We start from the raw sequence: 57,671 nt of genomic DNA on the forward strand, positions 1-57,671 counted from the left end.
ACAGAATTTGCCTGGCGGCTGTAGCGCGGTGGTCCCACCTGACCCCATGCCGAACTCAGAAGTGAAACGCCGTAGCGCCGATGGTAGTGTGGGGTCTCCCCATGCGAGAGTAGGGAACTGCCAGGCATCAAACAAGTAAAAAAGCCCTGTACTGACGTACAGGGCTTTTTGCGTTTTCGTTTTTGCATGGAAAATCCCGATCACACGGCGCCACCTGTCCTACAATTCCCCTGTTTCGTGAAACTTTCTCACCTTTAACCTACAGACTCGACATTTGTGCGATTCCTGGTTATTGTCAGCTATCTGGATGTCTAAACGTTTATACGTATGCTGTGAGGATCTAAGGTTATGCCGATTCGGGTGCAGGACGAGCTACCAGCCGTCAATTTCTTGCGTGAGGAAAATGTCTTCGTGATGAAGGCATCGCGCGCTACAGGTCAGGAAATTCGTCCTCTGAAGGTGCTTATCCTTAACCTGATGCCGAAAAAGATCGAGACGGAAAACCAGTTTTTACGCCTGCTTTCTAACTCCCCGCTGCAGGTTGATATCCAGCTCCTGCGTATTGATGCGCGTGAATCCCGCAATACCCCCTCGGAGCATCTCAACAACTTTTACTGCAACTTCGAAGACATCCGTGAGGAAAACTTCGATGGATTGATTGTGACGGGTGCACCGCTGGGTCTGGTTGAATTTAACGATGTTGCCTACTGGCCACAGATCAAACAGGTTCTCGAGTGGGCGAAAGATCACGTCACCTCCACGCTGTTCGTCTGTTGGGCGGTGCAGGCCGCGCTCAATATTCTGTACGGTATTCCGAAGCAAACCCGCAGTGAAAAACTGTCTGGTGTCTATGAGCACCACATTCTTCACCCTCATTCACTGCTGACGCGCGGGTTTGATGACTCTTTCCTCGCGCCACACTCCCGATATGCTGATTTTCCGGCAGGATTGATTCGTGATTACACCGATCTGGAGATCCTGGCAGAGACGGAAGAGGGTGATGCCTACCTCTTCGCCAGTAAAGATAAGCGAATTGCCTTTGTCACCGGCCATCCGGAATATGATCCTGATACGCTGGCGAGTGAGTTTTTCCGTGATGCAGAAGCCGGTTTAAACCCGGATGTACCCTATAACTATTTCCCGCAAAACGATCCGCAGAACAAACCGCGTGCCACCTGGCGTAGCCATGGCAACCTGCTGTTTACCAACTGGCTCAACTACTACGTCTACCAGATCACACCGTACGATCTGCGCCATATGAATCCGACACTGGATTAATCCTCTGACGATCCGCATCCTGTAGCGTTTCAGCTCTCCAGATAAGGCACCTTCGGGTGCCTTTTTTATTTCCGAAATACACCCCGTAGATTTAATTATTTTTAATTACATGAAATTCAATATGTTAATTGCATTTGCATTTAAAAATGGAAATAGTTTTTGATTTAATTCAAGAGCGAGATAGTCTTAATTCTGCTGAACGAAAATTACACGACAATTTTTCGTGCGCGTGCGGAAACGAATTCGGATCAACGACGAGGAGCAGTGCAATGAATCAGCAGGCAACCATTATCGATGAATTGACCTTTACCCAACCGCATAATGAGCAGGAAAAACAGGTCCTGACGCCCGATGCCGTTGAGTTTCTTACCGAGCTGGTGACCCGCTTCACGCCAAAACGTAATAAATTACTGGCGACACGTATCCAGCAGCAGCAAGACATTGATAGCGGAAAGCTGCCTGATTTTATTTCGGAAACCGCTTCCATTCGTGATGGTGAGTGGACGATCCGTGGCATTCCGCAAGACCTGCAGGACCGCCGGGTTGAAATCACAGGTCCGGTTGAGCGTAAGATGGTGATTAACGCCCTGAATGCCAACGTAAAGGTCTTTATGGCGGATTTTGAAGACTCGCTGGCACCTGACTGGACCAAAGTGATCGAAGGCCAGATCAACCTGCGCGATGCGGTCAATGGCACTATCAGCCACACCAATGAAGCAGGCAAAATTTATCAGCTTAAGCCCAACCCAGCGGTGCTGGTCTGTCGCGTGCGTGGCCTGCATTTACCGGAAAAACACGTAACCTGGCAGGGTGAAGCGATCCCTGGCAGCCTGTTCGACTTTGCGCTCTATTTCTTCCATAACCATAAAAGCCTGCTGGCAAAAGGCAGCGGCCCCTATTTCTATCTGCCAAAAACCCAGTCGTGGCAGGAAGCGGCCTGGTGGAGCGAGGTGTTCAGCTACACCGAAGATCGTTTTGATCTGCCGCGCGGGACGATCAAAGCCACGCTGCTGATTGAAACGCTGCCAGCCGTTTTCCAGATGGATGAGATCCTGCACGCCCTGCGCGATCATATCGTTGGCCTGAACTGTGGCCGCTGGGATTACATTTTCAGCTATATCAAAACCCTGAAGAATCATCCGGACCGCGTCCTGCCGGACCGCCAGGTGGTCACCATGGACAAATCATTCCTCAATGCCTACTCGCGTTTGCTGATCAAAACCTGCCATAAGCGCGGAGCTTTTGCGATGGGTGGAATGGCGGCGTTCATTCCCAGCAAAGATAGCGAACGTAATAGCCAGGTGCTGAACAAAGTGAAGGCCGACAAAGAGCTGGAGGCCTGCAACGGCCACGACGGCACCTGGGTTGCACACCCTGGACTTGCGGATACGGCAATGGACGTGTTCAACCGCGTACTGGGTGATAACAAAAACCAGCTGCATGTGACCCGTGAGGACGATGCCCCGATCACCGCCGCGCAGCTGCTTGAGCCCTGTCAGGGTGAGCGCACTGAAGCAGGGATGCGCGCCAATATTCGCGTGGCGGTGCAATACATCGAGGCGTGGATCTCCGGCAACGGCTGTGTGCCAATTTACGGCCTGATGGAGGATGCGGCTACCGCTGAGATTTCACGCACCTCTATCTGGCAGTGGATCCACCATCAGAAAACGCTCAGCAACGGGAAACCGGTGACTAAAGCCCTGTTCCGCCAGATGTTGTCGGAAGAGATGCTGGCCATTCAGGAAGAGCTGGGCGAGCACCGCTTCAGCAGTGGACGCTTTGACGCCGCCGCGCGCCTGATGGAACAAATCACCACCTCAGATGAATTAATCGACTTCCTGACGCTGCCCGGCTACCGCCTGCTTGCTTAAATCCACCACATAACAATATGGAGCATCTGCACATGAAAACCCGTACCCAACAAATCGAAGCATTACAAAACGAGTGGACTCAACCGCGCTGGGAAGGCATCAACCGCCCGTACAGCGCAGAGGAAGTGGTGAAACTGCGCGGTTCGGTCAACCCGGAATGCACGCTGGCGCAGCTCGGTGCTGCGAAAATGTGGCGTCTGCTGCACGGCGAATCGAAAAAAGGCTACATCAACAGCCTCGGTGCGCTGACCGGCGGTCAGGCGTTGCAGCAGGCGAAAGCGGGGATTGAAGCGGTTTATCTGTCCGGCTGGCAGGTCGCGGCAGACGCCAACCTCGCCTCCAGCATGTATCCGGACCAGTCTCTCTATCCGGCGAACTCCGTTCCGGCCGTGGTGGAGCGGATCAACAACACCTTCCGCCGTGCGGATCAGATCCAGTGGGCGTCCGGCATCGAACCGAACGATCCGCGCTTTGTGGATTACTTCCTGCCGATTGTGGCTGATGCAGAAGCGGGCTTTGGCGGCGTGCTGAATGCCTTTGAATTGATGAAATCGATGATTGAAGCCGGGGCCGCAGCGGTTCACTTTGAAGATCAGCTGGCGTCGGTGAAGAAATGTGGGCACATGGGCGGCAAAGTGCTGGTACCAACCCAGGAAGCGATTCAGAAACTGGTTGCCGCACGTCTGGCTGCTGACGTGATGGGCGTCCCGACGCTGGTGATTGCGCGTACTGACGCCGATGCGGCGGACCTGATCACCTCTGATTGCGATCCGTACGACAGCCAGTTTATTACCGGCGAGCGCACCAGCGAAGGGTTCTATCGCACCCATGCGGGCATTGAACAGGCGATCAGCCGTGGTCTGGCCTATGCGCCGTATGCCGACCTGGTGTGGTGTGAAACTTCCACCCCGGACCTGGCGCTGGCGAAACGCTTTGCCGACGCCATCCACGCGAAATTCCCCGGCAAACTGCTGGCCTATAACTGCTCGCCATCCTTTAACTGGCAGAAAAAGCTCGACGATAAAACCATCGCCAGCTTCCAGCAAGAGCTGTCGAACATGGGCTACAAATACCAGTTCATCACGCTGGCGGGCATTCACAGCATGTGGTTCAACATGTTCGACCTGGCACACGCCTACGCCCAGGGCGAAGGTATGAAGCACTATGTCGAGAAAGTGCAGCAGCCGGAATTCGCTGCCAGCCAGCGAGGCTACACCTTTGCCTCACACCAGCAGGAAGTGGGAACGGGCTACTTCGACAGAGTCACGACGATCATTCAGGGCGGTGCCTCGTCCGTTACGGCACTGACAGGATCGACCGAAGAAGCACAGTTCTGATAACAGAAACGCCCGGTGGCGCTGCGCTTACCGGGTTCACCCGCGGATGGGATGAGGGGAATCTATGTCGCGTGGCCTGGAGTTATTGATTGCACAAACCATCCTGCAAGGTTTCGACGCCCAGTATGGTCGTTTTCTTGAAGTGACTGCCGGTGCGCAGCATCGTTTTGAGCAGGCAGACTGGCACGCCGTGCAGCAGGCCATGAAGCAGCGTATTCACCTTTACGATCATCACGTGGGCCTGGTGGTGGAACAACTGCGCTGCATTACCGGCAGCGCCAGCACCGATGCCGCTTTTCTGCTGCGCGTTAAGGCGCATTACACGCATTTGCTGCCGGATTATCCACGCTATGAGATTGCGGAAAGCTTTTTCAACTCCGTCTACTGTCGGCTATTTGACCACCGCGCCCTGTCACCGGAGCGACTGTTTATCTTTAGCTCTCAGCCGGGGCAGCATTTTCGCAGCCTGCCACGCCCGCTGGCGAAAGCATTTTTCCCCGATCAGGGCTGGGATGCACTACTGACCAAAGTCTTATCCGACCTGCCGCTGCGCCTGCCGTGGCAAGACCGCTCGCGTGATGTGGAGTACATCATTGCCCATTTGACTGAGACGATGGGCACAGAAAATCTGCAAAACAGCCATCTGCAGGTCGCGAACGAATTGTTCTATCGCAATAAAGCGGCCTGGCTGGTCGGGAAGCTGATTACGCCTGATGCCACCGTGCCGTTTTTACTGCCGATTCACCGCAGCGATGAAGGGGAACTGGTTGTCGATACCTGCCTGACAACCAGCCCGGAAGCCAGCATTGTATTCGGCTTCGCCCGTTCCTATTTCATGGTTTACGCCCCGCTGCCGGGCGCACTGGTTGAGTGGCTGCGCGAGATCCTGCCGGGCAAAACCACCGCCGAGTTGTATATGGCGATAGGGTGTCAAAAACACGCTAAAACCGAGAGCTATCGGGAATATCTGCACTACATCGCGCATGCCGATGAGCAATTTATCGAAGCGCCAGGCATTCGCGGCATGGTGATGCTGGTGTTTACGCTGCCGGGTTTTGACCGGGTCTTTAAGGTGATTAAGGATAAGTTTGCCCCGCAAAAAGAGATGTCTGCCGCCCACGTGCGCGCCTGCTATCAGCTGGTGAAGGAGCACGATCGCGTTGGACGGATGGCGGATACCCAGGAGTTTGAGAATTTTGTGCTGGATAAGCGTCAGATTGCCCCGGCGCTGATGGCGCTGCTGCTCCAGGACGCGCCACAAAAAATCACCGATCTGGGCGATAAAATTGCCATCAGTCATCTCTATATCGAACGCAGGATGGTGCCGCTCAATATCTGGCTGGAGCAGTCTGAGGGGCAGGTTTTACACGATGCTGTTGAAGAGTATGGGAATGCGATCCGCCAGCTGGCAGCGGCCAATATCTTTCCGGGCGACATGCTGTTCAAAAACTTTGGCGTGACCCGCCACGGACGGGTGGTGTTCTACGATTACGATGAAATTTGCTATATGACGGAAGTTAATTTTCGTGATATTCCGCCGGCGCGCTACCCGGAGGATGAACTGGCCAGCGAGCCGTGGTACAGCATCTCGCCGGGGGATGTGTTCCCGGAGGAGTTTCGCCACTGGCTATGCGCCGACCCGCGCATCAGGCCGCTGTTTGAAGAGATGCATGCCGATCTGTTCCGCGCCGACTACTGGCGCAGTCTGCAAACGCGCATCCAGAACGGGCATGTGGAGGATGTATACGCCTACCGCCGTAAGCAGCGGTTTAGCGTGCGGTATGCGGTTTAACGCATCCCGCCGTACGCCAGAGTCACTTCCTTCGCCGCCTTGATCACCAGCGCACCCAGCTCCGTCACCCGATCGTCGGTAATGCGCGAGATCGGGCCAGAAATGGAGATCGCCGCAAACGGCTCACGGTGCTCGTCATAAATACAGGCCGCCAGGCAGCGCAGGCCGAGAGCGTGCTCTTCGTCATCAAAGGAGTAGCCGCGTTTACGCGTCAGGGCCAAATCCTCTTTCAGATGCACCGGCGAGACCAGCGTCGCATGGGTATACGCGTGCAGCCCTTTGCGGTGCAGCAGGCCCGTGACCTGCTCTTCGCTGAGCTGCGCTAAAAATGCCTTACCCGCACCGGAGGCGTGCATCGGCAGCTTACCGCCAATTGGTGCCGACATGCGCATCAGCTGAGTACACTGTACCTGGTCGATAATAATCGCCTGGTGATCGCTCTGGTCGAGCACCGCCAGATTCACCGTCTCGCCGGAGTCTTCCATCAGCGTGCGCAGAATAGGGTGCACGATGGCAAGCAGGTTGCGGCTTTGCAGGAAACTGCTGCCGACGATAAAGGCATGCGCGCCTACCGACCAGTGGCCCAGCTCACCCACCTGGCGCACAAAGCCCAACTGCTGCATGGTGGTCAATAAGCGATGGGTCGTGGAGTTCGGCAAACCGGCCTGCTGAGCCAGCTCCGTCAGCGCCACGCTGCTGTGCGATTCGGCAATCCATTCCAGCAATTTTAATCCGCGCGTCAGGGACTGGACTTGCCCGCCCGGTTGGGTTGTGGCGGCGGCGGGTTTTCTGCCGCGTTTAGCGGGAACGGTGGCAACCATAGCAAGCTCCTTTTTCTGTATCGTGGAAATCATTTTCGTTTTATTTGGCTGTTTTGCAACCGTTATCCTCACTGATCGGAGGAGTAATAGTGAACATGTCTCATGTTACCGCGGTGTGACTTCTCCCTTATCAAAGATTATGCCAGTATGGTCTGCTGGCCTTTTGGCCTGGTTGAGCGTCGTCGGGAGCAAGTGTGAGTAGCAAAGTAGATCAACTGCGTGCGCAGTTAAATGAACGCATTCTGGTGCTGGATGGCGGTATGGGCACCATGATCCAGAGCTATCGTCTGAGTGAAGACGACTTTCGCGGCGACCGCTTCGCCGACTGGCCCTGCGATCTGAAAGGCAACAACGACCTGCTGGTGCTCAGTAAGCCAGAGGTCATCGCTGCCATTCATTACGCCTACTTCGAGGCGGGCGCGGATATCGTTGAGACCAACACCTTTAACTCGACAACCATCGCCATGGCGGATTACCAGATGGAGTCCCTGTCGGCGGAGATCAACTACGAGGCGGCAAAACTGGCGCGCGCCTGCGCCGATGAGTGGACGGCCCGTACCCCGGAAAAACCGCGCTATGTCGCCGGTGTGCTTGGTCCCACCAACCGTACCGCCTCTATCTCACCGGACGTTAACGATCCGGCATTCCGTAACGTCACCTTTGACCAGCTGGTCGCCGCATACCGCGAATCGACCAAAGCGCTGGTGGAAGGCGGTTCCGATCTGATCATGATTGAAACGGTCTTCGACACCCTCAACGCCAAAGCCGCAATCTATGCGGTGAAAGAGGAGTTCGAGGCGCTGGGCGTCAACCTGCCGATCATGATTTCCGGCACCATTACCGATGCTTCGGGGCGTACCCTTTCCGGGCAGACCACCGAAGCGTTCTATAACTCCCTGCGCCATGCTGACGCGCTCACCTTCGGGCTGAACTGTGCCCTGGGGCCAGATGAACTGCGCCAGTATGTGCAGGAACTGTCGCGCATTGCGGACTGTTACGTCACCGCGCACCCGAACGCCGGCCTGCCGAACGCCTTTGGTGAATACGATCTCGACCCCAATACGATGGCGGCACAAATTCGCGAGTGGGCTGAATCCGGTTTCCTGAACATTGTCGGCGGCTGCTGCGGCACCACGCCGGAACACATCGCCGCTATGAGCAACGCGGTAGCGGGTCTGCCGCCGCGTAAGCTGCCTGAGCTGCCGGTCGCCTGCCGTCTGGCCGGTCTGGAGCCGCTGAACATTGGCGCTGAGAGCCTGTTTGTGAACGTCGGCGAACGTACCAACGTCACCGGTTCCGCTAAGTTCAAGCGCCTGATCAAAGAAGAAAAATACAACGAAGCGCTGGACGTGGCCCGCCAGCAGGTAGAAAGCGGCGCGCAGATTATCGATATCAACATGGATGAGGGGATGCTTGACGCCGAAGCGGCGATGGTACGTTTCCTCAACCTGATCGCCGGTGAGCCGGACATTGCCCGCGTGCCAATCATGATCGACTCCTCGAAATGGGAGGTCATCGAAAAAGGGCTGAAGTGCATTCAGGGTAAAGGCATCGTCAACTCCATCTCGATGAAAGAGGGAATTGAGCCCTTTATTCATCATGCGAAGCTGGTGCGCCGCTACGGTGCCGCGGTGGTGGTGATGGCGTTTGATGAAGTGGGTCAGGCCGATACCCGCGAGCGCAAAATTGAGATTTGCCGTCGTGCGTACAAAATTTTGACCGAAGAGGTTGGCTTCCCGCCGGAAGACATTATTTTCGACCCGAACATCTTCGCGGTGGCGACGGGGATTGAAGAGCACAACAACTATGCCCAGGACTTTATCGGCGCCTGTGAAGACATCAAACGTGAGTTGCCCCACGCACTGATCTCCGGCGGCGTGTCCAACGTCTCGTTCTCGTTCCGCGGCAACGACCCGGTGCGTGAAGCGATTCACGCAGTGTTCCTCTACTACGCCATCCGTAACGGGATGGATATGGGGATCGTCAACGCCGGACAGCTGGCGATTTATGACGATCTGTCTGCGGAGCTGCGCGACGGCGTTGAGGATGTGATCCTTAACCGTCGCGACGATGCCACCGAGCGCATGCTGGAGCTGGCAGAAAAGTATCGCGGCAGCAAAGCCGATGAAAGCGCCAATATCCAACAGGCCGAATGGCGTTCGTGGGATGTGAAAAAGCGTCTCGAGTATTCGCTGGTGAAAGGTATCACCGAGTTTATCGAGCTGGACACCGAAGAAGCGCGTCAGCAGGCGACTCGCCCCATTGAGGTGATCGAGGGCCCGCTGATGGACGGCATGAACGTGGTCGGGGATCTGTTCGGTGAGGGCAAAATGTTCCTGCCGCAGGTGGTCAAATCTGCCCGCGTGATGAAACAGGCGGTGGCTTATCTCGAACCCTATATCGATGCCAGTAAAGAAAAAGGCTCCAGTAACGGCAAAATGGTGATCGCCACCGTGAAGGGCGACGTACACGATATCGGCAAGAACATCGTCGGCGTGGTGCTGCAGTGTAATAACTACGAAATTATCGATCTTGGCGTGATGGTCCCGGCGGATAAAATCCTCAAAACCGCGCGCGAAGTTAATGCTGACCTGATTGGCCTCTCCGGGCTGATCACCCCATCGCTGGATGAGATGGTCAACGTGGCGAAAGAGATGGAGCGCCAGGGCTTTACCCTGCCGCTGCTGATTGGCGGCGCGACCACCTCGAAAGCGCACACGGCGGTGAAGATCGAACAGAACTACAGCGGGCCGACGGTGTACGTACAGAACGCCTCGCGCACGGTTGGCGTGGTCTCGGCGCTGCTGTCGGATACCCAGCGCGACGATTTTGTCGCCCGCACCCGCAAAGAGTATGAAACGGTGCGTATTCAGCATGCGCGCAAAAAACCACGCACCCCGCCGGTCACGCTGGCTGCGGCGCGCGATAACGATCTGGCCTTTGACTGGTCGAGCTATACGCCGCCGGTTGCCCACCGTCTGGGCGTGCAGGAGGTTACCGCCAGCATCGAAACACTGCGTAACTACATCGACTGGACGCCGTTCTTTATGACCTGGTCGCTGGCCGGGAAATATCCACGCATCCTTGAAGATGAAGTGGTGGGTGAAGAAGCCCAGCGCCTGTTCAAAGACGCCAACGACCTGCTCGACCAGCTCAGTGCTGAGAAAACCCTCAATCCGCGCGGTGTGGTCGGGCTGTTCCCGGCGAACCGCATCGGGGATGATATCGAAATCTATCGCGATGAGACCCGCACTCACGTCCTGGCCGTCAGCCATCATCTGCGTCAGCAAACCGAGAAAGTCGGCTTCGCCAACTACTGCCTTGCCGATTTTGTCGCGCCGAAGCTGAGCGGCAAAGCGGACTACCTCGGCGCGTTTGCCGTCACCGGCGGGCTGGAAGAGGACGCGCTGGCGGACGCCTTTGAAGCCCAGTATGATGATTACAACAAAATCATGGTTAAAGCGATTGCCGACCGTCTGGCTGAAGCATTTGCTGAATACCTGCACGAGCGGGTGCGCAAAGTGCACTGGGGCTACGCGGCGAATGAAAACCTCAGCAACGAGGAGCTGATCCGCGAGAATTACCAGGGGATCCGTCCGGCTCCGGGCTATCCGGCCTGTCCGGAACATACCGAAAAAGGCACCATCTGGCAGCTTCTGGATGTCGAAACCCATACCGGGATGAAACTTACCGAGTCCTTCGCCATGTGGCCGGGGGCGTCCGTTTCCGGCTGGTATTTCAGCCATCCTGACAGCAAATACTACGCTGTGGCGCAGATCCAGCGTGACCAGGTGGAAGATTATGCCCTGCGTAAAGGCATGAGTGTGGCGGAGGTTGAGCGCTGGCTGGCGCCGAATCTCGGCTACGACGCCGACTAAGGTCACTTTTCCTTACAACAAACAGGGCACCTCGAGGGTGCCCTGTCTCTTTCTTACGTTTCACCCCTTATACTGGAAGAAGGTTCCGCGCAGACCGGAAAAGGTGCAGACGCCATCCGGTAACACCGCGCGCAACGAGCCGCAGGAGACCCAATAACAATAAGGAGGATCACCCTTCATGCTGACTCTGCTTCATCTGCTTTCTGCCGTGGCGTTGCTGGTCTGGGGCACGCATATTGTCCGCACCGGCGTGATGCGCGTCTTTGGCGCCCGCTTACGTACCGTCCTCAGCCGCAGCGTTGAGAAAAAACCGCTCGCGTTCTGTTCCGGCATCGGCGTCACGGCGCTGGTGCAAAGCAGCAACGCCACCACCATGCTGGTCACCTCGTTTGTGGCCCAGGATCTGGTGGCTCTGGCCCCGGCGCTGGTGATTGTCCTCGGGGCGGATGTGGGGACCGCGCTGATGGCGCGGGTCTTAACCTTCGACCTCTCGTGGCTGTCGCCGCTGCTGATCTTCGTCGGGGTGATCTTCTTCCTGAGCCGCAAACAGACCCGCGCCGGGCAGCTTGGCCGCGTGAGTATCGGCCTTGGGCTGATTCTGCTGGCGCTGGAGCTGATTGTTCAGGCCGTCACCCCCATCACTCAGGCAAGCGGCGTGCAGGTCATTTTTGCTTCGCTGACCGGTGATATCCTGCTGGATGCGCTGATTGGTGCGGTGTTTGCGGTGATCAGCTACTCCAGCCTGGCGGCGGTGCTGTTAACCGCCACCCTGACCACTGCAGGTATCATCTCGTTCCCGGTCGCTCTGTGTCTGGTGATTGGTGCCAACCTCGGGTCCGGCCTGCTGGCCGTACTCAACAACAGCGCCGCCAACGCCGCTGCCCGCCGCGTGGCGCTTGGCAGCCTGCTGTTTAAGCTGGTGGGTAGCCTTGTCATTCTGCCGTTTGTGAATCCGCTGGCGAATGTGATGGACAACCTGCCGCTGCCGACATCGGAGCTGGTGATCTATTTCCACGTCTTCTACAACCTGGTGCGCTGCGTGGCGATGGTGCCCTTTGCCGAACCGATGGCGAGATTCTGTAAACGGGTGATCCGTGATGAACCGGAGCTGGATGCGCGCCTGAAACCCAAGCATCTGGACACCTCGGCCCTGGATACCCCGGCGCTGGCGCTGGCGAATGCCGCCCGCGAAACGCTGCGGATGGGCGATGCGATGGAGCAAATGCTGGAGGGGCTGAAAAGGGTGATGCACGGCGAACCGCGCGAGGAGAAAGAGCTGCGTAAGACCGCCGACGACATTAACGTGCTCTATACCGCCATCAAACTCTATCTGGCGCGAATGCCGAAAGACGAGCTGGCGGAAGAGGAGTCCCGCCGCTGGGCGGAGATCATCGAGATGTCGCTCAACCTCGAGCAGGCGTCCGACATCGTCGAGCGAATGGGCAGCGAAATCGGCGATAAATCTCTGGCCGCGCGTCGGGCATTTTCCCTTGAAGGCGTCAAAGAGTTGGATGCGCTGCACGATCAGCTGCTCACCAACCTGAAGCTGGCAATGTCGGTGTTCTTCTCCAGCGACCTGCCCAGCGCCCGCCGCCTGCGCCGCAACAAGCATCGCTTCCGCATCCTCATCCGCCGCTATTCCCACGCCCACGTTGATCGTCTGCATCAGCAGAACGTGCAAAGCATTGAGACCAGCTCCCTGCACCTGGGGCTGCTCGGCGATATGAAGCGTCTGAACTCCCTGTTCTGCTCGGTGGCTTACAGCGTGATGGAGCAACCGGATGCCGACGACGAGCGGGATGAGTATTAAGCTGGAAAGCGCCTCGCAGGAATGAACTGCGGGGCGTGATCAAACCCATCACTTGATTTAACGTTGTGACAAAAGGTAAGTGTATAAAATTTTATACGGGGATGTGTTATGCTGTCAGAAAGACCAGCACTACGACCCATCGCGTGGGTAGGAAGCTGCAGACCGGAAGCCACTATCAGAGATTGGCAGCGGGGTCGAAGAAGTCAGACTGCGCAGCCATTCAGGGGCGTACCGGGTTATTTATCTTGCCCGTTTTGAACAGGCCGTTTACGTCCTGCACTGTTTTGTGAAAAAAACGCAACGCACATCGGGTCATGACAAACGTATTGCGAAAGCGCGTTTTCAGAGCGTGCAGGAAGAACAAAGGAGATGAAAATGAGCCACGCCGTTGACGGTAAAATCCGCCATATCACTGTTGCTGATGCAAATGTCTTTGCCGAACTTGGATTTGAAGAGAGTGAAGCAAAACGCCTGCAAGAGGATGCACAGAAAGAGGTTGAGCAACTCATATTGATCAAGCGGCAACTTATGCAGGAAATTTCCTCGTGGATTACCGAGCATAACCTCCGCCAGGCAGAGGTTGCTGACAAACTCAATGTCTCGCGCCCACGCATATCAGATGTCGTGAATCTCAAAACCAGCAAATTCACTCTCGATACTCTGGTCATGATGTTAAGCAAACTTGGGAAACCCGTCTCAGTGACCGTGGGCTGATCTTTTTACCAGCCCAAACCTAAGGTATATTTCGCCTCTACAGGAGAAATTATGCTGCCAACTCAATCCACCCGATTAAACAAATACATTAGCGAGAGCGGGATCTGCTCGCGCCGTGAGGCTGACCGTTACATCGAGCAGGGCAACGTGTTTATCAATGGTAAACGCGCCACCATCGGCGATCAGGTTGTCGCGGGCGACGTGGTCAAAGTGAATGGTCAACTGATTGAGCCCCGGGACGACGAAGACCTGGTGTTTATTGCGTTGAATAAACCGGTTGGCATTGTCAGTACCACGGAAGATGGTGAGCGCGACAACATTGTCGATTTCGTTAACCACAGCAGCCGTATCTTCCCGATTGGCCGGCTGGATAAAGACTCCCAGGGGCTGATTTTCCTTACCAACCACGGCGATCTGGTCAATAAGATCCTGCGTGCCGGTAACGACCACGAGAAAGAGTATATCGTCACGGTGAACAAGCCGGTGACGGACGATTTTATTCGTGGAATGGGCGCGGGCGTGCCGATCCTCGGGACGGTGACGAAAAAGTGCAAGGTGAAGAAAGAAGCGCCGTTTGCCTTCCGCATTACTCTGGTGCAGGGCTTAAACCGTCAGATCCGCCGCATGTGCGAACACTTTGGGTATGACGTGACGAAGCTGGAGCGGACGCGGATCATGAACGTCAGCCTGTCGGGGATCCCGCTGGGCGAGTGGCGTGACCTGAGCGGTGATGAGCTGATTGAGCTGTTCAAGCTTATCGAGGACTCCTCCTCGGAAGCGAAGCCGAAAACCAAAGCGAAACCGAAAGCACAGGCGCAGGCAATCAAACGGCCGGTGGTTAAAGCCCCGCCTTCAGAAGACAAAGGCCGACCAAAGCCTGCGGGTAAACGCTTTGTTCAGCCAGGGCGCAAAAAGAAAGGGCGCTAATTAGCGCCTTCCACGAGGTGAGGTATTGGCAGACCAGGAAAATGTTGCCTCTTTATCCACTTTGTAAGCCTGCGCTTTTTTGAGTTTGCGGGCTTTCTTCGCTTCATCTTCACGCTGCGCCATCAGTTTATCGATGTACTCTTTTTTGACGTGATTGGTTTCGGCATTGGTCAGCAGTCGGCCATGGGCGATGCGTGCGCGGTCGAGCAGGGTCTTGAGTTCGCGCTGCTCCGCTTCGGTCATCTCTTTCTGAGTCAATCGTGGTATAGCCATTGAAAAAGCCTCCTGATAGGGAGGCTCCAGTGTAAAGCAAGTACCACAAATTAACTCTGTTTCACCGTATCTTTTTTCTGTTGCCCGTCCAGCGGTTTGCCCGACCAGTAACCGGCCAGCAGCGAGCCGGACAAGTTATGCCAGACCGAGAACAACGCACCCGGCAGGGCGGCCAGCGGTGAGAAGTACATTTTGCCCAGCGCCGCGGCAAGACCCGAGTTTTGCATTCCCACTTCAATGGCCAGCGTGCGGCAGGTAGATTCGTCAAAGCCGAACAGCTTCCCACCCCAGTATCCGCCCAGCAGGCCGATGGTGTTATGCAGCACCACGGCGATAATCACCACAAAGCCGACCGAGGCGATATGGGCCGCAGAACCGGCCACCACGGCGCTGATGATGGCCAGAATGCAGACCATCGAAAATGCTGGCAAATACGGCTCTACGGCTTTTACCAGTCGCGGGAACAGGTGATGGATAACCAGCCCCAGCGCAATTGGGATCACTACGATCTGCAGAATGCTCAGCAGCATGCCCATCACATCCACCTGGATATGCGCATCCACGTACAGGCGGGTCAGCAGCGGGGTGGCAATTACCCCCACCAGCGTCGAGACCGAGGAGATGGTCACCGACAGGGCCACATCGCCTTTCGCCAGATAGATCATCACGTTGGAGGCCGTACCACTTGCTACGCTGCCCACCAGCACCATCCCGGCGGAGAGATCCGGCGGCATCTTAAACGCCATCGCCAGTAACCATGCTGCCAGCGGCATCACCAGATAATGCAAAAATATCCCTGCCGCGACCGGAGCCGGGCGCGACAGCACGCGTTTAAAGTCGTCAATTTTCAGGTGCACGCCCATCCCGAACATGATCAGCATCAGCAGCGTGCTGACCCACGGGCCAATGGCGGTGAAGGTGGTTGGCGTGTAATACGCGAGTACAGAGAGCAGCAGTGCCCATAACGGGAACAGCCGGGTGAGGACGGATAACATATGGATTCCTTGCAATTGTGTTGTGAAATTTAGTTATAAAAAAGCCGGGTTCGAGCCCGGCTTATAGGTATTGTTTATCGTGCTAATTAATTTTATTCAAACAAATTATGATGAAGTTTCTGCACGACCTGCTCGGCTTCGTGGCCCGGCACCAGGAAGCACAGGTTGTAGCTGGATGCGCCGTAGCAAATCATGCGGATGTTAAACGGATCCAGCACGCCAAAGACCTCTTTGCCCACGCCGCTGGCGCGAGAAAGCTCGTTGCCGATGATGGCGACCAGGGCGAGATCTTCTTCCACCTCGACGCGGCACAGAGCAGAGAGTTCCATCAGCAGGGATTGTGTCAGCAGCGTATCACCGGTGGACGTTGAGCCCGTGGTATCCAGCGTCAGGGCAAGGTTCACTTCAGAAGTGGTGACCAGATCCACCGAGATATTGTGGCGCGCCAGGATGCTAAACACTTCTGCCAGGAAGCCGCGGGAGTGCAGCATGCTCAGGCTGTGCAGGGTTACCAGGGTCTGCTTACGACGCAGGGCGATAGCGCGGAACAGCGGCGGGTTTTCGGTGGTGTTGCACACCCGGGTGCCACCCGCTTTAGGATCCTTACTGGAACCAACGAAGACCGGAATATCACTGCGCACGGCAGGCAGCAGGGTGGCCGGATGCAGCACTTTCGCGCCAAATGTCGCCATCTCGGCCGCTTCTTCAAAAGCGATCACGTCAATACGTTTTGCCGTCGGCACCACGCGCGGGTCGGTGGTGTAGATGCCCGGCACGTCGGTCCAGATATCCACCCGGGAAGCGTGCAGGGCTTCGCCCAGTAGTGCCGCGGTGTAATCGCTACCGCCACGGCCCAGCGTGGTGGTGCGACCCTTGGCTTCACTACCGATAAAGCCCTGGGTGATGACAATGCCTTCTGCCAGACGCGGCGCCAGTTGCTGAGCGGACAGCTCGGCAAGGGCGGCGATATCCGGCTCGGCGCGACCAAAGCGATCGCTGGTGCGCAGCACTTTACGCACGTCAAACCACTGCGACTGAACGTTACGCTCGCGCAGCACTTCAACAAATAGCAGGGTCGACATCAGTTCACCGTGGCTGACCAGCTCATCAGTCAGGGCCGTGGAGGTTGCCAGTGAGGCCGCTTCCGCCAGGGTGATGATATTTTCCAGCAGGCGCTCAATCTCTTCGCTGATGACGCTCGGGTTGCGCAGACGATCGAGAATGTCGAACTGAATTTTGTGCAGCGCCTCGAGCTTAACCTGGCGCTCGCTGGCTTCCAGCCCCTCGGCAAGTGCCACCAACAGGTTGGTTACGCCAGCCGAAGCAGACAATACCACCAGGCGGGTATTTGGATCGGCCAGCACCACGTCGGCGCTGCGGTTCATGGCATCGAAATCTGCCACGCTGGTACCGCCAAATTTGGCGACAACAAAACTCGTCATAACAACCTCATGTCAGGGAAGGAAAAAAGCGACCATGGCACGAGGACAAACAAGTTTTACCGGTGCAGGCGCAAATACCGTGTGTATAAATAAAATGTGCAGAGGATCCTGTCAACGCCGGGATTATGCGGATTTTTCATGCTGTCTACCAGATGAGTAACAGGACTTATAACAGCTATACTTTTGGGGCTTTTGCAGCGTGCTTGATGCAGGCCAGGGCAATGGCATAAAAACCATCACAATTTTTAGCGCCAGAGGCTACAATCGACCGAGGTCACAATTCTCAATTCAGAAGAGTATTGCTATGAAAAATATCAATCCAACGCAGACTTCAGCCTGGCAGGCATTACAACAACACTTCGACGAAATGAAAGACGTCACGATCGCGGAACTGTTCGCGAAAGACGCCGATCGTTTTAACACCTTCTCCGCGACCTTCGACGATCAGATGCTGGTGGATTTCTCCAAAAACCGCATCACCGCAGAGACGCTGGCATTACTGCAGGATCTGGCGAAAGAGACCGATCTGAGCGGTGCCATCAAATCGATGTTCTCCGGTGAGAAGATCAACCGCACCGAAGACCGCGCTGTGCTGCATGTCGCGCTGCGCAACCGTAGCAATACGCCGATTATCGTTGATGGCAAAGATGTGATGCCGGAAGTCAACGCGGTGCTGGAGAAGATGAAGACCTTCTCCGAAGCGATCATCTCCGGCAGCTGGAAAGGCTACACCGGCAAAGCGATCACCGACGTGGTCAACATCGGTATCGGCGGCTCCGATCTCGGCCCATTCATGGTGACCGAAGCGCTGCGTCCGTATAAAACACATCTCAATATGCACTTTGTCTCTAACGTCGATGGCACCCACATCGCCGAAGTGCTGAAAAATGTCGATCCAGAAACGACCCTGTTCCTGGTGGCGTCCAAAACCTTCACCACCCAGGAAACCATGACTAACGCCCACAGCGCGCGTGACTGGTTCCTGAGCACGGCGGGTGATGAGCAGCACGTGGCAAAACACTTTGCGGCGCTCTCTACCAACGCCAAAGCGGTAGGCGAGTTCGGTATCGACACCGCCAATATGTTTGAATTCTGGGACTGGGTAGGCGGTCGCTACTCCCTGTGGTCCGCTATCGGTCTGTCGATCATCCTCTCCGTGGGCTACGACAACTTTGTTGAGCTGCTCTCCGGCGCGCACGCGATGGACAACCACTTCGCCGCCACCCCGGCTGAGAAAAACCTGCCGGTACTGCTGGCGCTGATCGGCATCTGGTACAACAATTTCTTTGGCGCAGAAACCGAAGCGATTCTGCCGTACGACCAGTACATGCACCGTTTCGCGGCCTACTTCCAGCAGGGCAACATGGAATCCAACGGTAAGTACGTTGACCGTAACGGCAATGCCGTGGATTACCAGACTGGCCCAATTATCTGGGGCGAACCTGGTACCAACGGCCAGCATGCGTTCTACCAGCTGATCCACCAGGGCACCAAGATGGTACCGTGCGATTTCATCGCTCCGGCTATCAGCCACAACCCGCTGTCTGACCACCATCCTAAGCTGCTGTCGAACTTCTTCGCTCAGACTGAAGCGCTGGCGTTCGGTAAAGCGCGTGATGTGGTTGAGCAGGAGTATCGCGATCAGGGTAAAGATCCGGCCACGCTGGATCACGTTGTGCCGTTCAAAGTGTTTGAAGGCAACCGCCCGACCAACTCCATCCTGCTGCGCGAAATCACCCCGTACAGCCTGGGTGCGCTGATTGCCCTGTATGAGCACAAAATCTTTACCCAGGGCGCAATCCTGAACATCTTCACCTTCGACCAGTGGGGCGTTGAGCTGGGCAAACAGCTGGCTAACCGAATTCTGCCAGAGCTGGGCGATAGCCAGGATATCAACAGCCACGACAGCTCGACCAACGGCCTGATTAACCGTTATAAAGCCTGGCGTGCATAATTCCGTGATACTGAAAAATGCCGGCGATATGCCGGCATTTTTTTATCGGATAATTCCTGTTGTCCGTTATCCCGCGCATAATTCTATTATGAGGTTTATCTTAAAATACAAAATGACCTAATAATTTCCGGGGTTTATTTTAGGATAATACGCATACTCATAAATATTCAATAAATTGATTTATAAGGATTTTTATAAATAAATAGCGTGCGCTATTTATCTGATATCCAATTATCTGAAAACCCTTCGCTTATTTTCCGTCACGGCAAACCCACTGCCTGAGTTGTGTATACTCATTTCCGCCTGAATATTCTTTCGGGCAATTCTCCATTCATTCAATGAAGGGAAATTGAGATGAAAAAAGTACTGTATGGCATTTTTGCACTAACTGCGCTTGCGGCGACGTCTGTGTATGCGGCTCCGGTTCAGGTCGGGGAAGCAGCAGGCTCGGCAGCGACGTCTGCGTCTGCGGGGATCTCGACCGCAACCAGCGCCAGCACCGTAAGTTCGGCCGTGGGGGTCGCTCTGGCGGCAACCGGTGGCGGTGATGGTTCCAATACGGGGACCACAACCACCACGACAACCAGCACCCAGTAATCGGGTGTACTAACTCTAACCACACTTCGGTGTGGTTATTCCGCCCCTTCGGAGAAGCGTCGTGAAGCGACCCGCCATCATCCTTTTTTGCCTGCTTTTACAGGCGTGCTCGGCCACTACCCAGGGCCTGGGCAATACCCTCTGGAACAGTCTGTTCGGCACGCCGGGCGTGCATCTGACCGACGATGACATTCAGAGCATGCCTTATGCCAGCCAGTACATGCAGCTGAACGGCGGGCCGCAGCTGTTTGTGGTGCTGGCGTTTGCTGAAAACGGACAGCAGAAATGGGTGACGCAGGATCAGGCGACGCTGGTGACCCAGCATGGCCGCCTCGTGAAGACGCTGCTCGGCGGCGACAACCTGCTGGAGGTCAATAACCTGGCCGCAGACCCGCTCATCAAACCCAATCAGATCGTCGAGGGTGCCAGCTGGACGCGCACCCTGGGCTGGACGGAGCACAAGCAGGTACGCTACGCCACCGCGCGCTCGGTATTCCACTGGGACGGCACGGACAGCGTCAAAGTCGGCAGCGATGAAACCCGCGTACGGGTGCTGGAAGAAACCGTCAGCACTGACCAGGCGACATGGCGCAACCGCTTCTGGGTGGATGACGACGGGCAGATCCGCCAGTCGTTACAGTACCTGGGCGCAGACTTCTTCCCGGTAAAAACCACCCTGATTAAGGCGGCGAAATCATGAAAATAAGAGCCAGCGCCGCAGCACTGTGCATGCTGATGGCGCCCCTGGCGTGGTCGGCGGGCACAGTACAGGTCTACCTGCCGGGGCAAAACGAAGCAAAAACCTTATCTCAAACGGCCCATCTTATCGATCTGGTCGGGCAGCCCCGGCTGGCCAACAGCTGGTGGCCGGGGGCGGTAATCAGCGAGCGACAGGCAACGGTTCTGGCAGAGCAACAGCACCAGGCGCTGCTGGCGCGCTTAACGGGCATCGCCGGGCAAGAGTCAGGTGACGAGGCTGCTGCGATAAATAGCTTACGTCAGCAGCTGAAGGCGCTGAAGGTGACAGGACGCCAGCAGGTGAACCTTGATCCCGATGCGGTGCGCGTGGCAGAGGGCGGCAACCCGCCGCTGGAAGGCGACTATACGCTGTGGGTTGTGGCCAAGCCCAGCACCGTGACGGTGATGGGGCTGGTCAGCAGTCCGGGCAAAAAGCCCTTTACCCCAGGGCGTGACGTGGCGAGCTACCTCGACGATCAGCATCTGCTCAGCGGCGCAGAGCCCAGCTACGCCTGGATTATTTACCCGGACGGGCGCACGCAGCAGGTGCCGGTGGGCTACTGGAACAAACGCCACGTGGAACCCATGCCCGGCAGCACCATTTTTGTCGGCGTGGCCGATCATCTCTGGACGAAGCGATACGACGGCCTGAACGCCGACATGATTCGCTCCCTGACGCAGCGGATACCGGATTAATGAAAAATACCTCTCTCTACAGCCTGCTGGCGCTGTGCGTCAGTGCCGGTTGTCATGCAGAAACCTATCCGGCACCCATCGGGCCATCCCAGTCGGATTTTGGCGGCGTGGGCCTGCTGCAAACCCCAACCGCGCGTATGGCACGCGAAGGCGAGCTGAGTCTTAACTACCGTGATAACGACCAGTACCGCTACTACTCTGCCTCTGTGCAGCTGTTCCCGTGGCTGGAGACCACCCTGCGCTACACCGATGTGCGCACCCGGGAGTACAGCAGCGTCGAGGCCTTCTCGGGCGATCAGACCTACAAAGACAAAGCCTTCGACGTGAAGCTGCGCCTGTGGGAAGAGAGCTACTGGATGCCACAGGTCTCGGTGGGTGCGCGGGACATCGGCGGTACCGGTCTGTTCGATGCGGAGTACATTGTCGCCAACAAAGCCTGGGGACCGTTCGACTTCTCGCTGGGGATGGGCTGGGGCTATCTCGGCACCAGCGGCAACATCAAAAATCCGCTCTGCACCTACAGCGATAAATACTGCTACCGCGACAACAGTTACAAGCAGGCGGGCTCGCTCGACAGCAGCCAGCTGTTCCACGGCCCGGCCTCGCTGTTCGGCGGGGTTGAGTATCAGACGCCGTGGCAGCCGCTGCGCCTGAAGCTGGAGTACGAAGGCAACAACTACCAGCAGGACTTTGCCGGTAAGCTCGATCAAAAAAGCAAGTTTAACGTCGGCGCCATTTATCGCGTCACCGACTGGGCCGACGTTAACCTGAGCTACGAGCGCGGCAACACCCTGATGTTCGGCTTCACGCTGCGCACCAACTTTAACGATCTGCGACCGTCATACAACGACAACGCAAGGCCGAAGTATCAGCCGCAGCCGCAGGATGCGATCCTCCAGCATTCGGTGGTGGCCAATCAGCTGACGCTGCTGAAATACAACGCCGGGCTGGCGGATCCGAAAATGCAGGTCAAAGACGATACGCTGTACGTCACCGGCGAGCAGGTGAAATACCGTGACTCCCGGGAAGGGATCGAGCGTGCAAACCGGATCGTGATGAACGATCTTCCGGAAGGGATCCGCACGATCCGGGTGACGGAAAACCGGCTGAACATGCCGCAGGTGACCACCGAAACGGATGTGTCGAGTCTGAAACGTCATCTGGAAGGCGAACCGCTGGGCCACGAAACCGAGCTGGTGCAGCAGCGCCGCGAGCCGGTGGTGCCAGACACCACCGAGCAGGGCTGGTATATGGACAAATCCCGCTTCGATTTCCGTCTCGATCCGGTGCTGAACCAGTCCGTTGGCGGGCCGGAAAACTTCTACATGTATCAGCTGGGGGTGATGGCGACGGCGGATCTGTGGCTGACGGATCACCTCCTGACCACCGGCAGCGTGTTTGGCAATATCGCCAACAACTACGACAAATTCAACTACACCAATCCGCCGAGCGACTCAAAACTGCCGCGCGTGCGTACCCACGTGCGTGAATATGTGCAGAACGATGTCTACGTGAACAACCTGCAGGCCAACTACTTCCAGTATCTGGGCAACAATTTCTATGGCCAGGTGTACGGCGGTTATCTCGAGACTATGTACGGCGGGGCAGGGGCAGAAGTGCTGTACCGTCCGGTCGACAGCAACTGGGCGTTCGGCGTCGATGCCAACTATGTGAAGCAGCGCGACTGGCGCAGCGCGCAGGACATGATGAAGTTCACCGATTACAGCGTGAAGACCGGCCATCTGACGGCCTACTGGACGCCGTCGTTCGCCCAGGATGTGCTGGTGAAAGCCAGCGTTGGGCAGTATCTGGCGGGGGATAAGGGCGGCACCCTGGATATCTCGAAACACTTCGACAGCGGCGTGGTGGTGGGCGGTTACGCTACGATCACCGATGTTTCGCCGGACGAATACGGGGAAGGCGACTTCACCAAAGGGGTTTACGTGTCGATTCCGCTGGATCTGTTCTCGTCAGGCCCGACCCGCAGCCGGGCCGCGGTTGGCTGGACACCGCTCACCCGCGACGGGGGCCAGCCGCTGGGGCGTAAATTCCAGCTGTATGATATGACCAGCGATAGAAGCATTAACTTCCGCTAATGCCTGTGTGCCGGGCAACGCTGCGTTTGCCCGGCCTGCTTGCAAAGATCGCTGAACGAATAAAACATAAACAAAAAATATAGATCTCCGTCACATTTTTGCGTTATACAGGAACCTCGCCCTGGAGAATGAGGTGCTGTATGACATCCCTGACTCGCCCACGCGTTGAGTTTATCTCAACTATTCTGCAGACCGTGCTCAATCTGGGTCTGCTGAGCCTTGGCCTGATCCTGGTGGTCTTCCTCGGTAAAGAGACGGTGCATCTGGCTGATGTGCTTTTTGCCCCTGAGCAAACCAGCAAATACGAGCTGGTTGAAGGGCTGGTGGTTTACTTTCTCTATTTTGAATTTATCGCCCTGATTGTGAAGTACTTTCAGTCTGGCTTTCACTTCCCGCTGCGTTACTTTGTTTATATCGGGATCACCGCGATTGTGCGGCTGATTATCGTCGATCATAAATCCCCCCTCGACGTGCTGATCTACTCGGCGGCGATCCTGCTGCTGGTGGTCACCCTCTGGCTGTGCAACTCGAAGCGCCTGAAACGGGAATAAAAAAAGGCGGCCCGAGGGCCGCCAAACAACAGTCACAAGTTGGATTCTTACATTAAGGCAAAGTTGAGGGTTGCAGTGGCATAACAATGAAACTTAACCTTTCACACCCCCCGCGGTCAGGCCGTTCACCAGCCAGCGCTGGGCCAGCAGGAACACGACGGTGATCGGGATGGCGGAGAGAACAGCGGCGGCGGCAAAGTCACCCCACAGGTAGTTTTGCGGGTTGAGGTATTGCTGCATACCCACTGCCAGCGTGTAGCTATTCACATCACGCAGCAGCAGAGAGGCGACCGGCACTTCTGTAATGGCCGCGATAAAGGACAGGATAAACACCACCGCCAGAATCGGCACCGACAGCGGCAGCAGGACCAGACGGAACGCCTGCCACGGCGTAGCCCCATCCAGCGACGCCGCTTCTTCCAGCGAGTTGTCGATGGTTTCGAAATAGCCTTTGATGGTCCAGACGTGCAGGGCGATACCGCCGAGATAGGCGAAGATCACCCCGCCGTGGGTGTTCAGACCGATGAACGGCACGTACTGGCCAAGGCGGTCAAACAACGCATACAGCGCCACCAGCGACAGCACCGCGGGGAACATCTGGAAAATCAGCATCCCTTTCAGCAGCGTCGCTTTCCCCGGGAAGCGCATACGGGCAAACGCGTAGGCGCAGGTGGTGGAGAGGGTGACAATACCAATCGCCGTAATCGTGGCCACTTTCACCGAGTTCCACAGCCATAACAGCACCGGGAACGGCGGCGGAGTGACGCGACCGTCCGCATGTTCAACGCTGAAACCTAACGCCAGGCGCCAGTGCTCCCAGGAGATTTCATCCGGGATCAGACTGCCGGTGGCGAAGTTCCCGGAACGCAGGGAGATGGCGATCACCATCAGCAGTGGGAACATGATTGCCGCGATAAAAATCAGCAGGCCCAGATGCGTGGCGAAGAGGCGCAGCTTTTGAGATTTGGGTTGTACCATAGACATGTTCTGTGCCCTCCTTAGTCAAATTTCATGCGTGTGGCTTTCAGGTTGACGATAGCCAGCGCGCCTACCAGCAGGAAGATCAGCGTGGCAATCGCCGCCGCCAGACCGAAGTCCTGGCCGCCGCCGCCTTCAAAGGCGATACGGTAGGTGTAGCTCACCAGCAGGTCGGTATAGCCTGCCGGGGTGGTGGTGCCGAGTCGGTCCGGTCCGCCGTTGGTCAACAGCTGGATCAGCACGAAGTTGTTAAAGTTAAAGGCGAAGCTGGCGATCATCAGCGGCGTCAGCGGCTTGATCAGCAGCGGGAGCGTAATCTTAAAGAAGTTCTGGAACGGGGTCGCGCCGTCCATAGCCGAGGCTTCGTACAGATCGTCCGGAATCGCTTTCAGCAGGCCCATACACAGGATCATCATGTACGGATAGCCGAGCCAGGTGTTGACGATCACAATCATGGTACGGGCGGTTGTCGGGTCGCTGAACCAGGCCGGTTTGATGCCAAACAGCCCGCTCAGCATCATGTTGATTTCACCAAAGCTCTGGTTGAACAGCCCTTTGAAAATCAGAATCGAGATGAACGACGGCACGGCATACGGCAGGATCAGCAGGACGCGGTAAATGGCTTTCCCCTTTAACGCTTCCCACTGCACCAGGCAGGCGAGGATCATGCCCACTGCCACGGTCAGGATCACGGTCAGTACCGAGAAGACCACGGTCCAGATAAAGATGGCGAAGAAGGGTTTCTTAATCCCTTCGTCGGTGAAGACGCGGGTAAAGTTGTCCCAGCCGATGGTCACGGTATAGCCCGGGCTGAGTTTATCGTCGCCCCAGTTGCCGTCGGCGTTGACCGACTGGTAGAAGCCGACATCGTTGTTCGGGCGGTACTTCACGCCGGACTGGTTGTTAGTGAGCGTGCCGTCATCAGCCAGTGCGTACAGCGGCTGGGTGCCGGAGAACTGGCGCAGGGAGCTCATAATGACTTTGCTTTTGTCCGGCAGCTCGGCGGTCAGTTGGGTCAGGGCCTGGCGGTTCTGGGTGATGATGCGCAGATTCGCGCGCTCGCCTTCCGGCAGGGCGTCTGCCTCTTTCAGCGCCAGCTTTTGCTCGCCGCCAAATTTAAAGGCCTCAGAGACGTAGGTTTTACCCGTCTCGTCATCGCTCAGAGCCAGTGTCCACTCATCACCCGCCGGATACAGGCCAAAGTTGAAGGTCTTACCCGCCTGATAGGAACGGTCCATCAGCACCTGCTGGGCGCGCTCCTGCGCGAGCTGGTTGGTGCTGCTGTAGTTGGTGAAGGCGATAGCGATAGTGCAGATCAGTGGGAACAGGACAAACAGCCCCATCCCGGCCACGCCCGGATAGACATAACGCCAGGCGTACGCTTTCCGGTTGGCGAAAATATACAGGCCAATTGAGCTTAAGATCAGCGTCATGGCGGCAAACAGGTACTCCCCCTGGGCGTACATCAAAACAACAAGGTAACCCACCAGCAGGCACAGCAGACCTATCACTGACCATTTCAGTGCGTCGCTTTGCCACCAGTGTTTCTTTTTAATGACATCCATGGGGTTCTTCCTCTACAACAATTAAACAACCCTCACCCCAACCCTCTCCCTGAGGGAGAGGGGGCGGTTTTCTCCTTCTCCCTTGAGGGAGAAGGCCGGGATGAGGGGGTTACAGCCAGTTTTACTTAGTGATACGGCCCTGCGCATCTTTCAGCGAGGCTTCAACTGTCTGACGACCGCTGGCGGCGTTGATCACCGCAGTACGGGTGGCATACCAGAAGGCGGCCATCTGCGGGATGTTCGGCATGATTTCGCCTTTCTCGGCGTTACCCATGGTCGCGGCGATGCGTGGATCCTTCGCTAACTGCTCCTGGAAGGATTTCAGCGCCACAGCGCCCAGCGGTTTGTCCTTGTTCACCACGTCCAGACCTTCGTTGGTCAGGAGGTAGTTTTCGAGGAACTCTTTCGCCAGCTCTTTGTTCGGGCTGGCGGCGTTGATACCCGCGCTCAGCACGCCAACGAACGGTTTAGATGGCTTGCCTTTGAAGGTTGGCAGCAGCGCGACGCCGTAGTTGATTTTGCTCTTGTCGATATTTGCCCATGCCCACGGACCGTTGATGGTCATCGCGGTTTCGCCTTTGTTGAACGCCGCTTCGGCGATGGAGTAGTCCGTGTCCGCGTTCATGTGTTTGTTCTTGATAAGATCGACCAGGAAGGTCAGACCGGCTTTCGCACCTGCGTTATCCACGCCAACGTCTTTCACGTCGTATTTGCCGTCAGCATACTTGAACGCATAACCGCCATCGGCAGCAATCAGCGGCCAGGTGAAGTACGGCTCTTGCAGGTTGAACATCAGCGCGCTCTTACCTTTCGCCTTCAGCTCTTTATCCAGAGCCGGGATCTCTTCCCAGGTTTTCGGCGCGTTCGGTACGAGGTCTTTGTTGTAAATCAGGGACAGCGCTTCAACCGCAATTGGATAGGCGATCAGCTTGCCGTTGTAACGGACTGCGTCCCAGGTGAACGGGAACAGTTTGTCCTGGAAGGCTTTGTCCGGGGCCACTTCAGCCAGCAGACCAGACTGTGCGTAGCCGCCAAAGCGGTCATGCGCCCAGAAGATAATGTCCGGGCCATCGCCCGTCGCTGCAACCTGCGGGAACTTCTCTTCCAGTTTGTCCGGGTGTTCAACGGTGACTTTGATGCCGGTGTCTTTCTCGAATTTTTTACCCACTTCGGCCAGGCCGTTGTAGCCTTTGTCGCCGTTAATCCAGATAACCAGCTTACCTTCTTCAATTTTGGCGAGCGCTGGGGCGGAAATCATCATTGCTGCCAGGGCGGACAAAGCGAAAACGCGTGCGCCAGTCTTGATATTCATATCTGCCATCCTTTTTGGTGATGTGCTGTGGATACACTGAGGTAGTTCAACGTCGCCCAGTCTCCTTATTTGACATCCTCTTTCCATCCTCCTGGCCCCTACGCCCCACCCCCACTTTATGTGATCTGCGTTGCATAAATTTAAGTTATGTGTTCTGGCGCACATAAAAGTACGGTGAATTTTGTCAGTGACATCACGAATTTAGCCTCAGCCCCGCCGCAGGGGCGGCTGAGGCCACTTTCTCATCCTCCCGCCTCCTCCCCCATAAAAAAGACGAGGGGTGGAGGATTCACGTAAGTAATGAATACCCCATAGTGAACTTATATTGAATGTTTCTGTCGGCGACAGGATGTAACAAAGGGAGTGGGGTCATGGCGAGCGTAAAGCTGCGTAATGTAACGAAAGCCTGGGGTGACGTGGTGGTATCGAAAGATATCGATCTCGACATCCAGGAAGGTGAATTCGTAGTTTTTGTTGGCCCGTCAGGCTGCGGTAAATCCACACTGCTGCGCATGATTGCCGGACTGGAAACCATCACCAGCGGCGATTTGTTTATTGGTGATACCCGGATGAACGACGTCCCGCCTGCGGAACGCGGTATCGGGATGGTGTTCCAGTCGTATGCCCTTTATCCCCACCTGTCGGTTGCCGAGAACATGTCTTTCGGCCTGAAACTGGCCGGTGCCAAAAAAGAGATCATTAACCAGCGCGTGAACCAGGTTGCCGAAGTGCTGCAGCTGGCGCACCTGCTGGAGCGTAAACCAAAAGCACTGTCCGGTGGACAGCGTCAGCGTGTGGCGATTGGTCGTACGCTGGTGGCCGAGCCGCGCGTCTTCCTGCTGGATGAACCGCTGTCGAACCTCGACGCCGCGCTGCGCGTTCAGATGCGCATTGAAATCTCCCGTCTGCACAAACGTCTTGGCCGCACCATGATTTACGTCACCCACGATCAGGTTGAAGCGATGACGCTGGCCGACAAGATTGTGGTGCTGGATGCCGGTCGCGTGGCGCAGGTGGGTAAACCGCTGGAGCTGTACCACTATCCGGCGGACCGCTTTGTGGCGGGCTTTATCGGCTCGCCAAAGATGAACTTCCTGCCCGTAAAAGTCACCGCTACCGCGATTGAGCAGGTTCAGGTTGAGCTGCCAAACCGCCAGCAGGTGTGGTTACCGGTAGAAAGCACGCATGTCCAGGTGGGGGCAAACATGTCCCTCGGGATCCGTCCTGAACATTTACTCCCGAGCCACATCGCCGATGTGACCCTCGAGGGTGATGTTCAGGTGGTTGAACAGCTTGGTCACGAAACACAGATTCATATCCAGATCCCCGCCATTCGTCAGAACCTGGTGTACCGCCAGAATGACGTGGTGTTGGTAAAAGAGGGTGCCACATTCGCTATCGGCTTGCCGCCAGAGCGCTGCCATCTGTTCCGAGAAGATGGCACTGCGTGTCGACGGTTGCACCAGGAGCCGGGTGTTTAAGCATTCCGAATAATAAGCACGAAACCCTACGGTGAAGTGTTCAAAGAAAAGCAATGATCTCAGGAGATAGAATAATGATTACTCTGCGCAAAGTTCCTCTGGCACTCGCCATTGCGGCGGGCATTATGTCTGCCCAGGCCGGTGCGGTCGACTTTAAAGGTTATGCTCGTTCCGGCATTGGCTGGACCGGGAGTGGTGGCGAGCAACAGTGTTTCCAGGCAACAGGTGCACAAAGTAAATATCGTCTCGGTAACGAATGTGAAACCTATGCCGAGCTGAAATTTGGCCAGGAAGTGTGGAAAGAGGGCGATAAGAGCTTCTACTTCGACACCAACGTAGCGTATTCCGTTTCTCAGCGTAACGACTGGGAAGCCACTGACCCGGCATTCCGCGAAGCCAACGTGCAGGGTAAAAACCTGATTGAATGGCTGCCAGGCTCCACCATCTGGGCCGGTAAGCGCTTCTATCAGCGTCATGACGTTCACATGATCGACTTCTACTACTGGGATATCTCGGGTCCTGGTGCCGGTATCGAAAACATCGACCTGGGCTTCGGTAAACTGTCTATGGCAGCGACCCGTTCTTCTGAGTCCGGCGGTTCTGCCGCGTTCGCCGATTTCGATATTGATGGTAACCGTATTTACGACAACGTCGTGCCGAACGACGTCTTCGACATCCGTTTAGCGGGTATGGAAATCAACCCAGGCGGCACCCTGGAGCTGGGCGTTGACTACGGTCACACCAACATTCCTGACGACTACTACCTGCAGCCGGGCGCCTCTAAAGATGGCTGGATGTTCACCGCTGAACACACCCAGAGCATGATGAAAGGCTTCAACAAGTTCGTGGTCCAGTACGCAACGGATTCCATGACCTCTAACGGTAAAGGTATCCCGCAGGGTGCTGGCCTGAACAACAACGGTTCTCTGATCCGCGTGATCGACCACGGCGCAATCACCCTGGCTGACCAGTGGGACCTGATGTACGTCGGTATGTACCAGAATATCGACCTGGACAACAACAACGGTACCGAGTGGTGGACCGTCGGCGTACGTCCTATGTACAAATGGACACCAATCATGTCCACCTTGCTGGAAGTGGGCTACGACAACGTTAAATCTCAGAACACTGACGACAACAACAGCCAGTACAAAATCACCCTGGCACAGCAGTGGCAGGCAGGCGACAGCATCTGGTCCCGTCCGGCAATCCGCGTCTTCGCAACCTATGCGAAGTGGGATGAGAAATGGGGTTACGCCAACAACAGTGATACTGGCTTCACCAGCGGCGTTGCTTATAACGACACGTCTGCGCGTACCTTCAGCCGCGGCGACAACGACGAGTGGACCTTCGGTGCCCAGATGGAAATCTGGTGGTAATACGTAACACCTGATGTATTGACCTAAAAGAGGGGCGCAAGCCCCTCTCTTCTTAGGGTGCTGCGCGCTATTGCCTGGCTAACGCAGTGCTTATGCAATCTGAGGTAATAACAATGAAAATGAAGAAAAGTCTCGTCGCGCTGTGCCTCTCTGCAGGGTTGCTGGCAAGCGTTCCAGCCGTTACCCTCGCCAACGTCAATTTCGTGCCACAAAACACCAGCGCCGCGCCTGCGATCCCGGGTGCCGCGTTACAGCAGCTGGTCTGGACGCCTGTTGATCAGTCCAAAGCCCAGACCACCCAACTTTCTACCGGTGGTCAGTCCCTGAATGTGCCAGGGATCAGCGGTCCAGTGGCAGCCTATAGCGTGCCGGCTAACATCGGCGAAATCACCCTGACGCTGACAAGTGAAGTGAACAAACAAACCAGCGTCTTTGCACCGAACGTGCTGATTCTGGATCAGAACCTGACCCCATCGGCGTACTTCCCAAGCGAATACTTTACCTATCAGGAACCGGGTGTTATGAGCGCCGATCGCCTGGAAGGGGTGATGCGCCTGACGCCAGCCCTGGGTCAGCAAAAACTGTATGTGCTGGTCTTTACCACTGAGAAAGATCTGCAGCAAACCACCAAACTCATCAACCCGGCCAAAGCCTATGCCAAAGGCACAGGCAACGCCGTACCGGATATCCCGGATCCGCTTGCCCGCCATGTCACCGACGGGCAGCTGAAGCTGAAAGTCTCCACCAGTAATGCCTCCAGCGTGCTGGTTGGCCCGCTGTTTGGCTCCTCCGGCACCGGTCCTGTGACGGTAGGCAACACGGCGGCGGCTGCGCCAGTCTATGCCGCGCCAACGCCTCCGCCAGTTGCGGCACCGGCTGTTGCCCCGGCACCGGTGAAGAAGAGCGAGCCGGTTATGGAAGACACCGAAAGTTACTTTAACCAGGCCATTAAACAGGCAGTCGCGAAAGGTGACGTCGATAAAGCGCTGAAGCTGCTCGATGAAGCCGAGCGTTTAGGCTCGACCACTGCCCGTCCCACCTTTATCAGCAGTGTAAAAGGCAAGGGGTGATAGTTTCCCCGCAATGCTGATTTTGTCAGTAGTTTGGTGCGCCCTTCCGGGCGCACTTTTTTTGCGTGAGCCGACGCTGTTGCATCTCTGTTGCGATAATGATCGCTAACTTACGTTTGCCCGCCACCATCCTGCATTTCTGCGATACAATAGCTTCACGTTATGTATCGGAGAGTCTTGCATGTCACACCCCGCGCTAACGCAACTGCGTGCGCTGCGCTATTTTGACGAAATCCCGGCGCTGGATCCGGCGCAACTCGACTGGTTGCTGCTGGAAGATTCCATGACCAAACGTTTTGAGCAGCAGGGTAAAACGGTCACCGTCACCCTCATTCAGGAGGGATTTGTCACGCCTGACGCCGTTCTGGATGAGCTTGCTCTATTGCCGCAGGAAGCACGCTACTGGCTGCGGGAAATCCTGCTCTGTGCCGACGGCGAGCCGTGGCTGGCCGGGCGCACCGTGGTGCCAGAGTCCACCCTGACGGGGCCAGAGCTGGCGCTGCAGCAGATGGGGAAAACCCCGCTCGGACGCTACCTGTTCACCTCATCCGAACTGACACGCGATTTTATTGAAATTGGTCACGATGCTGGCCTGTTAGGGCGACGTTCCCGCCTGCGCCTGAGCGGTAAACCGCTGATGCTGACAGAGCTGTTTTTACCGGCATCGCCGCTGTACTAAGAGGAAGAAAAAATGGAGTGGAGTCTGAGGCAGAACAAGCTGCTGGCGTATCACCGTCTGATGCGTACCGATAAACCCATCGGGGCGCTGTTGCTGCTGTGGCCGACCTTGTGGGCGCTGTGGGTGGCAAGCCCAGGCGTGCCGCCGCTGTGGATCCTGGCGGTGTTTGTGGCAGGCGTCTGGCTGATGCGCGCCGCAGGCTGCGTGGTGAACGACTACGCCGACCGTAAATTTGACGGCCACGTGAAACGCACGGCCAATCGCCCGCTGCCGAGTGGCGCAGTGACAGAGAAAGAGGCGCGCACGCTGTTTGTGGTGCTGGTGCTGCTGTCGTTCCTGCTGGTGCTGACCCTCAACACCATGACCATCCTGCTCTCGATAGCGGCGCTGGCACTGGCCTGGGTATATCCGTTTATGAAGCGCTACACCCACCTGCCGCAGGTGGTGCTGGGCGCGGCGTTTGGCTGGTCGATTCCAATGGCGTTTGCCGCCGTCAGCGAGTCGGTGCCGCTGAGCTGCTGGCTGATGTTCCTGGCGAATATTCTGTGGGCGGTGGCCTACGACACCCAGTACGCGATGGTCGACCGGGACGATGATCTGAAAATCGGCATCAAATCGACGGCCATTCTGTTTGGCCGCCACGACACGCTGATTATCGGCATCCTGCAGGTTGCGGTGCTGGCGCTGATGGGGCTGATCGGTTACCTGAACGGCCTGAACTGGGCGTTTTACTGGTCAGTGCTGGTGGCGGGATTGCTGTTTGCGTATCAGCAAAAACTGATCGCGAAGCGCGAGCGCGACGCCTGCTTTAAAGCGTTTCTGAATAACAACTATGTTGGTCTGGTGCTGTTCCTGGGGCTGGCGATGAGCTACTGGGCGTAAAAAGCCGGGTGGCGAGGTCAATGTAAAACGGCAGCCTTTCGGCTGCCGTTTGTTATGTTTGCACCCTCTCCCTGTGGGAAAGGGCATCAGGCCGCAGATTGCCCGCGTACTACTCGCCCTGCGTCGCGCTCTCAATCGTTAAGCGCACGTCGGAGGTAATCAGGTCTGCCAGCATCTGGTACACCTTCATCGTCTCTTCCGGCTCGGCGTCACCGCTGTCGCTGATATACCCTTCATTACGCAGCGTCGACACCAGCGAACTGAACACCGCTTTGTCGAAGAACTCCGGCGCGTTGATACCGTGCAGCATCGACAGGCGCTGGGCCAGCGTGCGGCTCTCTTTCTCCAGCGTTCCGCGATTAATCGACGGGTTAGCGCTCAGCAGCCAGAATGTAATGGCGTAGCGCTGCACCGTTTCGCGCGCGCCCGCAGCCAGCAGCTGCAGGGTGCGTGAACGCGACGGGTTAATCTGCAGCTCGTCGTTCTTCAGCGTAATCAGCCCCTGGCGGATCAGCTCTTCGATCTGCTGATCCAGCACATCGGCCAGTTCATCATTGCGCCAGCGCAGGAACAGCTCCGCTTTCAGCATCGGGTAAAGCACTTCGACATGGTGCAGCAGCGCCTGTCGGGTGATGTGACGATGCTGAGTGATGATGGCTGCCATCAGCGATGGCAGCATCAGCATGTGCGCAATGTTGTTGCGATAGTAAGTCATCAGCACCGCCTGCTCGCGCGGCAGAATGATGATATCGCCAATGGTGTCTTTCTCGACCTCGAACTTGTTCATCTGCAGCGCGTGCTCGATAAGCTCGCTGGCGCTGGCGGACGGCACCGTCACGTCTGAGGCATACGGGACGTTACGCATCAGGTTCAGGTAGCAGTCGAGTTGCTCGGTCAGCTGCTCGCGGGTCAGCGAACGCTGGCGAGAGCCCAGCAGCGCGGTACAGCACAGGTTCATGGCGTTAGCCGCACCGGCGTTGTTAATACGCACCATCAGTTCATCGGCAATGCCGTTCACCGTTGGCGTCAGCCAGGCCGGACGCACCGCTTCAATCGGATCGATAGACTCGCGCCACTCCGGAACCTGGTTGTTCAGGTACGTCATCAGCGGCATCGGTTCGCCGAAGTTAACGTAGCCCTGACCCAGATTGCGCAGCTTGCTTAAGCCCCGCACCATCTGCAGCAGGCTCTCTTTTTCTTTGGTCGCGCCGCGCAGCTCTTTGGCGTAGGTGCCCACCTCCATCACGTGCTCGTAACCGATATAGATCGGCACCAGAGTGATCGGACGGGTACCGCCGCGCAGCATCGCCTGAATGGTCATCGACAGGGTACCGGTCTTCGGATCGAGCAGACGCCCGGTACGGGAACGGCCACCTTCCACGAAATACTCAACCGAATAGCCACGGCTGAACAGCTCGCCCAAATATTCGCGGAACACGGTGGAGTAAAGCTTGTTGCCCTTAAAGGTACGGCGAATGAAGAACGCACCCAGACGGCGGAAGATCGGGCCAGCAGGCCAGAAGTTAAGGTTAATGCCCGCAGCAATGTGCGGCGGCACCAGCCCCTGGTGATACAGAACATACGAGAGCAGCAGATAGTCCATGTGACTGCGGTGGCAGGGCACATACACAATCTCATGGCCGTCGTGAGCCAGCTGGCGCACACGCTCGGCGTTGTGCACGTTAATCCCCTGATACAGACGGTTCCAGGTAAAGCTCAGGATACGGTCGCTCAGGCGGATCATCTCGTAGGAGAAGTTGGCAGCAATCTCTTCCATCAGGGCGATAGCGTTTTGCTGCGCCTTCTCGTGGGAGATTTTTTTGCTGCGCGCTTCGTCTTCGACGGCCCGGGCAATCGCTTTCGAGGCCAGCAGCTTGTTAAACAGATCCTGGCGTGCCGGCAGGCGCGGGCCTACTGCGGCAAGACGCTGGCGGGCAAAGTGCATGCGCGCCACGCGGGCCAGCTTCTGGGCGATGATTTTATCGGTGCCATGCTCGGTGGCCATTCGGCGCAGAGAGACGGGGGGTGAAAAACGCACGAAGCTATCGCGGCCCAGCCAGTTGACGGCGAAAAATTTCTGCACCCCGTTGAGCATACGCAGCGGCGGGTTCTCTTCGCCTTTATCACGACCCGGACGACGACCAAACATCACCGATACCGGCACCATCTGCACATCCAGCTGTGGATTGCTGCGGTGCAGGTCGAGGTAATCATGGAACAGCTTGATCGACTCTTCTTTCGGTGTGTACCAGGTGAACACGCGCGGACCGCCGTGAATGAAGATATAGCGCGGCAGCAGGGTGCCGTCGATCTCCAGCGGTTCCAGCGGATCGGGAAGATCGTGCGCCAGGCATTGGGCGCGCAGCGTCAGCAAGTCAGCCTTCGAGTTATAAGGCAACACGTACATAATAGGACGTGAGGTATCGAGCCCTAATTCCAGCGCGGGTTCCGCGGGAATGGACTTGCTTTTTACCAGGACGCTTAATGGTAAATTAAGTAATTTGTAGTAAATTCGTGGCCAGCCAGACATAAACGATGTAAAGCCTCTGGTTAAAAATGCAATTGCGGCGCAAGGATAACAGAAAGCGCGCAAAATTTCTGTTGTTACCCGTCATACTTCGGGCGGCAGCGCGACGCGCTTAAGCCACAGTTGATGACGCTTTTTTCGAAGAAAGGTTTCTTTTTAATGGCTAATAATACCACTGGGTTAACACGCATCATCAAAGCAGCCGGTTATTCATGGAAAGGCATCCGGGCTGCCTGGATAAATGAAGCCGCATTTCGCCAGGAAGGCGTGGCCGTCGTCGCGGCAATCATTATCGCCTGCTGGCTGGATATTGATCCCATCACTCGCGTACTACTGATTGGCTCGGTGATGTTGGTGATGATAGTCGAAATTCTCAACAGTGCGATCGAAGCGGTGGTCGACCGGATTGGCACTGACTACCACGAGCTGTCGGGCCGGGCAAAAGATATGGGCTCTGCCGCTGTGCTGATGTCTATTCTGGTAGCCGTCTTCACCTGGGCCACCCTGCTGTGGGGACATTTGCGATAAGCCTTCAGAAACTGAGTAAGTCTCTGGTTTTTTGTGCGGTTTGTGGTTCCAAAATCACCTTTAGCTGTATATACTCACAGCATAACTGTATATACACCCAGGGGGCGGAATGAAAGCGTTAACGGCCAGACAGCAAGAGGTGTTTGATCTCATTCGGGATCATATCAGCCAGACGGGTATGCCACCCACGCGTGCAGAAATTGCGCAGCGTTTAGGCTTCCGTTCTCCAAACGCCGCTGAAGAACACCTTAAGGCACTGGCGCGTAAGGGTGTACTTGAAATTGTATCCGGCGCTTCTCGTGGTATTCGTCTGCTGATTGAAGCAGAAGAGGGCCTTCCGCTCGTGGGTCGCGTAGCGGCCGGGGAACCCCTACTGGCACAGCAGCACATCGAAGGCCATTATCAGGTTGATCCGGGCATGTTCAAACCGAGTGCAGACTTTTTACTGCGCGTCAGCGGCATGTCGATGAAGGATATCGGTATTCTCGACGGCGATCTGCTGGCGGTGCATAAAACCCAGGATGTGCGCAACGGGCAGGTTGTTGTTGCGCGTATCGACGATGAAGTGACCGTTAAGCGACTGAAAAAACAGGGCAATACGGTACAGCTTCTGCCGGAAAACAGCGAGTTTACCCCGATTGTCGTCGACCTGCGTGAGAGTAACTTCTCCATCGAAGGTCTGGCGGTTGGCGTTATCCGCAACGGTGAATGGCTATAATCTCTTCCTGACAGGCTACGGTTTCACCGTAGCCTGCTGCTTTTCTCTCTGGTTATTCCTATGTCTCTGCTGAATGCTTCCGATAAGGCGTTATGGCGTCTTGCGCTGCCGATGATCTTCTCCAACATCAGCGTTCCCCTGCTGGGGCTGGTGGATACGGCGGTGATCGGCCATCTGGATTCCCCTGTTTATCTCGGCGGCGTGGCGATTGGCGCTACGGCGACCAGCTTCCTGTTTATGCTGCTGCTCTTTTTGCGCATGAGTACCACCGGGCTAACTGCCCAGGCGTATGGCGCGAAAGATCCTCACCGGCTGGCGCGGGCGCTGGTGCAGCCGCTGCTGATGGCGCTGGGTGCCGGTTTGCTGATTGTGCTGTTGCGCGCGCCGCTTATCGATCTGGCGCTGCATATCGTCGGCAGCAGCGAGGCGGTACTGCACCAGGCGCGGCGCTTCCTGGAGATCCGCTGGCTCAGCGCCCCGGCCTCGCTGGCAAATCTGGTGCTGCTCGGCTGGCTACTGGGCGTTCAGTATGCCCGCGCGCCGGTGATCCTGCTGGTGGTCGGCAACCTGCTCAATATCGTGCTGGACCTGTGGCTGGTGATGGGGCTGCAGATGAACGTGCAGGGGGCCGCCCTGGCGACCGTTGTCGCGGAATATGCGACCTTTTTCATTGGCTTATGGATGGTCTGGCGGGTGCTTGCCCTACGCGGCATTTCGTGGTCGTTGCTGAGAGCCAGCTGGCGCGGTAACGTCCGCCGGTTACTGGCGCTGAATCGCGACATTATGCTGCGCTCGCTGTTGCTCCAGCTGTGCTTCGGGGCGCTGACGGTGATGGGCGCGCGGCTGGGGCCAGAGATTGTCGCCGTGAACGCGGTGCTGATGACGCTGCTGACCTTTACCGCCTACGCGCTGGATGGCTTCGCCTATGCGGTGGAAGCGCACTCCGGGCAGGCTTACGGCGCGCGCGAAAGCGGCCAGCTGCGCGAGGTTTGGCGGGCGGCCTGTCGTCAGTCTGGGCTGGTGGCGCTGGCTTTTGCGCTTCTGTATGCCCTGGCGGGCGAGCAGATCATTGCCCTGCTGACGTCGCTGCCGGAGCTGCGGTCGCTGGCGAGTCACTACCTGATCTGGCAGGTGATTCTGCCGGTGGTGGGGGTCTGGTGCTATCTGCTGGATGGCATGTTTATTGGCGCAACGCGCGGGGCAGAGATGCGCAACAGCATGGCAGTGGCGGCGGCCGGGTTTGGCCTGACGCTGATGACGCTGCCGTGGCTGGGGAATCACGGATTGTGGTTGGCGCTGTGCGTCTTTCTCGCCCTGCGAGGGCTGTCGCTGGCGTGGATCTGGCGTCGACACTGGCGCAATAACACCTGGTTCGAGTAGCGGCTTCATCTGCGTAAATGGTAAAAGATTCCGAATAACGAACCCTACGCCGCACGCCTGACTATAATTATTATCACGTCCAGCACGAAACGTATCACACGGACGACATACTTATCCTACACGACCGAACGAAGAGGAATCGATGATGAATAAAGACCAAGTCGGCGGCAACTGGAAACAGTTCAAAGGTAAAGTAAAAGAACAGTGGGGTGACCTGACCGACGATGACATGACTGTCATTGAAGGGAAACGTGACCAGCTGGTCGGGAAAATTCAGGAACGCTATGGTTATGAGAAAGACCGGGCGGAAAAAGAGGTCGGTGACTGGGAAACCCGTAACGACTATCGCTGGTAAGTAACTTATATCCGCAGGTACATGGATGTACGCCCAGGGCGGCCTCAGGCCGCCCCTTTTATATGCGTTTAGCGCGGTTTTTTCTTCAACAAAATGGAGTGGTCATGCTGGCAGTCGTCCTGATGACGACAGGCTTCCACCTCCACGCAGCGGCTGCACAGCCCGTGTGCTTCGATGATGTTATGGCGTAGCGCAAATCCCATCTTCGCCGCCAGCGTATGCATGATGTCCTCAACGCCCTCCGCTCCCTCTTCCTTCACGCTGCCACAGCGATCGCAGATAAACATAGCTGAAGTGTGAGTCGGCTGATCGAACAGATGGCACAGCACATAGCTGTTGGTCGACTCCACCTTATGCACAAAGCCTTGTTCCAGCAGGAAATCCAGCGCACGGTACACCGTTGGCGGTTTAGCCTGCGGCTCGCTGACGCGCAGCAGATCGAGCAGGTCGTAGGCGCTGATGGCCCCTTGCTGCAGGCTCAGAAGGCGGAGCACTTCAAGGCGCTGTGGGGTCAGGCGCACATTGCGTTGCGCGCACAGCTTTTCGGCTTGCGCTAACAGCTCCTGCTTTGTGGTCGTTTCCATGTTGCACCTCGAATCTGTGGAATAGCAAACCTCCACTCTACCATGTTCTGCCTGAAACGCCGAGGTCAGGCGGGTATGCTATACCTGACGCAAAACCACAAGGGGAACAACACAATGAAAAGACCCGATTGCATTCAACACTGGCGGGATCTGGAAGGGGCTGATAACTCAACCTATCCCGACAGTCCCGAGCTGTTTTCCATTGGCGCGCCGCTGGCCCGTACGCTGGGGCTCCGGCGCATTGGCATCCACCATGAGCGCCTGCCGCCAGGACGCCGTACCTCATACCCGCATGCCGAAAGCGACGAAGAAGAATTTATCTACGTGCTGGAAGGCTATCCGGAGGCCTGGATCAACGGCTACCTGTGGAAACTGGAGCCGGGCGACAGCGTCGGTTTTCCTGCCGGCACCGGAGTATGTCACACCTTTATCAACAATACGCTCGAGGACGTGCGGCTGCTGGTCGTGGGGGAAGCCAATAAAAAATTTAACCGGATTTATTACCCGTTAAATGCCGTGTATGCCGCCACCCGTGAGGATCGTTGGGTGGATCATCCGCCGCAGTTTTTTGGTCCGCACGATGGAAAACCTGGGCGAAAGTAAAAACCTCTTCTATACCTGGTGAAAGGAAATAAATATTAACAAAATCAATCTAATACGAAAGAATGAGATGATTTTTTAGACCTACTACTTTTGTCACAGCGGATGTTTGTTCCTGCCTGCTAATGGCCGGCATGGGTTTGTACACACAAGCAGACAAGTCGAGCATACCGTGAAAAAACCTTATAACTTTGCTGTGGCTGGAGTAGCTGTCTCTGTTTTAATCATCAATCAAGCCGAAGCGGCGAATACCTGGACCGAGGCGCGAAATGACGCGATGGGCGGTACAGGAGTCGCTTCGGCACACTATGGTAGCGGGGTGCTGATTAACCCGGCGCTGCTGGCAAAATCGAAAGAGGATGATGATATCACTGTCATTCTGCCGTCGGTCGGCGCGCAGGTGAGCGACAAGGATAATTTGCAGGATGAGATCGATCAGATCAGCGATCAAATCAGTTACTACGAAAACGTGATTGAAAATCTGACGACCCAGGCATTGCTGACGGACCCTCAGGGCACTGTCCGCCAGCTTCAGCTCGCGGCCACCACGCTTGCCGATGAGCTGGAGTTTCTCGACGGCAAAACGGCGCACGGCAACGCCGGGGCAGGCATTGCGGTCAGTATCCCCGGGGCGAATATCTCAATGGCGTTTGTCGCGAAAGCCTATGCCCACGCCCGCATCAGCTCGGAGATCGATCCGCAGGATATCGTTTTTTTGCGCAACATTGAGAACAGCGCAGGGATGACCAGCCAGATGGCGTTTAGCGCGGCGATTAACGGCAGCGATGTGATCACCCAGAACCTCAACTCCACGGCCTCCGGCAGGGCGGCGATTGTCTCTGACTACGGTATCGCCGTGGCCCGTCAGTTTGAGATGAACGGCATCCCGGTTTCAGTCGGCGTCACGCCGAAGCTGCAGCAAACCTGGCTGTATAACTACACCACCTCCATTTACACCTACGACAGCAGCGATTTTAGCAGCAGTCGTTACCGTAATGACGACACCAGCTTCAACGTGGATGTCGGGCTGGCGGCCGACTTCGGTGACAACTGGACGATCGGCCTGAGCGGGCAGAACCTGATCTCCCATGATATTGATACTAATGATATTCGTATCCTTAACGGGCGTACCGGTGAAGTGGTGAGCTATCAGGATACCTATCAGATCAGGCCGCTGGTGACGGCAGGTGTGGCCTGGCACACCGACTTGCTCACCCTTAGCGCGGACGCCGACCTGACCGAGACCAAAGGCTTTAAGAGTGAAGCGAACTCGCAGTATGCCGGCGTGGGGGCAGAAGTGTCCCTGCTGGGCTGGCTGGCGGTGCGCGGGGGCTTTCGCGGTGATGTGAAGGGCAACGACAGCAACGTCTTTACCGGCGGCCTCGGCTTTGCGCCGTTTAACACCGTGCATATCGATTTGACCGGCATCTACGGTGAAGATGAAACCTGGGGCGCGGGCGCGCAGTTCAGCATGACCTTCTGACATGATTGTGTACCGGGTACATCAAAATGGTTGATTAATGTACGGTGTACATGTAAGTTGCGTTAAGTAATTTGAAGCAGTTATCCGATATGTTGGTGAAACGCTAAGGTTCTTTAACGCCCATAGCGGCGAAGGTTAAGGCCCATGCGGCGTCAACGAGGGCGATGAGATTAAAATGAAAGACGAATTATTTGCCGGTCTGCTGGCCAGTGCAGAAGAAATAGTACGAATTGAAAAGGGTGAACAGACGCCAGACCCGGCGCATGTTCATACATTTAGCCCGATTGATGTTAAGGCGATTCGCGAGGCGACCGGGTTAAAACAGCAGGATTTTGCGGTGGCCGTGGGCGTCAGCTACGACCTGGTAAAAAGCTGGGAGACAAAACGGCGCCAGCCGACCGGCGCACCGCGAAAGCTCTTGCTGCTGTTACAGACTAACCCTTTTATTATCAACCAGCTTAAAGCGATTTAGTCCAATGGTGCGCCTGTTCGCGCGCATCTGAAACAGCGGTATATAAGCGTACCAGCCGTATGAGGGCTGTTTACTATGTTATAGTAAGCCATCTTTTCGTCGACCTCTGTATCGGAGTTCACCCTTATATGCGGTGTCCTTTTTGGTGTACTGAGGCATTAGAAATACGCCAATAATTTAAAAATGCATCAAGATAAAGAATCTGAAAACATGCTGAAAACCAGCGTGATACCTGAGAAATCAACCGCGTTCCAGCCATACCGCTTTTCCGTCGCACCGATGCTCGACTGGACAGACCGGCACTGCCGCTACTTCCTGCGCCTGCTTTCGCGTCATAGCTTGCTTTATACCGAGATGGTGACCACCGGGGCGATTATTCATGGCAAAGGCGACTACCTGGCCTTCAGCGAAGAAGAGCATCCGGTCGCCCTGCAGCTGGGGGGGAGCGACCCGGCGGCCCTGGCGCACTGCGCGAAGCTGGCTGAGGAACGCGGTTACGACGAGATTAACCTGAATGTCGGCTGCCCTTCCGACCGCGTACAGAACGGCATGTTTGGCGCCTGCCTGATGGGCAACGCCCAGCTGGTGGCCGACTGCGTGAAAGCGATGCGTGATGTGGTCTCCATTCCGGTAACGGTTAAAACCCGTATCGGCATCGACGATCAGGACAGCTATGAATTTCTCTGCGATTTCATCAACACCGTGTCCGGTCATGGCGAGTGCGAGATGTTTATCATCCACGCCCGCAAGGCCTGGCTTTCGGGTCTGAGCCCGAAAGAGAACCGCGAGATCCCACCGCTGGATTATCCCCGTGTGTATCAGTTGAAGCGTGATTTCCCACAGCTGACAATGGCCATCAACGGCGGGATCACCTCGCTGGAAGAGGCCAAAACCCATCTGCAGCATATGGATGGCGTGATGGTCGGGCGCGAGGCGTATCAGAATCCGGGCATTATGGCGGCGGTGGATCGCGAGATCTTTGGCGTCAGCGGTAACGACCGTGACCCGGTTGCGGTGGTGCGCGCGATGTATCCGTACATTGAGCGTGAGCTTAGCAACGGTACCTATCTGGGCCACATCTCCCGCCATATGCTGGGCCTGTTCCAGGGTATCCCCGGCGCACGCCAGTGGCGCCGTTACCTGAGCGAAAATGCGCATAAAGCCGGAGCCGATATCGACGTCATGGAGCAGGCGCTTCGTCTGGTGGCCGATAAGCGATAATTTTCACTAAAAGTTGGTTAAATTCACCACGCCCGGCAGCGCATCGCCGGGCGTTTTGTTTTTATATCAATAACTTATTTTTGGCACGTTTCTTGTAATAACCAGCGTATCGTTGTAACGCCTTGTGGGAGAGAGCCATGCTGGAACTACTTTTTGTGATTGGGTTTTTTGTGATGTTGATGGTCACGGGCGTCTCGCTGCTGGGGATTATTGCCGCGCTGGTTGTGGCGACGGTGGTGATGTTTATCGGCGGGCTGTTTGCCCTGATGCTGAAGCTGCTGCCGTGGTTACTGTTGGCGATAGCGGTGGTGTGGGCGATACGGGCGATTAAAGCGCCAAAAGTCCCACAGTATCAGCGCAATAACCGCTTTCGTTACTAAGGTATTGAGCGCTTCGTCACATCCTTGCAACTTTTACGGCAGCATTGCTTAGAACGGAATAGGATTTAGTTATCGAATCTGTCACTATTGCCGCCGTTAAAGAATTCATCGAGCTGTACCCTACATACAGCCGAACAAAAAAAGAAAGGGCTTCCCACGGGAAGCCCAATTTCTTTCTTTCCCCGTCATAATTAGCGGAATCAGGGGATCAGTAAACTCGACCCTTGCGTGGCGCGACTCTCCAGCACCTCGTGCGCACGCTGCGCCTCGGCCAGCGGATACTTCTGCGCTTCTGTGACATCCACTTTGATCACGCCGCTGGCAATCAACGAGAACAGCTCGTTGCTGGCCTCCACCAGTTCATCATGGGTGGTGATATAGCCCTGCAGCGAAGGCCGGGTGGCGAACAGCGAACCTTTCTGGTTCAGGATCCCCAGATTGACCCCGGTCACCGGGCCAGAGGAGTTACCGAAGCTGACCATCAGGCCGCGACGCTGCAAACAATCCAGCGACGATTCCCAGGTGTCTTTACCCACTGAGTCATACACCACGCGCACTTTTTTTCCGCCGGTGATCTCTTTAACCCGCTCGACGACACTCTCTTCCCGGTAGTTAATCACCTGCCAGGCACCGGCCTGCAGCGCACGTTGCGCCTTTTGCGCACTGCCCACCGTGCCGATCAGTTTTGCCCCCAGCGCTTTTGCCCACTGGCAGGCAATCAGCCCGACGCCACCGGCAGCAGCATGGAACAGGAAGGGTTCATCGGGTTTGATTTCGTAGGTTTTACGCAGCAGATAGTAAACCGTCAGCCCTTTCAGGAACGAGGCGGCGGCCTGCTCAAAGGAGATGGCGGCGGGCAGAATGGCGGCTTTCTCGGCCACAACGTTATGCACGGAACTGTAGGCCCCAAGGGCAGACTGGGCATACACCACCCGATCGCCTTCCTTGATATGCTTCACCGCATTGCCCACTTTCACCACCACGCCGGCGGCTTCAGTTCCCAGGCCGCTCGGCAGGGCGGGTGGCGGATACAGCCCGCTGCGGATGTAAGTGTCGATGTAGTTAATGCCAATCGCTTTGTTCTCGACCTGGATTTCGTGTTCTCCAGGCGCGGCGGGGGTAAACTCCACCGCCTGCAAGACCTCCGGCCCACCGTGCTGGTTAAATTCGATACGCGTTGCCATTTTTCCTCCCCAAAATTGTGCTAATCTGTCGGCCCCAATTTCTATCTCGGTAACTCCCTTCACTATGGCAGGAAATAAACCCTTCAACAAACAGACTGAACCCCGCGAGCGCGATCCGCAGTTAGCCGGGTTAAAAGTTCCGCCACACTCGATCGAAGCGGAGCAGTCGGTGTTGGGTGGTTTAATGCTGGACAACGAACGCTGGGACGATGTTGCCGAGCGCGTGGTCACCGACGACTTCTACACCCGTCCGCACCGCCATATTTTTACCGAGATGGCCCGTCTGCAGGAGTCGGGCAGCCCCATCGACCTGATTACCCTGGCAGAATCGCTGGAGCGTCAGGGACAGCTGGAGACGGTCGGTGGCTTCGCCTATCTGGCTGAACTGTCGAAAAACACGCCAAGTGCGGCGAACATCAGTGCTTATGCCGATATCGTGCGTGAACGTGCGGTAGTGCGTGACATGATCTCTGTCGCCCACGAGATCGCCGAAGCCGGTTTCGACCCGCAGGGGCGCAACAGTGATGAGCTGCTCGATCTGGCCGAGTCCCGGGTGTTTAAAATCGCGGAAAGCCGCGCCAATAAAGACGAAGGGCCAAAAAACATTACTGAAGTGCTCGATGCCACCATTTCGCGCATCGAGCAGCTGTTCCAGCAGCCGCATGACGGGGTCACCGGCGTCAACACAGGCTATGACGATCTGAACAAAAAGACCGCCGGTTTGCAGCCGTCGGATCTGATTATCGTTGCCGCGCGTCCATCCATGGGTAAAACCACTTTTGCGATGAACATCGTCGAAAACGCGGCGATGTTGCAGGATAAGCCGGTGCTCATCTTCAGTCTTGAGATGCCCTCCGAGCAAATCATGATGCGTACTCTGGCTTCGCTGTCGCGCGTCGATCAGACCCGCATTCGTACCGGTCAGCTCGACGACGAGGACTGGGCGCGGATCTCCGGCACCATGGGGATCCTGCTGGAAAAACGTAACATCTATATCGATGACTCCTCCGGCCTGACGCCAACCGAAGTACGCTCCCGCGCCCGCCGTATCGCCCGCGAGCACGGCGGTATTGGCCTGATCATGATCGACTACCTGCAGCTGATGCGCGTCCCGTCGCTTTCCGACAACCGTACGCTGGAGATTGCCGAAATCTCCCGCTCGCTGAAGGCGCTGGCCAAAGAGCTGCAGGTGCCGGTGGTGGCGCTGTCGCAGCTTAACCGCTCCCTGGAGCAGCGCGCCGACAAGCGCCCGGTCAACTCAGACCTGCGTGAATCTGGCTCCATCGAGCAGGATGCCGACTTAATCATGTTTATCTACCGTGATGAGGTCTATCACGAGAACAGCGACCTGAAAGGGATCGCGGAAATTATTATCGGTAAGCAGCGTAACGGCCCGATTGGCACGGTGCGGCTTACCTTTAACGGTCAATGGTCGCGCTTTGATAACTACGCGGGACCGCAGTACGACGACGAATAAGGAATTCAAATGCAAGCGGCAACAGTAGTGATTAACCGCCGCGCTCTGCGTCACAACCTGCAACGCCTGCGTGAACTGGCACCTGCCAGCAAACTGGTTGCAGTCGTGAAAGCGAACGCTTACGGACACGGTCTTCTTGAGACCGCGCGAACGCTCCCCGATGCTGACGCCTTTGGCGTCGCCCGTCTCGAAGAAGCCCTGCGCCTGCGCGAGGGGGGGATCACCCAGCCCATCCTGCTGCTCGAAGGCTTTTTTAACGCCGCCGATCTGCCGACGATTTCAGCGCAACAGCTGCATACCGCCGTGCATAACCAGGAGCAGCTGGACGCCCTGGAAAACGCGGTGCTCAGCGAACCGGTCACGGTGTGGATGAAGCTCGACACCGGTATGCACCGTCTCGGCGTGCGCCCGGAGCAGGCCGACGCGTTTTATCAGCGCCTCAGCCAGTGCAAAAACGTCCGCCAGCCGGTGAATATCGTCAGCCATTTTGCCCGCGCTGACGAGCCCGAATGCGGCGCGACCGAGCAGCAGCTCGACATCTTTAATACCTTCTGCGAAGGCAAGCCGGGGATGCGCTCTATTGCGGCGTCCGGCGGCATTCTGCTGTGGCCGCAGTCGCATTTCGACTGGGCGCGTCCGGGCATTATTCTGTACGGCGTCTCCCCACTGGAGGGCAAACCCTGGGGACCGGATTTCGGTTTCCAGCCGGTAATGTCGCTCACGTCCAGCCTGATCGCCGTACGCGAACACAAAGCCGGTGAGCCGGTGGGCTACGGCGGCACCTGGGTGAGCGAGCGCGATACCCGTCTCGGCGTGGTGGCGATGGGCTATGGTGATGGCTATCCCCGCGCCGCGCCGTCCGGTACACCGGTGCTGGTCAACGGCCGGGAAGTGACGATTGTTGGACGCGTAGCGATGGACATGATTTGTGTCGATCTCGGGCCAGAAGCGCAGGAAAAAGCGGGCGATCCCGTCACCCTGTGGGGGGAAGGTTTACCCGTTGAGCGTATCGCTGAAATAACAAAAGTAAGTGCTTACGAACTTATCACGCGCCTGACGTCACGGGTGGCAATGCATTACCTCGACTGACCACCATGCCCTCTCTGTCGAGAGAGGGCTGCCATCCACACTCCACCTTCATTAACATCCCCCTCGATCTTCTCCCGCTTCCGGTTTATTGTTGAATTCCCTGCCTCATTATTATCCGGAGAACCATCGCGTGTTCCAGAAAGTCGACGCCTATGCTGGCGACCCCATCCTCTCCTTGATGGAGCGTTTCAAAGACGATCCGCGAGGCGATAAAGTTAACCTCAGTATTGGTCTGTACTACAACGAAGCGGGCATCATTCCGCAGCTGCAGGCGGTGGCGAAAGCCGAAGCGCGCCTCAATGCCGCGCCGCACGGCGCGTCGCTCTATCTGCCGATGGAAGGCCTGATTAGCTATCGTCACACCATTGCTCCGCTGCTGTTTGGCGCAAACCATCCGGTGCTGGTGGAAAAACGCGTGGCGACCATTCAGACGCTGGGTGGCTCGGGTGCCCTGAAAGTCGGTGCCGATTTTCTGCAGAAATACTTCCCGGAATCTGGGGTTTGGGTAAGCGATCCGACCTGGGAAAACCACGTCGCCATCTTTGAAGGCGCGGGCTTCACCGTTAATACCTATCCGTGGTTTGACGATCAGAGCAAAGGCGTGCGCGTGGGTGCGCTGCTGGAAACGCTGAGCACTCTGCCGGAACGCAGCATTGTGTTACTGCATCCGTGCTGTCATAACCCGACCGGCTCCGACCTGACCAACGACCAGTGGGACGCGGTTATCGAGGTGCTGAAAGCGCGTAACCTGATCCCATTCCTCGACATTGCCTATCAGGGCTTTGGCGCAGGGATGGAAGAGGACGCCTACGCCATTCGCGCCATTGCCAGCGCGGGCCTGCCGGCGCTGGTCAGCAACTCCTTCTCCAAAATTTTCTCGCTGTATGGCGAACGTGTCGGCGGCCTGTCCGTGGTCTGTGAAGATCAGGATGCCGCCGGTCGCGTGCTTGGGCAACTGAAAGCCACCGTGCGTCGCATCTACTCCAGCCCGCCAAACTTTGGTGCGCAGGTGGTGGCAGCCGTACTGGGTGACGACGAACTGAAAGCCGAGTGGCTGGCGGAAGTGGAAGCGATGCGCAAGCGCATTCTGGCGATGCGGCAGACGCTGGTCGATGTGCTGAAAGAGGCGGTGCCGGGGCATAACTTCGACTACCTGCTGCATCAGCGCGGCATGTTTAGCTATACCGGCTTCAGCGCCGAACAGGTTGACCGTCTGCGCGACGAGTTTGGCGTCTACCTGATTGCCAGCGGCCGCATGTGCGTTGCCGGCCTCAATACCGGCAACGTGCAGCGCGTTGCGCAGGCCTTTGCTGCTGTAATGTAAGTACTTACTCACACCTCTCTTCGATCCTGAAGAGAGGTGAATTTGGGTGAAACCGCGCAATGTGATACCCCTCTTTTTATGACGGTTTATCGATAAAATTCCCTTTCCTTCCCCCTCTGACGGGGTTATGGTCGATGTGTTTTTGACCAATCGCTCAAAATAAAAAATAACAGACTGAATATTCAGGGGAAAATATGCGCAAGATCACACTGGCGCTCAGCGCTGCCTGCTTATTGTTCTCGCTTAGTCACCCGGTCGTCGCTCAGGCCTCTTCACCCACGCCGCTGTACAGCGGTACAACCGCCGCAAAGCTGGCTGAACAGGCCCCCATCCACTGGGTTTCCGTGGCCCAGATTGAAAACAGCCTGATGGGCCGTCCGCCGATGGCTGTAGGCTTTGATATTGACGACACGGTATTATTTTCCAGTCCCGGCTTCTGGCGAGGGAAAAAAACCTTTTCGCCTGACAGTGAGGCGTACCTGAAAAACCCCGCTTTCTGGCAGCAAATGAATAACGGCTGGGATGAATTCAGTATCCCTAAAGAGTCCGCCCGCGCGCTGATTGCTGTTCACCTGAAGCGCGGGGACCAGATCTGGTTTATTACCGGGCGCAGCCAGACCAAAACTGAAAGCGTCACCAAAACCCTGCAGGACGCTTTTATGATCCCGGCGGCGAACATGAACCCGGTGGTCTTTACCGGGGAGCAATCCCGACAGAACAGCAAAGTGGCTACGCTTGAGCAGAAACAGATCAAAATTTACTACGGCGATGCCGACAGCGATATCACCGCCGCCCGCGACGCGGGGGCCAGAGGCATACGCGTGCTGCGTGCCTCAAACTCCACTTACAAGCCGCTGCCACAGGCGGGTGCGTTTGGCGAAGAGGTGGTCGTCAACTCAGAATACTGACCGCATGATGCGGCGTCGTTTATTTTTTAATCGGATTTTCGTGCTTCGGGTTTTACCTTTCGTCGTATTGCTGCACACTTAGAAGGACTCATCCCGCTCAGAGGAATAATGATGACAATTTCGGAGATACTTCAGTACTGCATGAATAAGCCAGGTGCCGAGCAGAGCGTGCACAGCGACTGGAAGGCAACGCAAATCAAGGTCGCGGATGTGCTGTTTGCGATGGTGAAGGATGTGGAGGGGCGCCCGGCGGCATCGCTGAAGACCAGCCCGGAACTGGCCGATCTGCTGCGTCAGCAGCACACCGATGTGCATCCGAGCAAACACCTGAATAAAGCGCACTGGAGCACGGTTTATCTGGACGGTTCGCTGCCGGATTCGCAGATTTACTACCTGGTGGATGCTTCTTATCAGCAGGCGGTGGCGCTGCTGCCGGAGATGACCCGACAGCAGCTTTCGGTATGATTAATTCAACAGCGGTTTGAGGAAGCGGGCTGTGTGCGATGCTTCGCACTCCGCCACGGTTTCCGGCGTACCGGAGACCAGAATCTCACCGCCGCCGCTACCGCCTTCCGGGCCAAGATCGACAATCCAGTCCGCGGTTTTAATCACGTCCAGATTATGCTCAATCACCACGATGGTGTTGCCCTGATCGCGCAGCTGATGCAGAACGTCGAGTAGCTGCTGGATGTCGGCAAAGTGCAGACCGGTGGTCGGCTCATCCAGGATATACAGCGTCTGCCCGGTGCCGCGCTTCGACAGCTCACGCGCCAGCTTCACGCGCTGGGCTTCGCCGCCGGAGAGCGTGGTGGCAGACTGACCCAGACGAATATAGGTCAGGCCGACGTCCATCAGCGTCTGCAGCTTACGCGCCAGAGCCGGAACCGCATCAAAGAACTCGCGTGCTTCTTCAATGGTCATATCCAGCACTTCGTGGATGGTCTTGCCTTTGTACTTAATCTCCAGGGTTTCACGGTTATAGCGCTTGCCCTTGCACTGGTCGCACGGCACGTAAATATCCGGCAGGAAGTGCATTTCAACCTTGATTACCCCGTCGCCCTGGCAGGCTTCGCAGCGTCCACCGCGCACGTTAAAGCTGAAACGTCCCGGCGTGTATCCGCGTGAACGGGATTCCGGCACCCCGGCAAACAGTTCACGTACTGGCGTAAACACGCCGGTATAGGTCGCCGGGTTAGAACGCGGGGTACGACCGATTGGGCTCTGATCGATATCAATGACTTTGTCGAAGTGCTCCAGCCCGTGAATCTCACGATACGGCGCCGGTTCCGCCAGCGTCGCACCGTTCAGCTGGGTTTGCGCAATCGGGAACAGGGTGTCATTAATCAGCGTTGATTTACCGGAACCCGACACCCCGGTAATACAGGTAAACAGACCTACCGGCAGGGTCAGGGTCACGTCTTTCAGGTTATTACCCCGGGCGCCGGTCAGCTTCAGCACTTTTTCCGGATCGGCGGCGACGCGTTGTTGCGGTACGGCAATCTGACGCTTGCCGCTCATGAACTGGCCGGTCAGCGATTCAGGCACTGCCATAATGTCATCGAGCGTGCCCTCGGCCACCACCTGCCCGCCGTGTACGCCTGCGCCTGGACCGATATCGATAACATGGTCTGCCGCGCGAATCGCATCCTCGTCGTGTTCGACCACAATCACCGTGTTGCCAAGGTTACGCAGGTGGATCAGCGTCCCGAGCAGGCGTTCGTTGTCGCGCTGGTGCAGGCCGATAGACGGCTCATCCAGTACGTACATTACCCCCACCAGCCCGGCACCAATCTGGCTCGCCAGACGGATACGCTGCGCTTCGCCACCGGACAAGGTTTCTGCCGAGCGGGAAAGAGACAGATAGTTCAGACCAACGTTGACCAGGAACTTCAGGCGATCGCCAATCTCTTTCAGTATCTTCTCTGCAATTTGTGCCCGCTGGCCCGCAAGCTTCAGGTTGGTGAAAAAGTCCATCGCATGGCCGATGCTCATGTCTGAGATGGTTGGCAGCGGCGTATTTTCAACGTACACGTGACGCGCTTCGCGACGCAGACGGGTGCCGTCGCAGGTGGCGCAGGAGCGGTTACTGATAAACTTCGCCAGCTCCTCGCGCACTGCGCTCGATTCTGTCTCTTTGTAGCGGCGCTCCATGTTGTGCAGCACGCCTTCGAACGGATGACGGCGCACTGACGTATCGCCGCGATCGTTCATGTACTTGAACTCGATGTTCTCTTTGCCGGAACCGTACAGCACCACTTTATGCACGGTCGGGCTCAGGCTGCCCCACGGGGCTTCGACGTCGAACTTGTAGTGTTCGGCCAGCGACTTCAGCATCTGGAAGTAGTAGAAGTTGCGCTTATCCCAGCCGCGAATCGCACCACCTGCCAGCGACAGTTCCGGGTTTTGGATCACGCGGTCCGGATCGAAATATTGCTGCACGCCCAGCCCGTCGCAGGTTGGACATGCGCCCGCCGGGTTGTTGAATGAGAACAGGCGCGGTTCCAGCTCACGCATGCTGTAGCCGCAAATCGGACAGGCGAAGTTAGCAGAAAACAGCAGTTCGTCCGCCTTTGGATCGTCCATATCGGCCACCACCGCGGTACCGCCGGAGAGATCCAGCGCGGTTTCGAACGACTCGGCCAGGCGCTGGGTCATGTCCTCACGCACTTTAAAGCGGTCGATAACCACTTCGATGGTGTGTTTCTTTTGCAGCTCCAGCTTTGGCGGATCCGACAGATCGCACACTTCGCCGTCGATACGGGCGCGGATATAACCCTGGCTCGCCAGATTCTCCAGCGTTTTGGCGTGCTCGCCTTTACGCTCTTTAATGATTGGCGCCAGCAGCATCAGGCGTTTGCCTTCAGGCTGCGACAGCACGTTGTCCACCATCTGGCTGACGGTTTGTGCCGCCAGCGGAACGTCGTGATCCGGGCAGCGTGGCTCACCCACGCGGGCATATAGCAGGCGCAGGTAGTCATGAATTTCAGTAATGGTCCCCACGGTGGAGCGCGGGTTATGGGACGTTGACTTCTGCTCAATGGAGATGGCAGGCGACAGACCTTCTATATGGTCGACGTCTGGCTTTTCCATCAGCGACAGGAACTGGCGCGCATAGGCAGAGAGCGATTCAACGTAGCGACGTTGCCCCTCGGCATACAGCGTGTCGAAAGCCAGTGACGATTTGCCTGAACCCGACAGCCCGGTGACGACGATCAGCTTATCGCGCGGGATGATAACGTTGATATTCTTGAGATTGTGGGTGCGGGCGCCCCGAACTTCTATCTTATCCATTCACCTTTCCCGGTAGGTAGATACACGGAATGCCTGGTTTGCTTGAAGGACAACCGGCAGAAACGATTAATTATGACACAATTTGACCTGTTTGAATATACAGTATTGGAATGCAAATTCTGATTACCTGTGCAACAATGTAACGTTCGTGAGAACTCTGGAAGATGCTTCGAAACTATCGGAGTACCACGTGGAAATGGTACACTCGCGCGTTTACACTATTAAGAAATGTTTTCAGGAGACACGATCATGGCCAGCAGAGGCGTAAACAAGGTGATTCTCGTCGGTAATCTGGGCCAGGACCCGGAAGTACGCTACATGCCGAGTGGTGGTGCAGTTGCCAACATTACGCTGGCTACTTCCGAATCCTGGCGTGATAAAGCGACCGGTGAGATGAAAGAGCAGACTGAATGGCACCGCGTTGTGCTGTTTGGCAAACTGGCAGAAGTGGCCGGTGAATATCTGCGTAAAGGTTCTCAGGTCTATATCGAAGGCCAGCTGCGTACCCGCAAATGGACCGATCAGTCCGGCGCCGAAAAATACACCACTGAAGTGGTGGTCAACGTCGGCGGCACCATGCAGATGCTGGGTGGCCGTCAGGGCGGTGGTGCACCGGCAGGCGGTGGTCAGCAGCAGCAGGGTAGCTGGGGTCAGCCTCAGCAGCCACAGGGCGGCAACCAGTTCAGCGGCGGCGCGCAGTCTCGTCCGCAGCAGCAGTCTGCTCCGGCGCAGTCTAACGAACCGCCAATGGATTTCGACGACGACATCCCGTTCTGATAACAACAGAACCTGCGTTGCGCAATAAAACAAAAACCCAGACATCGGTCTGGGTTTTTTGTTTCTGCCGTCGGGATCAGGTGTACATCATTGGCCAGTCTGGCGGCGTATGACTCATCACCTCAACCATCACTTCTTTCACGTTATGCAGGATAGTTGCTACGTCCAGCAGGGTGATACCCAGTAACCCGGTCGCGAACCAGCAGGCCGCAGCCAGGCCCAGACAGGTACTCACCACGGCCAGCGCGGCGTAATCCGCTTTACGAAATTGAATATTCAGCGTGCTGGCCAGAAACATCAGCATTGCGCTCAAAAATTCCCAGCGCGCAAGCAGAACGCCGGTGGTAATGGTTGCCATAAAACCGATCCTCAAAGATATCCGCCGCCGGGTATAGCGCGACGTTGCGCACAGGCTGTGGCAAACTGGCTATTGGCAGGCTCAAATTCACAATAATGAAACATTGTTTCTTGTTGCACAAGATGTGTGAACTATATCACGTTTGTTCTTTTATTCACCAGTAGGAGAAGCGGTAAAAACGTCCTTTTTTTGACCAGCTAAAGAGAAGGGGTATAGCAGGTCGCATTTCGTCAGCGCCAGGTGCCGTCAGACGGGGTGCCGAACGGGTAGCAGAGTGCGAACAAGAAGGGCGGAACACCGTGGCTGCGGTTGATTATTTATAAATCATGTCACGCACATACAGCTTTAAATAGCGCAAATTTTCATGATGATGTTGTATTTTTTTCACCCTACCGTTAGTTTGACTTAATCAACGATCCTCTGCCGGGTTATCTTGAAACCATCCGTTCAGAATGGATAATTATTTTACTTAATAAAAACGGAACGAATACTTTCAGTTTGGCTTACGGACAAATATTATCGCCATAACCAAATATTAGGTTATTGAGGGTAAAAGTCTGTTGCTAACTTCGCATGATTCATGCAACGTAATCACCTGTTTACCAAAGCATCCGGCCTTCATCACTACAGGCACATAAAAAGCAGGGATATAGGGCGGAAATGAATCAAAGCGCGCGGAGCAAGGTGCTGAAAATAGCGGGGGTCATCATGGTGGTTTTACTGCCTGTGATGCTTTCGCTATGGTTTGCTCAGCAACGCGCCATCAGCGAAACCAGCAGCCATCTTCGCTCATTTGCCGAACTCGCCTTAGATAAAACTGAGCTGGTTATTCAGCAGGTTGATTTAGCGCGTAACGACGCCGTAAAATATGCGGGTGATATTTGTACGCCAGCGCATCGACAATATATGTTAAATATTGTTCGCGGCCGTCTGTACATTGCTGATTTAATTTATGCGAAAGACCGCGACTTTCTTTGCTCCACGCTAAGTACTCCGCAAAACGCCTACACCATCCCCGTAGCTAATTACACTCGCCCGCCGGATGTCTCCATCTATTATTACCGCGACACGCCGTTCTACGCGGGATATAAAATGACATATATGCAGCAAGGCAATTATGTGGTGGTGGTCAATCCGCTGACTTATAGCGAAGTGATGTCGTCCGATCACTCGCTGGCGTGGGGCGTATTTGACACGGTGACCAATACTTTTTTCTCGATCAGCGAACAGGCTAACGAAAATATATTACATAAGCTCGTAGATGATGATGAAGCCATCTTCCAGCATGAGGGGCGCTTTTACACGGTGGTGCAGTCACCGAAGCGACCTATCGCCGCAATTGTCTCGACCACCAATAAGCGATTTTATGCCGCTCTCTATCATCAGGCGACGTTAACCCTGCCGCTGGGGATGTTATGCAGCATCATCATTTTATTACTGTGGTCGCGAACGCGACGCGAATTTAATTCGCCAGGGCGCTTATTACATCGCGCGTTAAATAAACGCCAGCTTTGTCTGCACTATCAACCGATTATCGACATTAAATCCAATCAGTGCGTGGGAGCAGAAGCTCTGTTGCGCTGGCCGGGCTTTAACGGGCCGGTTATGAGCCCGGTGGAATTTATTCCGCTGGCGGAAAAAGAGGGTATGAGCGAGCGCATTACGGATTACGTGGTGGAAGAGCTGTTCAGCGACCTCGGCCATTTCCTGGCCTGCAACCCTCATCTTTATATCTCGATTAACCTCTCTGCCACGGACTTCCACTCTTCACGCCTGATTGCGATGATTACCGACAAGGCCCGGCACTATTCCGTGCGCGCCCAGCAGATCAAAATCGAAGTGACGGAGCGTGGCTTTATCGACGTGCCGAAAACAACGCCGGTTATTCAGGCGTTTCGTCAGGCGGGCTATGAAGTAGCGATCGACGACTTTGGTACCGGCTATTCAAACCTGCACAACCTCTACTCGCTGAACGTCGATATCCTGAAAATCGACAAAACCTTTATCGATACGCTGACCACCAACAGCACCAGCCATCTGATCGTCGAGCACATCATTGAAATGGCACAAAGCCTGCGCTTAAAAACCATCGCGGAAGGCGTGGAGACGGCAGAGCAGGTGACATGGCTGCATAAACGCGGGGTGCAGTACTGTCAGGGCTGGCACTTTGCGAAGGCCATGTCGCCGCAGGACTTTATGACCTGGCAGCAACAGCCTGTCGCAGCATCACTGGCGCACAGCCATTAGTTAAGTTGATGACGATAATCGGTGGGAGTGCGATCAAACTCGCGGCGGAAGACGCGCGAAAAGGTCTGCTGCGACACATAGCCCAAATCCATCGCGATATCAAAAATAGGACGTTGCGTAGTGCGTAACGCCTGCGCCGCCAGTAATAACCTGCGCTGACGAATATACTCGCCCAGCGTCTGGTGCATCACCGCGCGGAACATTCTCTGCAGATACCATTTCGAATAACCCGATTTTTTAGCCACCACATCGATACTGAGCTGTTGATCGATATGCTCATCCATCCATTCAATAAGTGCGTGAACAATCTGCTGATGTGACATAAATCGGCCTCTCTGCGGGTATAGCTGTCGCTGTGGATTCGTGTTTTTATCTGCGGCCGAGTATAATTCCTCAAGTTAACTTGAGGTAAAGAGGTTTTATGGAAAAGAAATTACCGCGGATTAAAGCGCTGCTGACGCCGGGTGAGGTGGCTAAGCGTAGCGGTGTGGCGGTATCGGCACTGCATTTCTATGAAAGCAAAGGGTTAATTAAGAGTATTCGCAATGCCGGCAATCAGCGGCGCTACACCCGCGAGGTGCTGCGCTACGTGGCGATCATTAAGATTGCCCAGCGGATAGGGATCCCGCTGGCGACCATTGGCGAGGCGTTTGGCATCCTGCCGGAAGGGCACGCCCTGAGCGCCAAAGAGTGGAAGATGCTGTCATCCCAGTGGCGCGTGGAGCTGGACCGGCGCATTCATACCCTGGAGGCGCTGCGCGATGAACTGGATACCTGTATTGGCTGCGGATGTTTGTCGCGCAGTGATTGCCCGCTGCGTAATCCTGGCGACAGGCTGGGCGAGCAGGGGACCGGCGCGCGGCTGCTGGAAGAGGATTAATTCCTGCAACGCATAAAAAACTAAAGCGCCACAACAGAGCGCTTTAGTTTATTCCCGGTCTTTGTCTTTCTCTCTATCCCGCTGGTTCACAGGAGGGTTTCCCCCGACATCAACACCCCTCAGTCGAGCAATTTTTGGAGGTTCCGGTTTGTGCTGACAATTTAATTCTAGGCCGGGACCGCAGGTTTACCAGCTTTCAAGGGCAAAAACCTGGCAAAATTTTTTCGCCATGTTGTGCAGTTTTCTATAGTTAGTGAGTCAGCCTAACTGGAGATCACCATGATTACGGTCCACCACCTCAATCAGTCCCGATCTCAGCGCGTGCTCTGGGCGCTGGAAGAACTCGCTTTGCCTTATCAGATTGTCCGCTATCAGCGTGAGAAAAACATGATGGCGCCGGATGCGCTGCGTAAAGTCCATCCGCTGGGCAAATCTCCGGTGCTGGAGGACAACGGTCTGATCCTCGCGGAGTCGGGCGCGATTCTCGAATATCTGCAGGAAACCTACGATTCTGAATCACGGCTCAAGCCGCAGGAGCCCGAGCTTAAGCTGAACTACCGCTTCTGGCTGCATTACGCAGAAGGATCGCTGATGCCGCTGCTGCTGATGAAGCTGGTTTTCGCAAGCCTGGGCAAGCCGCCGATCCCTTTTGGTCTGCGATCGCTGGGCAAAGTATTGGGTCAGGGGGTACAAAAAGCGTATCTCAATCGTCAGCTGGAAACTCACGCCCGCTATCTTGAGTCCTGGCTGACGGATCATAGCTGGTTTGCCG

At 56.1% G+C, this 57,671-nt stretch carries 51 protein-coding genes and 1 rRNA gene (1 of these 52 running past the window's edge); 39 read left to right on the forward strand and 13 right to left on the reverse strand.

What is annotated here, in order from left to right:
* The first annotated feature begins 10 nt into the window (after positions 1 to 10).
* The 5 genes from rrf (at position 11) to aceK (ending at position 6,278) form a co-directional block, all read left to right on the forward strand.
* Positions 11 to 126, forward strand: a 5S ribosomal RNA gene (gene rrf, locus ACRDD5_RS01570).
* 222 nt (positions 127 to 348) lie between these two features.
* Positions 349 to 1,278, forward strand: a complete 930-nt coding sequence (metA, locus tag ACRDD5_RS01575; protein WP_438675707.1) for a homoserine O-succinyltransferase MetA — start codon at positions 349 to 351, stop codon at positions 1,276 to 1,278.
* 269 nt (positions 1,279 to 1,547) lie between these two features.
* The gene (aceB, locus tag ACRDD5_RS01580; RefSeq protein ID WP_438675708.1) at positions 1,548 to 3,149 is read left to right on the forward strand and encodes a malate synthase A; all 1,602 of its coding nucleotides are present in this window, start codon (positions 1,548 to 1,550) and stop codon (positions 3,147 to 3,149) included.
* 32 nt (positions 3,150 to 3,181) lie between these two features.
* Entirely contained in the window at positions 3,182 to 4,486 is a 1,305-nt protein-coding gene (aceA, locus tag ACRDD5_RS01585; protein ID WP_271281259.1) for an isocitrate lyase, read from the forward strand.
* A gap of 64 nt (positions 4,487 to 4,550) precedes the next feature.
* Entirely contained in the window at positions 4,551 to 6,278 is a 1,728-nt protein-coding gene (aceK, locus tag ACRDD5_RS01590) for a bifunctional isocitrate dehydrogenase kinase/phosphatase (protein ID WP_438675709.1), read from the forward strand.
* On the opposite strand, the gene iclR is transcribed toward aceK, so the two are convergent.
* On the reverse strand, positions 6,275 to 7,099 hold the full coding sequence (gene iclR, locus ACRDD5_RS01595) for a glyoxylate bypass operon transcriptional repressor IclR (protein WP_271281261.1): 825 nt from the start codon (positions 7,097 to 7,099) through the stop codon (positions 6,275 to 6,277). The two genes, aceK and iclR, sit on opposite strands and share 4 nt — an antisense overlap.
* A 194-nt stretch (positions 7,100 to 7,293) precedes the next feature.
* Between iclR and metH the strand changes: the two genes are divergently transcribed.
* The 5 genes from metH (at position 7,294) to rluF (ending at position 14,428) form a co-directional block, all read left to right on the forward strand.
* Positions 7,294 to 10,977, forward strand: a complete 3,684-nt coding sequence (metH, locus tag ACRDD5_RS01600; protein ID WP_438675710.1) for a methionine synthase — start codon at positions 7,294 to 7,296, stop codon at positions 10,975 to 10,977.
* A gap of 178 nt (positions 10,978 to 11,155) precedes the next feature.
* Positions 11,156 to 12,787 carry a Na/Pi cotransporter family protein gene (locus ACRDD5_RS01605; RefSeq protein ID WP_271281263.1) on the forward strand — a complete coding sequence of 544 codons (1,632 nt, stop codon included), beginning with the start codon at positions 11,156 to 11,158 and terminating at the stop codon, positions 12,785 to 12,787.
* Positions 12,788 to 12,995: 208 nt separating this feature from the next.
* Complete coding sequence (locus tag ACRDD5_RS01610; protein ID WP_438675758.1) at positions 12,996 to 13,160, forward strand: type II toxin-antitoxin system RelE/ParE family toxin; 165 nt, start codon at positions 12,996 to 12,998, stop codon at positions 13,158 to 13,160.
* Positions 13,161 to 13,162: 2 nt separating this feature from the next.
* Positions 13,163 to 13,501, forward strand: coding sequence for a helix-turn-helix domain-containing protein (locus ACRDD5_RS01615; RefSeq protein ID WP_438675711.1), 339 nt, complete (start codon positions 13,163 to 13,165; stop codon positions 13,499 to 13,501).
* Positions 13,502 to 13,552: 51 nt separating this feature from the next.
* A complete protein-coding gene (gene rluF / locus ACRDD5_RS01620; protein WP_271281265.1) occupies positions 13,553 to 14,428 on the forward strand; it encodes a 23S rRNA pseudouridine(2604) synthase RluF in 876 nt (291 codons plus the stop codon).
* On the opposite strand, the gene ACRDD5_RS01625 is transcribed toward rluF, so the two are convergent.
* The 3 genes from ACRDD5_RS01625 to lysC all read right to left on the reverse strand — a co-directional run bounded on the left by ACRDD5_RS01625 (position 14,429) and on the right by lysC (position 17,138).
* On the reverse strand, positions 14,429 to 14,701 hold the full coding sequence (locus tag ACRDD5_RS01625) for a DUF3811 domain-containing protein (RefSeq protein WP_271281266.1): 273 nt from the start codon (positions 14,699 to 14,701) through the stop codon (positions 14,429 to 14,431).
* 50 nt (positions 14,702 to 14,751) lie between these two features.
* Positions 14,752 to 15,696: a ketopantoate/pantoate/pantothenate transporter PanS gene (gene panS, locus ACRDD5_RS01630; protein ID WP_271281267.1), complete on the reverse strand. Its 945-nt coding sequence runs from the start codon at positions 15,694 to 15,696 to the stop codon at positions 14,752 to 14,754.
* Positions 15,697 to 15,788: 92 nt separating this feature from the next.
* Entirely contained in the window at positions 15,789 to 17,138 is a 1,350-nt protein-coding gene (gene lysC, locus ACRDD5_RS01635; protein ID WP_438675712.1) for a lysine-sensitive aspartokinase 3, read from the reverse strand.
* Positions 17,139 to 17,442: 304 nt separating this feature from the next.
* Here lysC and pgi point away from each other — a divergent pair, with 304 nt between their 5' ends.
* The 6 genes from pgi to psiE all read left to right on the forward strand — a co-directional run bounded on the left by pgi (position 17,443) and on the right by psiE (position 23,770).
* Positions 17,443 to 19,092, forward strand: a complete 1,650-nt coding sequence (gene pgi / locus ACRDD5_RS01640) for a glucose-6-phosphate isomerase (protein ID WP_271281269.1) — start codon at positions 17,443 to 17,445, stop codon at positions 19,090 to 19,092.
* Between the two features lie 354 nt (positions 19,093 to 19,446).
* The gene (gene yjbE / locus ACRDD5_RS01645; RefSeq protein ID WP_271266308.1) at positions 19,447 to 19,689 is read left to right on the forward strand and encodes an exopolysaccharide production protein YjbE; all 243 of its coding nucleotides are present in this window, start codon (positions 19,447 to 19,449) and stop codon (positions 19,687 to 19,689) included.
* 61 nt (positions 19,690 to 19,750) lie between these two features.
* Positions 19,751 to 20,389, forward strand: coding sequence for a YjbF family lipoprotein (locus ACRDD5_RS01650; RefSeq protein WP_271281270.1), 639 nt, complete (start codon positions 19,751 to 19,753; stop codon positions 20,387 to 20,389).
* Positions 20,386 to 21,123, forward strand: a complete 738-nt coding sequence (locus ACRDD5_RS01655) for a capsule biosynthesis GfcC D2 domain-containing protein (protein WP_438675713.1) — start codon at positions 20,386 to 20,388, stop codon at positions 21,121 to 21,123. The genes ACRDD5_RS01650 and ACRDD5_RS01655 overlap by 4 nt, the downstream gene beginning before the upstream one ends.
* Positions 21,123 to 23,219, forward strand: a complete 2,097-nt coding sequence (locus ACRDD5_RS01660; RefSeq protein ID WP_438675714.1) for a YjbH domain-containing protein — start codon at positions 21,123 to 21,125, stop codon at positions 23,217 to 23,219. Before ACRDD5_RS01655 ends, ACRDD5_RS01660 begins: the two co-directional genes overlap by 1 nt.
* A gap of 140 nt (positions 23,220 to 23,359) precedes the next feature.
* Entirely contained in the window at positions 23,360 to 23,770 is a 411-nt protein-coding gene (gene psiE, locus ACRDD5_RS01665; RefSeq protein ID WP_182273377.1) for a phosphate-starvation-inducible protein PsiE, read from the forward strand.
* A 93-nt stretch (positions 23,771 to 23,863) separates the two neighbouring features.
* On the opposite strand, the gene malG is transcribed toward psiE, so the two are convergent.
* The 3 genes from malG to malE all read right to left on the reverse strand — a co-directional run bounded on the left by malG (position 23,864) and on the right by malE (position 27,625).
* Complete coding sequence (gene malG / locus ACRDD5_RS01670) at positions 23,864 to 24,754, reverse strand: maltose ABC transporter permease MalG (protein WP_271281273.1); 891 nt, start codon at positions 24,752 to 24,754, stop codon at positions 23,864 to 23,866.
* Between the two features lie 14 nt (positions 24,755 to 24,768).
* Positions 24,769 to 26,313: a maltose ABC transporter permease MalF gene (gene malF, locus ACRDD5_RS01675; RefSeq protein ID WP_271281274.1), complete on the reverse strand. Its 1,545-nt coding sequence runs from the start codon at positions 26,311 to 26,313 to the stop codon at positions 24,769 to 24,771.
* Positions 26,314 to 26,434: 121 nt separating this feature from the next.
* Complete coding sequence (gene malE, locus ACRDD5_RS01680; protein WP_271281275.1) at positions 26,435 to 27,625, reverse strand: maltose/maltodextrin ABC transporter substrate-binding protein MalE; 1,191 nt, start codon at positions 27,623 to 27,625, stop codon at positions 26,435 to 26,437.
* A gap of 371 nt (positions 27,626 to 27,996) precedes the next feature.
* Between malE and malK the strand changes: the two genes are divergently transcribed.
* From malK to ubiA, 5 genes are all read left to right on the forward strand, one after another.
* Positions 27,997 to 29,106: a maltose/maltodextrin ABC transporter ATP-binding protein MalK gene (malK, locus tag ACRDD5_RS01685; protein ID WP_271281276.1), complete on the forward strand. Its 1,110-nt coding sequence runs from the start codon at positions 27,997 to 27,999 to the stop codon at positions 29,104 to 29,106.
* 71 nt (positions 29,107 to 29,177) lie between these two features.
* Positions 29,178 to 30,485, forward strand: a complete 1,308-nt coding sequence (locus tag ACRDD5_RS01690; RefSeq protein WP_271281360.1) for a maltoporin — start codon at positions 29,178 to 29,180, stop codon at positions 30,483 to 30,485.
* Positions 30,486 to 30,598: 113 nt separating this feature from the next.
* Positions 30,599 to 31,555 (forward strand): maltose operon protein MalM, encoded by a 957-nt coding sequence (malM, locus tag ACRDD5_RS01695; protein WP_271281277.1) that lies wholly within the window; start codon positions 30,599 to 30,601, stop codon positions 31,553 to 31,555.
* Positions 31,556 to 31,736: 181 nt separating this feature from the next.
* Entirely contained in the window at positions 31,737 to 32,234 is a 498-nt protein-coding gene (ubiC, locus tag ACRDD5_RS01700; protein ID WP_438675715.1) for a chorismate lyase, read from the forward strand.
* Positions 32,235 to 32,246: 12 nt separating this feature from the next.
* Entirely contained in the window at positions 32,247 to 33,116 is an 870-nt protein-coding gene (gene ubiA, locus ACRDD5_RS01705; protein ID WP_438675716.1) for a 4-hydroxybenzoate octaprenyltransferase, read from the forward strand.
* Positions 33,117 to 33,225: 109 nt separating this feature from the next.
* Here ubiA and plsB read toward each other — a convergent pair whose 3' ends face one another.
* Positions 33,226 to 35,646, reverse strand: a complete 2,421-nt coding sequence (gene plsB, locus ACRDD5_RS01710; RefSeq protein WP_271281280.1) for a glycerol-3-phosphate 1-O-acyltransferase PlsB — start codon at positions 35,644 to 35,646, stop codon at positions 33,226 to 33,228.
* Between the two features lie 156 nt (positions 35,647 to 35,802).
* Here plsB and ACRDD5_RS01715 point away from each other — a divergent pair, with 156 nt between their 5' ends.
* The 4 genes from ACRDD5_RS01715 (at position 35,803) to ACRDD5_RS01730 (ending at position 38,624) form a co-directional block, all read left to right on the forward strand.
* Positions 35,803 to 36,171 carry a diacylglycerol kinase gene (locus ACRDD5_RS01715; protein ID WP_271281281.1) on the forward strand — a complete coding sequence of 123 codons (369 nt, stop codon included), beginning with the start codon at positions 35,803 to 35,805 and terminating at the stop codon, positions 36,169 to 36,171.
* Between the two features lie 109 nt (positions 36,172 to 36,280).
* Positions 36,281 to 36,889, forward strand: a complete 609-nt coding sequence (gene lexA, locus ACRDD5_RS01720; protein ID WP_271281282.1) for a transcriptional repressor LexA — start codon at positions 36,281 to 36,283, stop codon at positions 36,887 to 36,889.
* A gap of 60 nt (positions 36,890 to 36,949) precedes the next feature.
* Positions 36,950 to 38,269 carry an MATE family efflux transporter DinF gene (gene dinF / locus ACRDD5_RS01725; protein WP_438675717.1) on the forward strand — a complete coding sequence of 440 codons (1,320 nt, stop codon included), beginning with the start codon at positions 36,950 to 36,952 and terminating at the stop codon, positions 38,267 to 38,269.
* Between the two features lie 145 nt (positions 38,270 to 38,414).
* Positions 38,415 to 38,624: a CsbD family protein gene (locus tag ACRDD5_RS01730; protein ID WP_271281284.1), complete on the forward strand. Its 210-nt coding sequence runs from the start codon at positions 38,415 to 38,417 to the stop codon at positions 38,622 to 38,624.
* Positions 38,625 to 38,692: 68 nt separating this feature from the next.
* Here ACRDD5_RS01730 and zur read toward each other — a convergent pair whose 3' ends face one another.
* Complete coding sequence (gene zur, locus ACRDD5_RS01735; protein ID WP_271281285.1) at positions 38,693 to 39,208, reverse strand: zinc uptake transcriptional repressor Zur; 516 nt, start codon at positions 39,206 to 39,208, stop codon at positions 38,693 to 38,695.
* 114 nt (positions 39,209 to 39,322) lie between these two features.
* Here zur and ACRDD5_RS01740 point away from each other — a divergent pair, with 114 nt between their 5' ends.
* The 5 genes from ACRDD5_RS01740 to pspG all read left to right on the forward strand — a co-directional run bounded on the left by ACRDD5_RS01740 (position 39,323) and on the right by pspG (position 43,364).
* The gene (locus ACRDD5_RS01740) at positions 39,323 to 39,811 is read left to right on the forward strand and encodes a cupin domain-containing protein (protein ID WP_271281286.1); all 489 of its coding nucleotides are present in this window, start codon (positions 39,323 to 39,325) and stop codon (positions 39,809 to 39,811) included.
* Positions 39,812 to 39,980: 169 nt separating this feature from the next.
* The gene (locus ACRDD5_RS01745) at positions 39,981 to 41,291 is read left to right on the forward strand and encodes a conjugal transfer protein TraF (protein ID WP_438675718.1); all 1,311 of its coding nucleotides are present in this window, start codon (positions 39,981 to 39,983) and stop codon (positions 41,289 to 41,291) included.
* Positions 41,292 to 41,466: 175 nt separating this feature from the next.
* Entirely contained in the window at positions 41,467 to 41,763 is a 297-nt protein-coding gene (gene nadS / locus ACRDD5_RS01750) for a NadS family protein (RefSeq protein WP_438675719.1), read from the forward strand.
* Between the two features lie 183 nt (positions 41,764 to 41,946).
* Entirely contained in the window at positions 41,947 to 42,984 is a 1,038-nt protein-coding gene (gene dusA, locus ACRDD5_RS01755; protein ID WP_438675720.1) for a tRNA dihydrouridine(20/20a) synthase DusA, read from the forward strand.
* A gap of 137 nt (positions 42,985 to 43,121) precedes the next feature.
* On the forward strand, positions 43,122 to 43,364 hold the full coding sequence (pspG, locus tag ACRDD5_RS01760) for an envelope stress response protein PspG (RefSeq protein ID WP_438675721.1): 243 nt from the start codon (positions 43,122 to 43,124) through the stop codon (positions 43,362 to 43,364).
* A 200-nt stretch (positions 43,365 to 43,564) separates the two neighbouring features.
* Here the strand turns inward: pspG and ACRDD5_RS01765 are convergent, their stop codons facing one another.
* Entirely contained in the window at positions 43,565 to 44,548 is a 984-nt protein-coding gene (locus ACRDD5_RS01765) for a quinone oxidoreductase (protein ID WP_438675722.1), read from the reverse strand.
* A gap of 64 nt (positions 44,549 to 44,612) precedes the next feature.
* On the opposite strand from ACRDD5_RS01765, the gene dnaB reads away from it, so the two are divergent.
* The 5 genes from dnaB (at position 44,613) to ACRDD5_RS01790 (ending at position 49,811) form a co-directional block, all read left to right on the forward strand.
* The gene (dnaB, locus tag ACRDD5_RS01770) at positions 44,613 to 46,025 is read left to right on the forward strand and encodes a replicative DNA helicase (protein WP_271281293.1); all 1,413 of its coding nucleotides are present in this window, start codon (positions 44,613 to 44,615) and stop codon (positions 46,023 to 46,025) included.
* 9 nt (positions 46,026 to 46,034) lie between these two features.
* A complete protein-coding gene (alr, locus tag ACRDD5_RS01775; protein ID WP_271281294.1) occupies positions 46,035 to 47,114 on the forward strand; it encodes an alanine racemase in 1,080 nt (359 codons plus the stop codon).
* A gap of 130 nt (positions 47,115 to 47,244) precedes the next feature.
* Positions 47,245 to 48,438: an aromatic amino acid transaminase gene (tyrB, locus tag ACRDD5_RS01780; RefSeq protein ID WP_438675723.1), complete on the forward strand. Its 1,194-nt coding sequence runs from the start codon at positions 47,245 to 47,247 to the stop codon at positions 48,436 to 48,438.
* 194 nt (positions 48,439 to 48,632) lie between these two features.
* Positions 48,633 to 49,346, forward strand: coding sequence for an acid phosphatase AphA (gene aphA / locus ACRDD5_RS01785; RefSeq protein WP_271281296.1), 714 nt, complete (start codon positions 48,633 to 48,635; stop codon positions 49,344 to 49,346).
* 111 nt (positions 49,347 to 49,457) lie between these two features.
* Positions 49,458 to 49,811: an MmcQ/YjbR family DNA-binding protein gene (locus ACRDD5_RS01790; protein WP_271266336.1), complete on the forward strand. Its 354-nt coding sequence runs from the start codon at positions 49,458 to 49,460 to the stop codon at positions 49,809 to 49,811.
* On the opposite strand, the gene uvrA is transcribed toward ACRDD5_RS01790, so the two are convergent.
* Entirely contained in the window at positions 49,812 to 52,637 is a 2,826-nt protein-coding gene (gene uvrA / locus ACRDD5_RS01795) for an excinuclease ABC subunit UvrA (RefSeq protein ID WP_438675724.1), read from the reverse strand.
* Between the two features lie 249 nt (positions 52,638 to 52,886).
* On the opposite strand from uvrA, the gene ssb1 reads away from it, so the two are divergent.
* Positions 52,887 to 53,414, forward strand: a complete 528-nt coding sequence (ssb1, locus tag ACRDD5_RS01800; protein WP_271281298.1) for a single-stranded DNA-binding protein SSB1 — start codon at positions 52,887 to 52,889, stop codon at positions 53,412 to 53,414.
* 76 nt (positions 53,415 to 53,490) lie between these two features.
* On the opposite strand, the gene ACRDD5_RS01805 is transcribed toward ssb1, so the two are convergent.
* Positions 53,491 to 53,772 carry a YjcB family protein gene (locus ACRDD5_RS01805; protein ID WP_438675725.1) on the reverse strand — a complete coding sequence of 94 codons (282 nt, stop codon included), beginning with the start codon at positions 53,770 to 53,772 and terminating at the stop codon, positions 53,491 to 53,493.
* Between the two features lie 660 nt (positions 53,773 to 54,432).
* Here ACRDD5_RS01805 and ACRDD5_RS01810 point away from each other — a divergent pair.
* A complete protein-coding gene (locus ACRDD5_RS01810) occupies positions 54,433 to 56,019 on the forward strand; it encodes an EAL domain-containing protein (protein WP_438675726.1) in 1,587 nt (528 codons plus the stop codon).
* On the opposite strand, the gene soxS is transcribed toward ACRDD5_RS01810, so the two are convergent.
* Entirely contained in the window at positions 56,016 to 56,342 is a 327-nt protein-coding gene (gene soxS / locus ACRDD5_RS01815; RefSeq protein WP_271281301.1) for a superoxide response transcriptional regulator SoxS, read from the reverse strand. The genes ACRDD5_RS01810 and soxS overlap by 4 nt on opposite strands.
* Before the next feature lie 98 nt (positions 56,343 to 56,440).
* Between soxS and soxR the strand changes: the two genes are divergently transcribed.
* Both soxR and ACRDD5_RS01825 read left to right on the forward strand, forming a co-directional pair.
* A complete protein-coding gene (gene soxR / locus ACRDD5_RS01820; RefSeq protein WP_271281302.1) occupies positions 56,441 to 56,899 on the forward strand; it encodes a redox-sensitive transcriptional activator SoxR in 459 nt (152 codons plus the stop codon).
* Between the two features lie 279 nt (positions 56,900 to 57,178).
* Positions 57,179 to 57,671, forward strand: the 5' portion of a protein-coding gene (locus ACRDD5_RS01825) for a glutathione S-transferase family protein (protein WP_438675727.1). The gene runs 179 nt beyond the window's last position; the window shows 493 of its 672 coding nt (coding positions 1-493); its start codon is at positions 57,179 to 57,181; its stop codon lies off the right edge, out of view.

Origin of the sequence: Silvania sp., from assembly GCF_051656365.1 — a bacterium.
In the GTDB taxonomy this organism is placed as follows: Bacteria; Pseudomonadota; Gammaproteobacteria; order Enterobacterales; family Enterobacteriaceae; genus Enterobacter; species Enterobacter hatchlandensis.

What these genes read in the sequence shown, in the direction of transcription:
- metA (WP_438675707.1), top strand. Translation starts at nt 349, where the DNA reads ATGCCGATTCGGGTGCAGGACGAGCTACCAGCCGTCAATTTCTTGCGT.
- aceB (WP_438675708.1), top strand. Translation starts at nt 1,548, where the DNA reads ATGAATCAGCAGGCAACCATTATCGATGAATTGACCTTTACCCAACCG.
- aceA (WP_271281259.1), top strand. Translation starts at nt 3,182, where the DNA reads ATGAAAACCCGTACCCAACAAATCGAAGCATTACAAAACGAGTGGACT.
- aceK (WP_438675709.1), top strand. Translation starts at nt 4,551, where the DNA reads ATGTCGCGTGGCCTGGAGTTATTGATTGCACAAACCATCCTGCAAGGT.
- iclR (WP_271281261.1), bottom strand. Translation starts at nt 7,099, where the DNA reads ATGGTTGCCACCGTTCCCGCTAAACGCGGCAGAAAACCCGCCGCCGCC.
- ACRDD5_RS01605 (WP_271281263.1), top strand. Translation starts at nt 11,156, where the DNA reads ATGCTGACTCTGCTTCATCTGCTTTCTGCCGTGGCGTTGCTGGTCTGG.
- ACRDD5_RS01615 (WP_438675711.1), top strand. Translation starts at nt 13,163, where the DNA reads ATGAGCCACGCCGTTGACGGTAAAATCCGCCATATCACTGTTGCTGAT.
- rluF (WP_271281265.1), top strand. Translation starts at nt 13,553, where the DNA reads ATGCTGCCAACTCAATCCACCCGATTAAACAAATACATTAGCGAGAGC.
- ACRDD5_RS01625 (WP_271281266.1), bottom strand. Translation starts at nt 14,701, where the DNA reads ATGGCTATACCACGATTGACTCAGAAAGAGATGACCGAAGCGGAGCAG.
- panS (WP_271281267.1), bottom strand. Translation starts at nt 15,696, where the DNA reads ATGTTATCCGTCCTCACCCGGCTGTTCCCGTTATGGGCACTGCTGCTC.
- lysC (WP_438675712.1), bottom strand. Translation starts at nt 17,138, where the DNA reads ATGACGAGTTTTGTTGTCGCCAAATTTGGCGGTACCAGCGTGGCAGAT.
- pgi (WP_271281269.1), top strand. Translation starts at nt 17,443, where the DNA reads ATGAAAAATATCAATCCAACGCAGACTTCAGCCTGGCAGGCATTACAA.
- yjbE (WP_271266308.1), top strand. Translation starts at nt 19,447, where the DNA reads ATGAAAAAAGTACTGTATGGCATTTTTGCACTAACTGCGCTTGCGGCG.
- ACRDD5_RS01655 (WP_438675713.1), top strand. Translation starts at nt 20,386, where the DNA reads ATGAAAATAAGAGCCAGCGCCGCAGCACTGTGCATGCTGATGGCGCCC.
- ACRDD5_RS01660 (WP_438675714.1), top strand. Translation starts at nt 21,123, where the DNA reads ATGAAAAATACCTCTCTCTACAGCCTGCTGGCGCTGTGCGTCAGTGCC.
- psiE (WP_182273377.1), top strand. Translation starts at nt 23,360, where the DNA reads ATGACATCCCTGACTCGCCCACGCGTTGAGTTTATCTCAACTATTCTG.
- malG (WP_271281273.1), bottom strand. Translation starts at nt 24,754, where the DNA reads ATGTCTATGGTACAACCCAAATCTCAAAAGCTGCGCCTCTTCGCCACG.
- malF (WP_271281274.1), bottom strand. Translation starts at nt 26,313, where the DNA reads ATGGATGTCATTAAAAAGAAACACTGGTGGCAAAGCGACGCACTGAAA.
- malE (WP_271281275.1), bottom strand. Translation starts at nt 27,625, where the DNA reads ATGAATATCAAGACTGGCGCACGCGTTTTCGCTTTGTCCGCCCTGGCA.
- malK (WP_271281276.1), top strand. Translation starts at nt 27,997, where the DNA reads ATGGCGAGCGTAAAGCTGCGTAATGTAACGAAAGCCTGGGGTGACGTG.
- malM (WP_271281277.1), top strand. Translation starts at nt 30,599, where the DNA reads ATGAAAATGAAGAAAAGTCTCGTCGCGCTGTGCCTCTCTGCAGGGTTG.
- ubiC (WP_438675715.1), top strand. Translation starts at nt 31,737, where the DNA reads ATGTCACACCCCGCGCTAACGCAACTGCGTGCGCTGCGCTATTTTGAC.
- ubiA (WP_438675716.1), top strand. Translation starts at nt 32,247, where the DNA reads ATGGAGTGGAGTCTGAGGCAGAACAAGCTGCTGGCGTATCACCGTCTG.
- plsB (WP_271281280.1), bottom strand. Translation starts at nt 35,646, where the DNA reads ATGTCTGGCTGGCCACGAATTTACTACAAATTACTTAATTTACCATTA.
- ACRDD5_RS01715 (WP_271281281.1), top strand. Translation starts at nt 35,803, where the DNA reads ATGGCTAATAATACCACTGGGTTAACACGCATCATCAAAGCAGCCGGT.
- lexA (WP_271281282.1), top strand. Translation starts at nt 36,281, where the DNA reads ATGAAAGCGTTAACGGCCAGACAGCAAGAGGTGTTTGATCTCATTCGG.
- dinF (WP_438675717.1), top strand. Translation starts at nt 36,950, where the DNA reads ATGTCTCTGCTGAATGCTTCCGATAAGGCGTTATGGCGTCTTGCGCTG.
- ACRDD5_RS01730 (WP_271281284.1), top strand. Translation starts at nt 38,415, where the DNA reads ATGAATAAAGACCAAGTCGGCGGCAACTGGAAACAGTTCAAAGGTAAA.
- zur (WP_271281285.1), bottom strand. Translation starts at nt 39,208, where the DNA reads ATGGAAACGACCACAAAGCAGGAGCTGTTAGCGCAAGCCGAAAAGCTG.
- ACRDD5_RS01740 (WP_271281286.1), top strand. Translation starts at nt 39,323, where the DNA reads ATGAAAAGACCCGATTGCATTCAACACTGGCGGGATCTGGAAGGGGCT.
- nadS (WP_438675719.1), top strand. Translation starts at nt 41,467, where the DNA reads ATGAAAGACGAATTATTTGCCGGTCTGCTGGCCAGTGCAGAAGAAATA.
- dusA (WP_438675720.1), top strand. Translation starts at nt 41,947, where the DNA reads ATGCATCAAGATAAAGAATCTGAAAACATGCTGAAAACCAGCGTGATA.
- pspG (WP_438675721.1), top strand. Translation starts at nt 43,122, where the DNA reads ATGCTGGAACTACTTTTTGTGATTGGGTTTTTTGTGATGTTGATGGTC.
- ACRDD5_RS01765 (WP_438675722.1), bottom strand. Translation starts at nt 44,548, where the DNA reads ATGGCAACGCGTATCGAATTTAACCAGCACGGTGGGCCGGAGGTCTTG.
- dnaB (WP_271281293.1), top strand. Translation starts at nt 44,613, where the DNA reads ATGGCAGGAAATAAACCCTTCAACAAACAGACTGAACCCCGCGAGCGC.
- alr (WP_271281294.1), top strand. Translation starts at nt 46,035, where the DNA reads ATGCAAGCGGCAACAGTAGTGATTAACCGCCGCGCTCTGCGTCACAAC.
- aphA (WP_271281296.1), top strand. Translation starts at nt 48,633, where the DNA reads ATGCGCAAGATCACACTGGCGCTCAGCGCTGCCTGCTTATTGTTCTCG.
- ACRDD5_RS01790 (WP_271266336.1), top strand. Translation starts at nt 49,458, where the DNA reads ATGACAATTTCGGAGATACTTCAGTACTGCATGAATAAGCCAGGTGCC.
- uvrA (WP_438675724.1), bottom strand. Translation starts at nt 52,637, where the DNA reads ATGGATAAGATAGAAGTTCGGGGCGCCCGCACCCACAATCTCAAGAAT.
- ssb1 (WP_271281298.1), top strand. Translation starts at nt 52,887, where the DNA reads ATGGCCAGCAGAGGCGTAAACAAGGTGATTCTCGTCGGTAATCTGGGC.
- ACRDD5_RS01805 (WP_438675725.1), bottom strand. Translation starts at nt 53,772, where the DNA reads ATGGCAACCATTACCACCGGCGTTCTGCTTGCGCGCTGGGAATTTTTG.
- ACRDD5_RS01810 (WP_438675726.1), top strand. Translation starts at nt 54,433, where the DNA reads ATGAATCAAAGCGCGCGGAGCAAGGTGCTGAAAATAGCGGGGGTCATC.
- soxS (WP_271281301.1), bottom strand. Translation starts at nt 56,342, where the DNA reads ATGTCACATCAGCAGATTGTTCACGCACTTATTGAATGGATGGATGAG.
- soxR (WP_271281302.1), top strand. Translation starts at nt 56,441, where the DNA reads ATGGAAAAGAAATTACCGCGGATTAAAGCGCTGCTGACGCCGGGTGAG.